General features: G+C 65.8%; 39 protein-coding genes. 13 read left to right on the plus strand and 26 right to left on the minus strand.

Annotated features, from left to right (window positions below):
- Positions 1 to 399 precede the first annotated feature (399 nt).
- From AC1DGP_RS31475 to AC1DGP_RS31495, 5 genes are all read left to right on the plus strand, one after another.
- On the plus strand, positions 400 to 1308 hold the full coding sequence (locus AC1DGP_RS31475) for a LysR substrate-binding domain-containing protein (RefSeq protein WP_476832998.1): 909 nt from the start codon (positions 400 to 402) through the stop codon (positions 1306 to 1308).
- A gap of 98 nt (positions 1309 to 1406) precedes the next feature.
- The gene (locus AC1DGP_RS31480) at positions 1407 to 2465 is read left to right on the plus strand and encodes a D-2-hydroxyacid dehydrogenase (RefSeq protein ID WP_441507189.1); all 1059 of its coding nucleotides are present in this window, start codon (positions 1407 to 1409) and stop codon (positions 2463 to 2465) included.
- A gap of 64 nt (positions 2466 to 2529) precedes the next feature.
- Entirely contained in the window at positions 2530 to 4176 is a 1647-nt protein-coding gene (locus tag AC1DGP_RS31485; RefSeq protein ID WP_441507190.1) for an ABC transporter substrate-binding protein, read from the plus strand.
- A gap of 64 nt (positions 4177 to 4240) precedes the next feature.
- Positions 4241 to 5161, plus strand: a complete 921-nt coding sequence (locus tag AC1DGP_RS31490) for an ABC transporter permease (RefSeq protein ID WP_441493664.1) — start codon at positions 4241 to 4243, stop codon at positions 5159 to 5161.
- A 33-nt stretch (positions 5162 to 5194) separates the two neighbouring features.
- Complete coding sequence (locus AC1DGP_RS31495) at positions 5195 to 6073, plus strand: ABC transporter permease (protein WP_441507191.1); 879 nt, start codon at positions 5195 to 5197, stop codon at positions 6071 to 6073.
- 604 nt (positions 6074 to 6677) lie between these two features.
- Here AC1DGP_RS31495 and AC1DGP_RS31500 read toward each other — a convergent pair.
- The 6 genes from AC1DGP_RS31500 to hisD form a co-directional block, all read right to left on the minus strand.
- Positions 6678 to 8261 carry an ABC transporter substrate-binding protein gene (locus AC1DGP_RS31500; RefSeq protein WP_476832999.1) on the minus strand — a complete coding sequence of 528 codons (1584 nt, stop codon included), beginning with the start codon at positions 8259 to 8261 and terminating at the stop codon, positions 6678 to 6680.
- Positions 8262 to 8269: 8 nt separating this feature from the next.
- Positions 8270 to 9247, minus strand: a complete 978-nt coding sequence (locus AC1DGP_RS31505; protein WP_441507193.1) for an aminotransferase class IV — start codon at positions 9245 to 9247, stop codon at positions 8270 to 8272.
- The gene (locus AC1DGP_RS31510; protein ID WP_441507194.1) at positions 9240 to 10733 is read right to left on the minus strand and encodes a M81 family metallopeptidase; all 1494 of its coding nucleotides are present in this window, start codon (positions 10731 to 10733) and stop codon (positions 9240 to 9242) included. The genes AC1DGP_RS31505 and AC1DGP_RS31510 overlap by 8 nt, the downstream gene beginning before the upstream one ends.
- Before the next feature lie 99 nt (positions 10734 to 10832).
- The gene (locus AC1DGP_RS31515; protein ID WP_441507195.1) at positions 10833 to 11726 is read right to left on the minus strand and encodes an ABC transporter permease; all 894 of its coding nucleotides are present in this window, start codon (positions 11724 to 11726) and stop codon (positions 10833 to 10835) included.
- Complete coding sequence (locus tag AC1DGP_RS31520; protein ID WP_441507196.1) at positions 11723 to 12664, minus strand: ABC transporter permease; 942 nt, start codon at positions 12662 to 12664, stop codon at positions 11723 to 11725. The genes AC1DGP_RS31515 and AC1DGP_RS31520 overlap by 4 nt, the downstream gene beginning before the upstream one ends.
- Before the next feature lie 5 nt (positions 12665 to 12669).
- Positions 12670 to 13974, minus strand: coding sequence for a histidinol dehydrogenase (hisD, locus tag AC1DGP_RS31525; RefSeq protein WP_441507197.1), 1305 nt, complete (start codon positions 13972 to 13974; stop codon positions 12670 to 12672).
- Positions 13975 to 14129: 155 nt separating this feature from the next.
- Here hisD and AC1DGP_RS31530 point away from each other — a divergent pair, with 155 nt between their 5' ends.
- Positions 14130 to 14933, plus strand: a complete 804-nt coding sequence (locus tag AC1DGP_RS31530) for an XRE family transcriptional regulator (RefSeq protein WP_441507198.1) — start codon at positions 14130 to 14132, stop codon at positions 14931 to 14933.
- Here the strand turns inward: AC1DGP_RS31530 and AC1DGP_RS31535 are convergent.
- Entirely contained in the window at positions 14894 to 15379 is a 486-nt protein-coding gene (locus AC1DGP_RS31535; protein ID WP_441507226.1) for a GMC oxidoreductase, read from the minus strand. The two genes, AC1DGP_RS31530 and AC1DGP_RS31535, sit on opposite strands and share 40 nt — an antisense overlap.
- On the opposite strand from AC1DGP_RS31535, the gene AC1DGP_RS31540 reads away from it, so the two are divergent.
- Positions 15298 to 18150 carry an autotransporter domain-containing protein gene (locus AC1DGP_RS31540; protein ID WP_441507199.1) on the plus strand — a complete coding sequence of 951 codons (2853 nt, stop codon included), beginning with the start codon at positions 15298 to 15300 and terminating at the stop codon, positions 18148 to 18150. The two genes, AC1DGP_RS31535 and AC1DGP_RS31540, sit on opposite strands and share 82 nt — an antisense overlap.
- A 238-nt stretch (positions 18151 to 18388) precedes the next feature.
- On the opposite strand, the gene AC1DGP_RS31545 is transcribed toward AC1DGP_RS31540, so the two are convergent.
- From AC1DGP_RS31545 to AC1DGP_RS31580, 8 genes are all read right to left on the minus strand, one after another.
- Positions 18389 to 18970, minus strand: coding sequence for a hypothetical protein (locus AC1DGP_RS31545; RefSeq protein ID WP_441507200.1), 582 nt, complete (start codon positions 18968 to 18970; stop codon positions 18389 to 18391).
- 323 nt (positions 18971 to 19293) lie between these two features.
- Positions 19294 to 20340 carry an extracellular solute-binding protein gene (locus AC1DGP_RS31550; RefSeq protein WP_441507201.1) on the minus strand — a complete coding sequence of 349 codons (1047 nt, stop codon included), beginning with the start codon at positions 20338 to 20340 and terminating at the stop codon, positions 19294 to 19296.
- A gap of 5 nt (positions 20341 to 20345) precedes the next feature.
- Complete coding sequence (locus tag AC1DGP_RS31555; protein ID WP_441493645.1) at positions 20346 to 21152, minus strand: ABC transporter permease; 807 nt, start codon at positions 21150 to 21152, stop codon at positions 20346 to 20348.
- Entirely contained in the window at positions 21149 to 22033 is an 885-nt protein-coding gene (locus tag AC1DGP_RS31560) for an ABC transporter permease (protein ID WP_441507202.1), read from the minus strand. The genes AC1DGP_RS31555 and AC1DGP_RS31560 overlap by 4 nt, the downstream gene beginning before the upstream one ends.
- Positions 22030 to 23115, minus strand: a complete 1086-nt coding sequence (locus AC1DGP_RS31565; protein ID WP_441507203.1) for an ABC transporter ATP-binding protein — start codon at positions 23113 to 23115, stop codon at positions 22030 to 22032. Before AC1DGP_RS31565 ends, AC1DGP_RS31560 begins: the two co-directional genes overlap by 4 nt.
- On the minus strand, positions 23112 to 24419 hold the full coding sequence (locus AC1DGP_RS31570; protein WP_441507204.1) for an NAD(P)/FAD-dependent oxidoreductase: 1308 nt from the start codon (positions 24417 to 24419) through the stop codon (positions 23112 to 23114). Before AC1DGP_RS31570 ends, AC1DGP_RS31565 begins: the two co-directional genes overlap by 4 nt.
- 2 nt (positions 24420 to 24421) lie before the next feature.
- A complete protein-coding gene (locus tag AC1DGP_RS31575) occupies positions 24422 to 25255 on the minus strand; it encodes an IclR family transcriptional regulator (RefSeq protein WP_441507205.1) in 834 nt (277 codons plus the stop codon).
- A 536-nt stretch (positions 25256 to 25791) separates the two neighbouring features.
- The gene (locus AC1DGP_RS31580; protein WP_476833000.1) at positions 25792 to 26442 is read right to left on the minus strand and encodes a DUF2239 family protein; all 651 of its coding nucleotides are present in this window, start codon (positions 26440 to 26442) and stop codon (positions 25792 to 25794) included.
- Between the two features lie 120 nt (positions 26443 to 26562).
- Here AC1DGP_RS31580 and AC1DGP_RS31585 point away from each other — a divergent pair, with 120 nt between their 5' ends.
- From AC1DGP_RS31585 to AC1DGP_RS31595, 3 genes are all read left to right on the plus strand, one after another.
- Complete coding sequence (locus AC1DGP_RS31585) at positions 26563 to 26898, plus strand: GIY-YIG nuclease family protein (RefSeq protein ID WP_441507207.1); 336 nt, start codon at positions 26563 to 26565, stop codon at positions 26896 to 26898.
- 16 nt (positions 26899 to 26914) lie between these two features.
- Entirely contained in the window at positions 26915 to 27829 is a 915-nt protein-coding gene (locus AC1DGP_RS31590; protein WP_441507208.1) for an alpha/beta fold hydrolase, read from the plus strand.
- A gap of 619 nt (positions 27830 to 28448) precedes the next feature.
- Positions 28449 to 28760 (plus strand): hypothetical protein, encoded by a 312-nt coding sequence (locus AC1DGP_RS31595; RefSeq protein WP_441507209.1) that lies wholly within the window; start codon positions 28449 to 28451, stop codon positions 28758 to 28760.
- A 198-nt stretch (positions 28761 to 28958) separates the two neighbouring features.
- On the opposite strand, the gene AC1DGP_RS31600 is transcribed toward AC1DGP_RS31595, so the two are convergent.
- Complete coding sequence (locus AC1DGP_RS31600) at positions 28959 to 30560, minus strand: ABC transporter substrate-binding protein (protein ID WP_441507210.1); 1602 nt, start codon at positions 30558 to 30560, stop codon at positions 28959 to 28961.
- 421 nt (positions 30561 to 30981) lie between these two features.
- Here AC1DGP_RS31600 and AC1DGP_RS31605 point away from each other — a divergent pair, with 421 nt between their 5' ends.
- Complete coding sequence (locus tag AC1DGP_RS31605) at positions 30982 to 31401, plus strand: OsmC family protein (protein ID WP_441507211.1); 420 nt, start codon at positions 30982 to 30984, stop codon at positions 31399 to 31401.
- A gap of 194 nt (positions 31402 to 31595) precedes the next feature.
- Here the strand turns inward: AC1DGP_RS31605 and AC1DGP_RS31610 are convergent, their stop codons facing one another.
- Positions 31596 to 32807, minus strand: coding sequence for a M24 family metallopeptidase (locus tag AC1DGP_RS31610; protein ID WP_441507212.1), 1212 nt, complete (start codon positions 32805 to 32807; stop codon positions 31596 to 31598).
- Positions 32808 to 33210: 403 nt separating this feature from the next.
- On the opposite strand from AC1DGP_RS31610, the gene AC1DGP_RS31615 reads away from it, so the two are divergent.
- Positions 33211 to 33555: a hypothetical protein gene (locus tag AC1DGP_RS31615; protein WP_441507213.1), complete on the plus strand. Its 345-nt coding sequence runs from the start codon at positions 33211 to 33213 to the stop codon at positions 33553 to 33555.
- Between the two features lie 2 nt (positions 33556 to 33557).
- Here the strand turns inward: AC1DGP_RS31615 and AC1DGP_RS31620 are convergent, their stop codons facing one another.
- The 8 genes from AC1DGP_RS31620 to AC1DGP_RS31655 all read right to left on the minus strand — a co-directional run bounded on the left by AC1DGP_RS31620 (position 33558) and on the right by AC1DGP_RS31655 (position 41220).
- Complete coding sequence (locus AC1DGP_RS31620) at positions 33558 to 34427, minus strand: isocitrate lyase/PEP mutase family protein (protein ID WP_441507214.1); 870 nt, start codon at positions 34425 to 34427, stop codon at positions 33558 to 33560.
- A 99-nt stretch (positions 34428 to 34526) separates the two neighbouring features.
- Positions 34527 to 35714, minus strand: coding sequence for an ABC transporter substrate-binding protein (locus AC1DGP_RS31625; protein ID WP_441507215.1), 1188 nt, complete (start codon positions 35712 to 35714; stop codon positions 34527 to 34529).
- A 61-nt stretch (positions 35715 to 35775) separates the two neighbouring features.
- The gene (locus tag AC1DGP_RS31630) at positions 35776 to 36498 is read right to left on the minus strand and encodes an ABC transporter ATP-binding protein (RefSeq protein WP_441507216.1); all 723 of its coding nucleotides are present in this window, start codon (positions 36496 to 36498) and stop codon (positions 35776 to 35778) included.
- Positions 36495 to 37223, minus strand: coding sequence for an ABC transporter ATP-binding protein (locus AC1DGP_RS31635; protein WP_441492773.1), 729 nt, complete (start codon positions 37221 to 37223; stop codon positions 36495 to 36497). The genes AC1DGP_RS31630 and AC1DGP_RS31635 overlap by 4 nt, the downstream gene beginning before the upstream one ends.
- Entirely contained in the window at positions 37220 to 38185 is a 966-nt protein-coding gene (locus AC1DGP_RS31640; RefSeq protein ID WP_441507217.1) for a branched-chain amino acid ABC transporter permease, read from the minus strand. Before AC1DGP_RS31640 ends, AC1DGP_RS31635 begins: the two co-directional genes overlap by 4 nt.
- Positions 38182 to 39060 carry a branched-chain amino acid ABC transporter permease gene (locus AC1DGP_RS31645; protein ID WP_441492775.1) on the minus strand — a complete coding sequence of 293 codons (879 nt, stop codon included), beginning with the start codon at positions 39058 to 39060 and terminating at the stop codon, positions 38182 to 38184. Before AC1DGP_RS31645 ends, AC1DGP_RS31640 begins: the two co-directional genes overlap by 4 nt.
- Before the next feature lie 27 nt (positions 39061 to 39087).
- Positions 39088 to 40422 (minus strand): phenylacetate--CoA ligase family protein, encoded by a 1335-nt coding sequence (locus AC1DGP_RS31650; protein ID WP_441507218.1) that lies wholly within the window; start codon positions 40420 to 40422, stop codon positions 39088 to 39090.
- A gap of 15 nt (positions 40423 to 40437) precedes the next feature.
- A complete protein-coding gene (locus AC1DGP_RS31655) occupies positions 40438 to 41220 on the minus strand; it encodes a citryl-CoA lyase (protein ID WP_441507219.1) in 783 nt (260 codons plus the stop codon).
- Between the two features lie 194 nt (positions 41221 to 41414).
- On the opposite strand from AC1DGP_RS31655, the gene AC1DGP_RS31660 reads away from it, so the two are divergent.
- Complete coding sequence (locus AC1DGP_RS31660) at positions 41415 to 42131, plus strand: GntR family transcriptional regulator (protein WP_441492778.1); 717 nt, start codon at positions 41415 to 41417, stop codon at positions 42129 to 42131.
- On the opposite strand, the gene AC1DGP_RS31665 is transcribed toward AC1DGP_RS31660, so the two are convergent.
- On the minus strand, positions 42128 to 42279 hold a 152-nt coding region (locus AC1DGP_RS31665), incomplete at its 5' end, for an integrase core domain-containing protein (RefSeq protein ID WP_473965328.1). The genes AC1DGP_RS31660 and AC1DGP_RS31665 overlap by 4 nt on opposite strands.

Here is a 42279-nt window from a genome sequence, read left to right on the forward strand (position 1 = left end):
TCCCGCGCGCAAGCCCACAATCCAGGCCGCGCGGCGAAATCCCCATAGCACAGCCCCGGGCCGCGGCTTCCTCCCCTGGAGGCTTTCGAACGCCGGCCCTCAGCCCGGACCAAGCCCGCCGCCTGGGCCGGCATCCGAAACCCTTCACATTTGCAGACATTGGCGAGTTGCCCAGAAGCAGACGTACGAGTGCGCTGGCCGGAGTTCTGACCGAAGCCGTGAATAAGCGGCGTACAGCGGTTACGTGCCGATGACGCGCACTCATGCTGGAACCGACCAACCCGATCGAGGCGCAACAATTCCGCTACGCCGTGACAATGCCTGCTGGAGGCTTGAGTCGCACGCGCCTTATGAGAACGACTCCATTGACATGATTAAATATCATGTCAATGGAGTCAGATGCCTGACTTCCCATCCCTGAACGGTCTGCGCAGCTTCGAGGCGACGGCGCGTCTCGGCAGTATGACACGCGCGGCATCGGAACTCGGCGTCACGCAAAGCGCCGTCAGCCGCGCCTTGTCCTTGCTGCAGGCGGAACTTGGCTTTCCGCTGTTCCTGCGCACCAAGCCGTCAATCCAGCTGACGTCGAGCGGCGAAGCGATCTTCGTCGAGTTGCGCCACTCATTCGATCGGATGCGGACGCTGCTCGCGCGCCTTCGCCAAGATCAGAACGCATACGGATTGACCATCAACGTGCTGCMGACCTTCGCGCTGCGCTTCCTGATTCCGCGCCTGCCGGCATTCAAGGCGCAGCATCCGGACATGCAGGTCGACATCGTCGTCGGTGAGCAGGCGATCGATTTCGCCCTCGACGCCGTTGATGTCGGCATCCGCTATGGAAATGGCGACTGGCCGGGCGTCAAAACCTATCGGATACTGGACGAAGAACTGGTGATTGTCTGCGCGCCGCGGCTGCTCGAGGGCCGCACGGCGATCGATCCCGGGGCGCTTCGGCCCGAACAGCTCATTCGCCACACTACCCGGATCGAGGCCTGGCCTGAATGGTTCGAGAACCTTCATCTGCCGACGCCGACGCCCGCTGGCCTCGGCTTCGAGCATTTCTTCATGGTGATCGAGGCGGCCGTGGTCGGCATCGGCTTTGCCCTGTTGCCGCGGTTCCTGATTCGGCGGGAGTTGGAGAACGGCGACCTCGTTATCGCGTCACCCCATATCCTGCGCCGCCAGCAAGGCTACTTCTTCATGTGCAGCCCGCTGCGCCGGTCCGAGCCGAAAATCCTCGCCTTCCGACGCTGGCTTCAGGGCGAGCTGGAAGCCCTAACGGCAGAAGGGCGTCCTCTTGAAATGTGAAAAATTCTCATGATAGTCATGTCCGCCGCCTGGATCTGTCCGACAATCAGAACGGCGCGCCGGGGTCGCCGCATGCCATCAACCAAAGTCCGCGCGCCATGACGTCGTCGCCCGCGCATATCGCGTTCATCACCTCGCCGCTGGAGAGCGAGCATGTCGAGCGCATGCGCGCGGCGGCACCCGCCGGCGTCGACATCATCTTCGCGCCCGATCTGCTGCCAATGACGCGCTATGTCGGCGATCACAAGGGACGCGACAGCTTCCGGCGTACCGGGGCGCAGGAGCGCCGCTGGCGTGAGGCGCTCGGACGCGCGACGATCCTCTGGGATTTTCCAACCGGCGCGGAGGATGAGCGAGGCCTTGCGCTCGCGCCGAACGTGCGCTGGGTGCAGACGACCAGCTCGGGGGTGGGACAGCAAGTCCATAGCTTCGGGCTTGCGCCGACCGACCTGATCGTGACCACGGCTCGCGGCGTCCATGCTGACGCGCTGGCGGAGTTCGCATTTCTCGTGATGCTTGGCCATGTGAAGGATCTGCCGCGCCTGCAGCGCGATCAGCAAGCACATCGCTGGGAGCGCTATTGCGGCGGAGAGCTCTCCGGCAAGACGGTTGCGATCGTCGGCGCCGGCAAGGTCGGCGCCCGCATCGCCGCGCTCGCGCGTGTGTTCGACATGTCGGTGACAGCGGTCGTCAACAATCCGTCGCCAGCGCGCAGCGCCGAACTGTTCACGACGGATATCTACGGCCAGACGGACCTGCACAAGGCGCTCGCCAGCGCGGACTATGTGGTTCTCTGCACGCCGCATACGCCGCAGACCGAACGCATGATCGATCGGACGGCGTTCGCCGCGATGAAGCCCGGCGCCGTTCTGATCAACATCGCGCGCGGCCAGGTTGTCGATGAGGCGGCGCTGATCGCGGCGCTGTCGAGCGGGCAGATCGCCTTCGCCGGGCTGGACGTCGCCGCGGTCGAACCGCTTCCGCCGGGATCGCCGCTCTGGTCGATGCCGAACGTGCTGATATCTCCGCACTCGGCCAGCACCGCGCCGAGCGAGAACGGCAAGATCGTAGACATCTTCATCGAGAATCTCGGCCACTACGTCGCCGGCCAGACGGAGAAGATGATCAACGTGCTCGACAAGGCGCGCATGTATTGAGCCAAAACCTGCCGCGGCCAACGGCGCGCGCAGGATGCGGCGAAGAGGAACGAGGGAGGAGAGCATGATGAAAGCCCGGTGCAAAAGCCTGCTTGCTGCGTCGATCGCCCTGGGCGCCGCGCTGTCGGTGCCTGCCGCCGCGCAGGAGGCCAAGCCGCAATATGGCGGCGAACTCGTGCTCGCTGGACAGCTCGACAAGACGATGTTCCCCGGCCGCAACACGGACGCCGGCGGCATGGACGTTTACTTGAACGCCTGCGAGACGCTGGTCGAGCTGACAGCCGATCGTCAGATCAAGCCAGTGCTGGCAGAGAGCTGGACAACGTCCGAAGACAAGAAGACTGTGACGTTCAAGCTGCGGCCGGGCGTGCAGTTCCACGACGGCACACCGTTTAACGCCGAGGCGGTCGCCTTCGTCTTCAACGAAGCACTCGCTAAGAAATTCCTTTATGTCAGCCTGCTCGAGGGATTGCAGAAAGTCGTCGCCGACAATGACGGTCAGGTGTCGTTCCAGATGTCGGCGCCGTCGGCAGCGCTTATTCCCAATCTCGCTTACCGCACGATGTGCATCTTTAGCCCGACTGCCTACAAGGCCAAGGGGGAGGAGGGCCTCGGCAGCAACATCATCGGCACAGGCCCTTTCATCAACACCGGATATGCGAAGGGCGAATACGCGCTCTTCAAGAAGAACGACAAGTACTGGCAGAAGGGCAAGCCTTATCTCGACAGCATCCGCATCCTCTTCGTACCGGATGTGATGACGCGCCTCGCGATGCTGGAGAGCGGCGAGATCGACCGCGCCCCGGGCATTCCGAATTTCGACATTCAGCGGCTGGCCAAGGACAAGAGCATCGCGCTACGGACCATGCCGAGCCTGCAGCAGCATTATGTCGTCATCAACAATCTGGTGAAGCCGCTCGACGATCCCAAGGTGCGGCAGGCGCTCAACATCGCCGTCGACAAGGCCGGCATCGTGCAGTCCGTTTTCGCAGGCACCGGTGCCACGTTATCGCAGGCTCCGACGTTATCGCCCGGCGTGTTCGGCTTCGCCGATATGCGCGAGCCCGGCAAGGACACGATCTTCCCGTTTGATCTCGCCAGGGCGCGGGCGATGCTGAAGGAGGCCGGATACGAGGATCGAAATGGCGACGGCTTCGTCGAGGACGCACAGGGCAAGACGCTGTCGCTCAAGCTCTATGGCCGGAAGGCTGGAACGGGCGACTACGAAATCGCGCAGCTCGTGAAGACGTTCCTCGAAAAGCTTGGCGTCAAGACCGAGCTCACGATCCTGGAGAGCGCGACGTTCAGCGCTGCGCTCTCGGTTGGGCCGAAGGATGCGAAATACGATCTCGCCGTATTGTCCTGGACAGTGCCGACGGCCGATCCAGACGAGCCGATGATGTATATGACGCATACCAAGGCGTGGAAGCCGGCCGGCGCCAATCGCATGTTCTTCTCCAATCCGGAGACGGACAGGCTGGCGGAGGCGGCGCATGTGGAGAGCGATCCCGCGAAGCGCGCCGAAATTGTGCGGCAATGGATGGCCGAACTTCTGAAGCTCGCGCCGGTCATCTACCTGCCGACGCTCAACCTGACCGACGCGACGCGCAGCTATGTGCATGGTGGCGTCTATCTGCCGTCGAATGTTTATGACGGGACCTTCGCCTGGATCGATCAAGCCGAGCGCAAGCGCCAGGGGATCAACCGCTGACGCTCATGAAAGCCGCTCTTCCTCCAATGCTCGCGCCGGCGGCGTGCCGGGAGCCTGACTGCGCATGATGAAGATGATCGCCAGCCGACTGGTCTTCATGATCGTTGCCGGGCTCCTTTTGTTGACGTTTCTGTTTTGCTTGTTCCATGCGATCCCCGGCGATCCCGCGCGCTTGATCGCCGGCGACAGCGCGCCGGAAGAGCTGGTCGCGAGCATCCGCACGGCCTACGGGCTCGATCAACCGCTTGGCGCGCAATATGTCGCCTACATGGGCAAGGTGCTGACGGGAGATTTCGGCGTTTCGAACTTCTCGCGTCAGCCTGTGCTCGCGATCGTCGGTCCGCGCCTGTTGAACACCGCTCTCCTGGCTGCCTGGGCGATGCTTTTCGCGACGACGATCAGCCTCGTCCTCGGCTCGCTCTCCGCCATGTACTGGAGCCGGCCGATCGACAGAGGCGTGTCGCTCGTCTCGCTCATCGGCATCTGTACGCCGATCTTCGTGTCGGGGATCGTCGCGATCTATTTTTTCGGGGTCTATCTGCGCTGGCTGCCGATCGGCGGCATGACCACCTGGCGTCACTACGTCATGCCGGTGTTGACGCTTGGCTTTGCGCAAGCGGCGGGCTTCACGCGCATGGTCCGCGCCTGCATGATCGATGCATTGCAGCGCGATTTCATCGTGACCGCGCGCTCCAAAGGCGTCCCCGAGCGCACGATCGTCTTCAAGCATGCACTGCGCAATGCATTGCTGCCGATCATCACCTTTTTCGGCCTTGGCCTCGGCAGCATGCTCGGCGGCGCCGCAGTCGCAGAATCGATCTTCAATTGGCCCGGCCTTGGCCGGCTCATGGTCGATTCGATCCTCACGCGCGATCTTCCACTGACCCAGGGCTGCATCTTCGTCTTCGCGATGATGTTCGTGCTGGTGAATCTGATCGTCGACCTGCTCTACCGCTGGGCGGATCCGAGGCTAGCCCATGATTGATCGGACAGCCTCGCCGCACCGGGCACGTGGCACATGAATCTGTTCAGGCACTATGCCCGCGATCGCGTCGGCCTTTTCTTCGGCGTGATCCTGGCCCTGTTCTACCTCGTCGCGATTCTCGCGCCGTGGATCGTTCCGTCCGACCCGCTGGAAACCAACCTGACGGCGGGGCTGTTGCCGCCATCCGCCAGTCATTGGTTCGGAACGGACCAGTTCGGGCGGGACACGCTGGCACGCGTGATCCTTGCGACGCGCGTGACTTTGCAGATCACGACGGCTGCGCTGCTGTTCTCGTTGCTGCTCGGCGTGCCGATCGGCATGGTCGTCGGCTATAGCGGAGGTCTCGCCGACGCGATCGTGATGCGCCTGACCGACATGATGCTGATCTTTCCGACGATCATGATCGCCATCGTGATCGTGGTCGTGGTTGGTCCGTCGGAAAGGGGCGTGGTGATCGCGCTTGGACTGTCGCAGCTCCCGAACTTCATCCGCATCGCGCGCAGCGCCGCTCTCGCTGTCCGACAGGAACTCTATATCGAGGCGGCGATCGCCGCTGGCGCAAGCTGGTCCGACATCCTGGTTCGACACGTGCTGCACAACATTTCCGCTCCGGTGATCGTCAAGGCGACCATCACGCTTCCCGGATTCGTGATCGGCGCGTCCTCGCTTAGCTATCTCGGCCTCGGCGTGCAGCCGCCGATGCCGGAATGGGGGCAGATGCTGAACGAGGCGAAGGGCTTCCTCACTCGCGCACCCTATCTGATTATCGGTCCCGCGGTCGCGCTATCCCTCTTCGTGCTCGCTGCGAACCTTGTCGGCGACAGCCTCAACGAGGCGCTTGATCCGAAGCTGCGCAGCCGCCGCCTTCTGCCGCTGGCGATGCTACGCCGACGCCAGGGCCAGAAGCCATGACCGCGCTTCTCGAGGCAAGGATTTGCGCGTCCAATTCGTGACGCCGTCAGTTCCACCCGCTGAATTCCAGTCATCAAGAGAGAAGTCGTCGCGTTCTGCGTCGCCCTCCCTGTCGTCAGAGCCGCTCGTCGAAATTTCTTCGGCTAGGAGCATATCCTTCGAGAGCAGGCCCGCATCCTCGAGCCCTTCCAGGTCGGGCAGGTCGCGCAGTCTGGCAAGACCGAACACCGGGCGGCCGCTGCCTGCAGCGCTGAGGCATCCTGCGACAACCTGCCAGCACTCTCCTCATCGATTCCAGGCACGCCGGCCTTACCCAATTGCAGACATTCCGAAGGTAGAGGCTGGGCCACTTTTGCCCATCGGCCGGCGCGCCAACCGGGCAGCCCGTAAGCAGACTCCCTGGATGTCGGGAAAGGGCCAACTCCGACCACCCGACGCCGATCTCCATGGGTCTCAAATGGGTTGGGACTGCGCGTCGAGCAGATCCAGCCGGTGCTGGCGCCGAGCGGACAGGGTGAAGCGCGGCCTGACCAGCCCCAGCCGGACCTGATGCCAAAACCCGCCGGATCGCTCCGGCGGGTTTGCTGTGGCTGCGGACCGAATGTCAGACCCGGCGGACGTTCCAGAACAGGGGGGAGGAGGCCGTCAGGATGCCCTGCAGGTTGCGGCGATAGGCGGTTTTTGGGATGATCTGGCCGAGCGGCGCGACCGGCACGGTGGTGAGCGCGCTGCGCTGGACATCGTCCAGCAGCCTTTGCGCCTGGGCCTCGTCGGTGCTGGCCAGCCATTGCGCCGTCAGCGTCTCCATCTCCGGGCTGTCATGCCAGCCGAACCAGCCGGACGCGCCGGCCCCGCGGATATAGAGGTTCTCCGCAGGGTTGGTGACGGAGGAACCCGGCCAGTTCGTGTGAAAAATGCTCCAGCCGCCGCGCTCCACTGGCTCCTTGGAGGTGCGCCGCTGCACGACGGTGCCCCAGTCCATCGTCTGCACGTCGACATTCAGGCCGAGCTTCTTCAGCAGATCGGCCGTGATGTCGCCGAGCGGGGCGATGAGCGGATGATCGGCGGCGTGAAGCATGACGATCTTCTCGCCCTTGTAGCCGGAAGCCGCGATCGCCGCTTTGGCCGCCTTTAGGTCGGGCGGCTGCTTCATGAACTCGGCACCGAGTTCCTTCACCCCCGGCAACCCGCAGGGGAACATCGCCTGGCAGGTGCGGAAGCTGCCGGTATCGCCGGCCATCACCGTCTGCATGTAGTCGTCCTGCGTCACGGCCGAGAGAATGGCCCGCCGCAGCGCCGGATTGTTGAACGGCGCCTGCTGATGGTTGAACCGCATCCCGAGGATCAGGCCGTAAGGATCGAGCGTGCTGGTGGCGATCTCCTTGTTCGCGGTCAGCGTCGACATCAGGTCGGGCAGGGGGCGTTCCCACCAGTCGACCTCGCCGCGCTGCAGGGCGCCGGCGGCCGTCGCTGGGTCGGTGATGACATGCCATTCGACGCGGTCGAAATTCACCCGCTTGCCGCCGGACGTCCAGTTGGCCGGCTCCTGGCGCGGCACATAGCCCTCGAATTTCTCGTAGACCATGCGCGAGCCCGGCACGAACTCGTTGGCGACGAAGCGGAACGGCCCCGATCCCATCATCTCCTTGACCGGCGCCATCGGGTCGGAGCTGGCGATCCGCTCCGGCATGATGAAGGCAGTCGAGGAATGCGGCTTGCCGAGCGCGCGCAGGAATTGCGGGAAGGGCCGCTTCAGCCGCACGCGGATCGTCTTGTCGTCGACCGACTGCCAGTCGTCGACGACGGCGCCGAGCGCCTGGCCAAAACTGTCGCGCATGCTCCAGCGCTTCAGGCTGGCAACGCAGTCGCGCGCCCGCACCGGCTCGCCGTCATGGAATTTCAGGCCGTCGCGCAGTTTGATCTCATAGGTCCTGCCATCGTCGGAGACCGTGGCGCCGGCCGCCATCTGCGGCTGCGGCCGCAACTGGTCGTCGACGGCAAAGAGATTGTCGAACACGCAATAGCCATGTGTGGTCGAGACCGCCGCCGTGGTCACGATCGGGTCCAGGATCGCGAGGTTGGTTTCCGGGATGAATTTCAGCGTGCGCGCCGCCGTGCCCTGGGCGATGGCGGGGCGGGCAAGCGCGGCGGCGCCGGCCGTGGCGATGAACTGACGTCTGTTGAACATGGCAGGTCCTACTCCGAGGCAGAAGGGGCGGGGACGACGTAGTCGACGGGTTCACCGAGCCAGCCATCGGCGCGGCGTTGCCAGTAGGCGGCGTGGATCCGGGCGGTGAACGGGCCCGGTCCGTTGCGGATGGCCCTGGTGCCGACCGAGGTGACCGGAAGCACGCCGCCGGCGGTCGTCGTCAGGAAGATCTCGTCGGCCTCGAGCAGCGCGGCGACCGGCACGTCGGTGGCCTCGACCGTGATGCCGAGCTCGGCGCAAAGCTCCATCACGGTGCGTCGGGTCATGCCGTCGAGCATGCCGCTGCGCGGGGTCAGCAGCGTCTCGCCCCTGCGGATGAAGATATTGAAACCCGGACCTTCCAGGACATGACCCTGGCCGTCGGTCAGCACGACGGTCTCGGCGCCATGGTCGAAGGCCTCCAGCAGGCCGAGCTCGAAATCGAGCCAGTGGTAGTGCTTGACCATCGGGTCGACGGAGTTCGCCGGCACGCGATGCCGGCTGCCGACATGGAGGTGCAGGCCGCGCTGCTGCACCTCAGGCGTCGCGATCCAGACATAGGGGATGCAGAAGGCCTGGAAACGCTGGGTGCAGAGCCGGATGTCGCGGCTGCCGATCGGCGGCCGGCCGCGCGTCATGATGATCTGCACATAGGCGTTGTCGAAGCCGGCGGTTGCGATCAGGGCGTGGACCGCCTTGTGGATCTCCGCGCGGCTGAGCGGCGAGGTCATGCGCAGGCGTTCCAGGGAGCGCCAGAACCGATCGAGATGGTCGTCGAGGCGAAATAGCAGCCCGTCCCAGGCCGAGATCGTCTCCTGGCAGGCATCCGAGCGCAAAAAGCCCCAGTCGAGCAGCGGCAGGGTGGCTTCCGCCACCGGCACGATCCTGCCGTCGATCCAGGCCGTGCCTTCGGCGAAGCGCGGCTCGATCGGCGAGCGATTCTGGCTGCGCGTCGGCGCCGGCCAGGAAAGCAGGGGGTCAGTCACGGCTCATCTCCATGAAAACGGGTTGCGCCTGGTCGTCGCAGGGCCAGAACGGGCGCTGCTTGACGTGCCAGTCGATGCTGGCGAGGTTCGGGTTCGTCGGGCCCGCGCCGCCGACCATGACCCAGGAGGTCCCGGCATCGAGCAGGGTGCGAAAATTCATCGGGTTCTTGAAAACCACGATCTTGCAGTCGCCGATGTCGATGCCCGCAGCCCGGTACTGCTCGTCCGCATATTCGTAGGTCGCGTGGGTCGGCACGACGATGCGGAGCCGGCCGGCCCGGAGCACCGCGGTCGGCCCCATCTGGCCGGGCGTGCCGGCGCTGATGCCGGCGGAATAGGTGAAATGGCCGTCATGCAGGCTCTCGACCACCGCCTCGACCGCGACCGGCGGATGGAAGCGCGGGTCGAGCGCGGAGCCGATCGCGACACGGATCGGCTGGCCCACGCCGAGCGCGAAGGCCTTTGCCGCAGCAGCGGGATCGACGACCAGCACGGCCGCCTCCACATCGAGCCCGGCGCGCAGCAGGGCTGCCAGCACGGCCGGCGCATCGCCGGGCGCGCCGCCGCCGACGCAGTCGGGCGCATCCGAGATCAGCACCCGCTCGGGACGGGCGACGGCCTCAGCGACGGCCTCGTCGGGAGACAGGCAGGGGATTTCGAAGGCGCGGCGACGGTCCCACATCGCCTGCACGATCTCGCCGGCCACCGCGGTTGCCGCGGCCGGATCCGCATCGGTCACCGCCACGCCCGCGATGCCGAGATCCTCGATGTCGAGCCAGGGCTGGACCGGAAAATAGCTCGCAGCGAGCGCCCGCCCGTCCGCCTCGATCTGGCGCGCCAGCTGGCGCAGCTCCGCCATCGGCGCATCGCCATTCGTGGAGCCGCCGGCGACGGGCAGGAGCGCGTCGATGCGCCGGAGCCGGGTCACGGGCCGGATCCGGCCATGCAGTGCGCCCGCCAGCAGTTCGGCTGCACGCAGCCCGGTGCCATGGGCATCGACATGGGGATAGGTTTCGTAGCCGACGAGGATATCGGCATTTTCGGCCATGCGCGGCGTGACATGGGCGTGCAGGTCGAGGCTCACGGCGATCGGAATGCCGGGGCCGAGCGCCGCGCGCAGCGCCGCGAGCAGGGCGCCCTCGGGATCGGTCTCGCCCTCGCAGATCATCGCCCCGTGCAGGGCGAGGAAGACGCCGTCCACCGGCTCTCTCAGGATCCCGGCGACGATGGCGTCGAAGGTCTCGCGGTAGAAGGCGCCCTCGACGACGCCGCCGGAACCGCCATGGGCGACGAGCACGGGAACGACCTCCAGCCCCTCCTTGCGCAGCGCCTCGAGCGCGCCGGTGACGGCAAGGTCGCGTCCCTCGATCGCAGGCAGTACGGCCTCGCCTTCGACAAGGACCTTTCGGGCGAAGCTGTCGCGCCCGTTGATCTGCTGGGAGAGCGTGTTGCCCTCGAATTCAAAGCTGGCCAGTGCAACGCGCATGAATGTCCTTCCCCTTTATTGTTGGATTGCCGGCAATGCTTGCGGTCAGGGCCGGAGCCGATCCGGGGCCCCGTCCGGATCATTGGGTTCGCGTTCCCCTCACAGGCTCTTGGCGATGCGCGGATCGAGCGAGTCGCGCAGGCCGTCGCCGAGCAGGTTGACCGCCAGGACCGTGATCGAGAGAAAGATCGCGGGAAACAGCACGATATGCGGCCTGACCTGCCAGAGCGCCCGGCCTTCGGCCATGATGTTGCCCCAGGACGGCGTCGCAGGCGGGATGCCGGCCCCGATGAAGGACAGGATCGCCTCGATGATCATCGCGCTGGCGCAGATATAGGTCGCTTGCACCAGCATCGGCGCCATGGTGTTGGGGATGATGTGCCGGATGATGATCCGCGGCGCCCTGGCGCCACTGGCGACGGCAGCCTCGATATAGGGCTGTTCGCGCAGCGAGAGAACGACGCCGCGTACGAGTCTGGCAACGCGGGGAATTTCCGCCAGCGTGATCGCCAGGACGACATTGCCGACCGAGCCCCGCGTCAGCGCCATCAGGGCGATGGCGAGCAGGATCGGCGGGATCGACATCATGCCGTCGATGGCGCGCATGATCACGCCATCGGCCTTGCGCACGAAGCCGGCGAGGACGCCGATCGCCAGGCCCGCCAGCGAGGCGAGCGCCGCGACCGCAAACCCGACCACCAGCGAGACGCGGGCGCCATAGACGACACGCGAATAGACGTCGCGCCCGAGCATGTCGGTGCCGAACCAGTATGCTTCCGAGGGCATCCGGGTCCGCCGTGCCGGCGAGATCTGGGTCGGGTCGACCGTCCAGAGCAGCGGCGCCAGCACGGCGATCGCGACCATGGCGAGAAGCAGCCCGCCGCCGACCGCGACCGACGGGTGCCGGCCGAGATAGCGCAGGAGACGCTGCAGCCGCGAGGGTCTCGCGAAGAGCCGGGTCCCGCCCGCCTCGGTGCCGGTGAGCGCGGTCAATAGCGTATCCTCGGGTCGACGATGGTGTAGGCGAGGTCGATCAGCAGGTTCACCAGCACATAGACGAAGCTGAACATCAGGATGACGCCCTGGATGACGGGATAGTCGCGCTGCAGGATCGCATCGACGGTCAGCCGGCCGAGACCGGGAATGGCAAAGACGCTCTCGGTGACGACCGCGCCGCCGATCAGGAGCGCGATGCCGACGCCGATGACCGTGATCACCGGCACGGCGGCGTTCTTCAGCGCGTGCAAGAACAGGACATTGCGATGGCTGACGCCCTTGGAGCGGGCGGTGCGGATATAATCCTGCTGCAGCACTTCGAGCATCGTCGCCCGGGTGATGCGGGCGATCAGCGCGATATAGACGAAGCCGAGCGCAAGCGCCGGCAGGATCAGGTTGCGCAGCCAGGGCCAGACACCCTCCGCGAGCGGCGTGTAGCCCTGCACCGGCAGCCATTCGAGCTTGAGCGCGAAGACATAGGCGAGGAGATAGCCGACGACGAAGACCGGAACGGAAAAGCCGAGCACCGCAAAGGCCATCGCCGCCTTGTCGACGACGCTGCCGGCATTCCAGGCCGCGAGCACGCCCATCGGCACGGCGATGAGCACGGTGACGAGCAGCGTCAGCACCATCAGCGACAGCGTCGGCTCGATGCGCTGCGCGATCAGCAGCGTGACCGGCCGCGCCGTGAAGATCGAGGTGCCGAGATCGCCCTGCACGACGCGCCAGGCCCATTCGCCGAAGCGGATTAGATAGGGCCGGTCGAGGCCGAGGCTCTGCCGGATGCGCTCGACCTCGGCCGGCGAGGCCTGGTCGCCGGCGATCACGGCGGCGGGATCGCCCGGCGCGATATAGAGCAGCGAGAAGACGAAGAGGGCGACGAAGGCCATCACCGGGATGGTCGCGACGATGCGCCTGATGATGAAGGAGAGCATCGGGGCTATTCGGCCGCGGCGCCGTAGGGGATGTTGCGCCCGCCGAAGCGGCGGACGCGAATATTGGCCTGTTCGGCATGGCCGACGAAGCCTTCCATGATGCAGAGCCGCGAGCAGGCTTCGCCGATCAGGACCGAGGCCTCGTCGGTCAGGATGCGCTGATAGGTGCAGGTCTTCAGGAATTTCCCGACCCAGAGCCCGCCGGTATAGCGCGCCGCCTTCTTGGTCGGCAGCGTATGGTTCGTGCCGATGACCTTGTCGCCATAGGACACGGTGGTGCGCACGCCGAGGAAGAGCGAGCCGTAATTCTTCAGGCGATCCTGGAAATATTGCGGGTCCGCGGTCATGACCTGGACATGCTCGGAGGCGATCCGGTCGGATTCTTCGGCCAGTTCCTCCAGGCTGTCGCAGAGGATGACCTCGCCATAATCCTCCCAGGCCTGGCGGGCGATTTTTGCCGTCGGCAGGATCGTGAGCAGGCGCTCGATCTCGCGCATTGTCTCACGCGCGAGCGCCTCGGAGGTGGTCAGCAGGATCGCCGGCGAATTGACGCCGTGCTCGGCCTGTCCGAGCAGGTCGGTGGCGCAGATCTCGCCATCGACCGTCTCGTCGGCGATGATCAGCGTCTCCGTCGGGCCGGCGAAGAGATCGATGCCGATCCGCCCGAAGAGCAGGCGCTTGGCCTCGGCCACATAGGCGTTGCCGGGGCCGGCCAGCATGTCGACCGGCTTGATCGTCTCGGTGCCGAAGGCCATCGCCGCGATCGCCTGCACGCCGCCGAGGCAGTAGATCTCGTCTGCGCCGGCCAGATGCTGGGCGGCGACGATCAAGCGGGCGGGCGCGCCATTGAAGGGCGGCGCGCAGGAAATGATGCGCTCGCAGCCCGCGACCTTGGCGGTGACGACCGACATATGCGCCGATGCCAGCAGCGGATATTTGCCGCCGGGCACATAGCAGCCGACATTCGCGATCGGGATGTTCTTGTGCCCGAGGATGACGCCCGGCAGCGTCTCGACCTCGATATCCCTCAGCGCCGCGCGCTGCGCTTGCGCGAAGTTGCGGACCTGCTCCTGGGCGAATGCGATGTCGTCGCGCTGCTGTGTCGTCAGCCCATCGACGCAGGCCCGGATTTCGGCGTCGCTCAGCCGGTAGGAGGCGCGGTCGAGCCCGTCGAACCGGGTGGCCAGCGCGCGCACCGCCTTGTCGCCGCCGGTCTCGACCTGCGCCAAAAGCTCCTCCACCGCCTTGGTGAGAGCCCTTCCCTGAACCGCATCGTCGGACCGTGCCGCCGTCTTCAAGCGCCTGATCATCACTGCCTTCCACACCACATCTGAGCGCAAGTGTTCGGCGCTGCCGTGCCGGCTGACAATTTCGCAGTCGCTTGATTGCTGACGCGAAGTGACGCAGTGATCGCGTCATCATGCTGCTGATGCTTGGGGGGCGGGGCGCTTTGAGACCGGATGGGGTGGAACGATTTTCGGCGAACCTGAGGTTCCTCTGCGAGCGGCACAGCTCGATCACGGCGGTCTGCCAGAAGATCGGGCTCAACCGGCAGCAGTTCAACAAATACCTCTCGGGCGTGCATCTGCCGTCGCCCGGCAATATCCGGCTGATCTCGCAGTTCTTCGGACTGGGCACCGCCGTGCTCTTCGCCGACCCCGACGAGGTCCGGATGCTCGTCGACGGCAATTATTTCCCGGTGCTGGAACGGCTGCGCGGCTCGCGCCAGTTCGATGCCTTCATGAATGCAGCCGTACTCGGCGCCAAGCGGGAGACGCCCGATATTGCGGGGGTCTATGACCGCTACCAGTATTCATCGATCTACAAGGGCGCGATCATCCGCTCGCTGCTCTGCATCTACCGCAACGAGAACCTCTACCAGCATTGCTATCTCGAACGCTTTCCGAGCGCGGAAGCGCGCGGGAAGACGGATTACATCTTCAAATATCACGGTTTCACGGTGCCGCTGGCCGGGCGGATCTTCTTCTTCGATTTCGAGAGCGTCCAGAAGAACGAGCTGACGACCTCGATCCTGATGCCGGTTCAGCGCAGCAAGACCAAGTTCATGTTCGGCATCGCCAGCGGCATCGCGGCGACCATGCTGCGCGAGCCCTATGCGACAAGGACCGCCTTGCATTATCGCCGCGCCGGCCTGATCGGCAGGGAGGACATGGCCATCGCCACGACCTTGCAGCCCGACGACCCCTCGATCCCGCGCGATGTCCTGCATTATCTCGGCGATGGCAGCGATATGCTGCGGGTGAGCTGAGTTGCGCTGGCGTGGACTGAACAGGGGGCTGGGGACAGGCGCCTGGCGTCCTTTGACCTCAAGGGGATGACAGCTCCGCTTGTTGCGCCATGACGCTGCTTCAGACCAGACCATCCGCCGGTTTTCCCGCCAGCATCATGGTGGGCAGGTTGGTATTGGCCTCGGGGTGCGCAGGGCATCACCGAAGCATCGATGACATGGAGCCCGCGGACCCCGTGGACGGCGCCATCGCGCGGCGAGGCGAAAACTGCGGAATCACCGGACGAAATACGGCATTTGCCGTATTGAGCGCCGCGGGCGGAATCTCGAAACTGCGGACATAAGTCTCCGTGCGGAGGCTTTTTGCTCCCGCCCGAGGATGCCCTTGCCTGTCCGAGCCAAGCCCGCCGTCGCCGCCCTGTTGCTGACGACAGTCCTGACGAGCGCAGCCGCTGCCCAGTCGACAGGTCTCCTGACCGATCCGAACACGTGGCGGACGCCGGAATATCTGGCGCAATGGGGCCTGGACACGATCAACGCCGCGAAGGCCTATGCCCGAGGCGTCGATGGCACCGGTGTCCTGGTCGGGGTCATCGATACCGGCATCTTCGCCGGCCATTCCGAGTTCACCGGACGTTACGCCGGAGGCTACGATTATCCCACCGGAACGGTGCAGGCGATCGATCGCGACGGGCACGGCACGATGGTTTCATCAGTCATCGCCGCCAACCGTGACGGCAGCGGCATGCACGGCGTCGCGCCTGGCGCCTCGCTCATCGTGGCCGGAGCAGAAGACGCGCGGGGATGGATCGATTTGGATTTCGCGGCACGCGCCTATGCCGATCTGCAGGCGCGCGGCGTCCGTATCATCAATAACAGCTACGGCGATGACCGCCCGGTTACGGCATTCACTGCGGACAGCTACCTGGCGGAGAATGCGTCAGACATCCCCGCCTATCGGCGCGCCGTCGCTGCGGGCGTTCTCAGCATCTGGGGCACGGCGAACCAGGGTCTCAACCAGCCGAGTGCCCAGGCTGGACTGCCGCATCTCTTCCCGGAGCTGGAGCGCGGCTGGCTGGCTGTGGCGGGCTATGCGAACGGCTACGAGCCCTGGTATACCAACCGCTGCGGCGTGGCCAAGAACTGGTGTCTGACGGCGCCCGGTGGCGGCGACTGGTTCGACACCGAATTTCCCGATGATCCCATCGTTGTGGCCAACACCAGCGGCGGCTACTCCAAGGTCTCCGGCACCTCGCTCGCAGCGCCGCATGTCACCGGCGCCGCGGCCCTGGTCTGGCAGATGTTTCCGTTCTTCACGGCGGATCAGGTGCGCCAGACGCTGTTGGGGACGGCGCGGGACATCGGTCCGCCGGGGGTGGACGAGATCTTCGGCTACGGGTTGCTCGACGTCGGCAAGGCGGTGCTCGGTCCCGGCCGCTTCGACTGGGGCGACTTCGTCATCGAGCAGCCAGGGGGTGTCGCATTCTTCGAGAACGACATCGTCGGGGCAGGGGGCCTGGTCAAGCGCGGCGGCGGCGAACTCGTGCTGTCGGGGCACAGCTCCTATGCCGGGGCAACACGCGTCGAGGGCGGCTTCCTCTCGGTGATGGGCAGCATTGCCTCCCCGACCACGGTCAGCGGGTTCGGCGTGCTGGCCGGCACCGGCGTGATCAACGGCTCCGTCGAGAATGCCGGCGCCGTCTGGGCGGGCGATGCCTATGGCGTCGGCATGCTGACGGTCAACGGCAACTATGTGCAGCGGCCCGAGGGCGTGCTGGTCCAGCAGATCGACGGCGCAGGGGGCCTCAACCATCTCGCCGTCGCCGGCTCGGCGGGCCTTGCCGGCCGCGTCGCCTTCACCGCCGAGAACCGGCTTCTGCCGCGCTCCCTGACCGCGCCCGTGCTGAGCGCCGGTCAGGGGATCAGCGGCCGCTTCGACGGTGTCGAGGGGCCGGCCGGCGACGGCACGGCCGCCTTCATTCGGGCGAGCCTGCGCTATGAGCCCCGCGTCGCCTATCTCGACATCCGCACGTTGCCGTTCGACACGCCGGAGGTCTGCGCCTCAGCCAACCAGTGCGCGGCTGGCAGCGGGTTGGAGCGCGGGCTCGCCGGCGCGGACCGCGACCTGCGCGAGGTGGCGGGGCTGCTGCAGGCGGCCGGCACGCGCGCCGGCGCGCAGCGCGCTCTGGCCGCGCTGTCTGGCGAGACGCAGGCCAATCTCGGCACGCTGGCGCTCGGCGGCTTCCTGCCCTTTGCAGGAATGATCGAGCGGCGCCTGACTGCGCTGCGCGCCGGCCAGACCGGGCCCAGCGGCGAGTGGAGTTCGGCGATGGCCTATGCGCCGGGCGCGACCAACAACCCGCTGGCGGCGATGCTGAGGCAGCTCCCGGCCGCCCCGGTCGCGCCGCAGAGCAGCGCCTGGCTGCGTGGCTACGGCCTGTTCGGCAAGCTTGGCGGCGACGCGAATGCGGGCGGCGGCACGTATCGGGGCGGCGGCGCGATCGCCGGCGTCGACCGGCAGTTCACGCCCGCGTTCCTGGCCGGCGTCAGCGTCGGCTATTCCAGCACAGATGGCGATTTCCGCAATTTTGGCGGCAATGGCAGCGTCAAGGCCTATGAGGGCGCGCTGTACGGCGGCTATGCCAGCGGCCCGCTGCGCTTCGACGGCATCCTGGGTTATGCCCGCCTCGGCTTCGACAGCGAGCGCAGCATCGCCTTCGGTGGCCTGTCGCGCCAGGCCCGCGCCGCGTACGATGGCGACCGCCTCAGCGGCGCGCTGGAGGCCAGCTACGGCATCGATCTCGGCTGGTCTAAGATCGAGCCGCTGGCCGGACTGCGCTACACCTATCTGCACCAGGACGGCTTCAGCGAGACCGGCGCGGGCAGCATTGGCCTGACGACCCGGTCGCAATCGGCGCAAAGCCTGCTCGGCAGCCTTGGCCTGCGTCTGGCGAAGAGCTTCGACATCGGCTCCGGCCGCCTCGCGGTCGAGGCGCGCGGGCGCTGGCAGCATGAATTCCTCGACGACACGATGGTGCTGAACGCGTCCTTCATCGGCGCCCCGACCGCAGGCTTCCCGGTGCAGGGTGCCCGGATCGCGCGCGACAGCGCGGTCATCGGCGCCGGCCTCTCGCTCCAGATCGACCGCAACCTGACCCTGTTCGCCGATTACGACGCCAGTCTGAACAGCGATGTCACCGCCCACTCCGCGACGGCCGGGCTGCGCGTGACATGGTAGAGGGCAAGGCTGTGCGGGAGCGGCGTGGACGGTGAGGCAGCGTCCGTGCCTGATGGGTCTGGCGCCGTCACCGGAGGTCGGGAGGTTGGCCCGCTCTCGAAGGCTGGATGCATCCCGTCCTCGCTGAGGACATCCTGGTCGCAGGAGTGGCGCCCCGGCTGCGACCAGGCGCGATGCTCGCCTCCTTCCGGAGGGGAACTCGCACCTGGCATAGGCAGGCGGCGGTGAGCCGAGGGTCTCAGTTCTTCTGGAAGTGGAAGCCTTCAGCGAAGGTAAGCTCCACCATATCGCCACGCCTCAGGCGCCTGATCGCGTCTTGAATGCCGGGATCCGTGACTTCACGCGTCCGCGGTCCAAGCGGCCCGACATAGTTCACGACACCTGTCGCCGGATCGAAACTCTCGAACCTGGCGGTCACGGTCAGTGTCCGCACGATGAACTTGTCCGGCAGGTTCTGGAAGCTGGGGCTGCTGACCGCCTCGGTATAGACGATTGTCGGCTTGGCGCCCTTGCGAGCGCGCTTGGCGCCAAGGATCACGCCTTCGACGCGTCGGATCCGGACGTTGTCACCGGCGTTGATATTCTGCAGATCGCCGAACACGGACGGCACCGCGACGGGCCAGGTCTGGCGGCCCTGCCGGACGATCACCATGCGCTCGGCGGGATTCACCTCGGCAACCTCGACATCAAGCTGCTCGACTTCCACCGGGCCGACGCCGGCGACGATGACTGTCTGGCTTGTCACAGTCGGACCGGTCGCGCAGCCCGCAACCCCCACCGCCAGCGAGACTGCAAGGACCAAGCTCATTTGCTTCAACATCGGGCTTCTCCACTTTCAAAGGCAATCCGGTTTGAGACCTTTTGCCGGCCTCCGGATTCGATCGGCAGATTATCAAAGGCAGGAATGGATGACTGGGCGAGCTTCAGGAAGAAAAGGCCAAGTTCGGCCGCAACACAATAGGGGCTCGAACAACAACCTGCCTGGGCGCGACGAGACGTAGTCTCAGCGGTCAGCTGCGCGACGCAGGGCACGAGCGACGCCGCGTCGGCTGGGGGCGCGGAATCCCGAGGCTGTTCGGTGGCGAGCCTGGTGGGAGCGAAGAAAGCGGAGAGGCGGCCTTCGGCACGCCTCTCCGTCGATCGTCAGCGGCGCAGGCGCGTCCAGACGCCGTCGCGCAGCTCGCGCGCCTTGAGTGAGCAATCCTTCACCGGCCGGAAACGCGTCATCAACGCTTCCGGCGGGTTGATGGCGGGATTGTCGCGCAGCTCGGCCGTCATGAACGCATCCGAACCTTTGATGGCGTTGTTGTAGCCGCTGAAATTCGAGGCTTCGGCGGCGTTCCTGGGGTCCATCATCCAGTTCAGGAACAGCTTGGCGTTCTCCGGGTTCGCAGCGCCCTTCGGCACGGCGAAATTGTCGCCCCACAGGTTCATCCCCTCGGTCGGATAGACGAAGACCGCAGTCGGCAATTTGGCCCGGGCGCGGTGCGAGGCTCCGTTCCATTGCTGATGCAGCGCGACCTCACCGGCTGCGACGCGATCGATCGTGCCGGTCGAGGAATAGATCTTCACGCTCGGCTTCTGCTTCGCCAGAAGCTCCAGGATGCGCTGCGCATCGGCGGGGTTCTCGGTGCAGGTATCGAGGCCGAGATAGATCGCCGCGGCGCTGAACATTTCGCCCTGATCATTCAGCGCGGCGATCTTGCCGACGAGTTCGGGGCGCGGTTCGAAGAATTCCTTCCAGCTCTCCGCCAGCTTGCCGCCGGGAACCTTGGCGGAATCATAGGTGAAGCCGGTCGAGCCCCAGAGATAGGGAACGGAGTATTCGCGGCCCGGATCGGCATCGGGGCGATCATGCGGCGCCTTCACATTCCCAAAATTCGCGAGCTTCGCCGCATCGACCTTCTGCAGCAGGTTGGAGCGGATCATGGTGGCGAGCACGGAATTGGTCGGCACGACGATATCGTAGCCGCCGCCGCCCGCCTGCAGCTTGGCCAGCATGGTGTCGTTGCTGTCATAGACGTCGACGCTGACCTTGACGCCGGTCTCGGCTTCGAAGCGCTTGAGCAGATCCGGCGGCACATAATTCGCCCAGCTGTACAGCAGCAGCTGCTTGGACTGGGCCAGGGCGATACCTGGTGCGCTGGCGAGCGCCAGGGCCGCCACCGCAAGACGGAAATAGTGTTTCAAGACGCTTATCCTCCCTTGTGTTGACTGGCGGGCCGCCGACCGAGCAGGAAGGCGACGCCGATCACGGCGATCGAGGTGAGAAGCAGGATCGCCGAGAGTGCGTTGACTTCGGGCGTGACGCCGATGCGGATCATGCCGAAGATATAGACGGGCAGCGTCGTGGCGCCGGGACCGGCGACGAAATAGGTGATGACGAAATCACCCAGCGAGCTGATGAAGGCGAGCAGCGCGCCGGCGAGAATGCCGGGGCCGAGCAGCGGCAGTTCGATGCGCAGGAACCGCTGCCATGCCGAGGCGTAAAGATCGCTCGCGGCCTCGATCAAAGCGGGGTCGAGGCCCGCAAGGCGCGAGCGGATCGGATAATAGGCGAAGGGGATGCAGAACACGGTGTGCGCAAGGATGACCGAGAGCAGGCCGAGCGGCGCCCCGATCAGCACGAAGAGCAGCAGCAGCGCCACCGCCGTGACGATTTCAGGGACCAGCAGCGGCAGCCCGAGCAAGCCTTCGACGACACCGCGATAGGCCGAACGCGTGCGCGCGACGCCAAGCGTTGCGGCGGTCGCCGCTGCCGTCGCCAGGACCGTGGCAATGCTCGCCGTGATCAGCGAGTTCTTGGCCGCGCGCAGCATGTCGCCATTGTCGAAGACCGCCGCGTACCATCTGACGCTGAACCCGGTCCAGATCGTCGTCAGGTCGCTGGCGTTGAACGACAAGGCGACGAGCGTCACGATCGGCAGATACAGGAAGACGAGCGCCAGCCCGGCGATGACGCTGGCGCCGGGAATGCGCAGCAGGTTCTGGTCGCGCATCATGACAGGCGCTCCGCACGCCGCCGCACCAGCGCAAGCAGCGCCAGCGACAAGAGCAGGATGAGCACGAGCACCAGCGCCAGCGCCGCTCCGAACGGCCAGTTGCGCGAGGCGCCGAACTGGGCCTGCACGAGATTGCCGATCATCAGCGACTTGCCGCCGCCGAGCAGCTCCGGGCTGACATAGGCGCCGAGACAGGGCACGAAGACGAGAGCCGCGCCCGCGACGATGCCCGGCATCGCCAAGGGCAGCACGACGCGCGTGAGGACGCGGATCCGGTCGGCGCCGAGATCGAAGGCCGCTTCGATCAGCCGCCGATCGATCCGCTCCAGCGCCACATAGACGGGCAGGATCATGAAGGGCAGGAACGAGTAGGTCAGGCCGATCCCGGTGGCCCATGGCGTGTAGAGGATGTCGAGCGGCTGGCTCGTGATCCCGAGCCATAGCAGCAGGCTGTCGAGCTGGCCGCCATTCCGCAGGATCAGGATCCAGGCGAAGTTGCGCACCAGGAGATTGGTCCAGAACGGCACCGTCACCAGAAACAGGATGATGGCGGCGCGGCGCGGCGACAGCGTGGTCATGTAGAGCGCGGTCGGCAGGCCGATGGCGAGCGTCAACGCCGTGGTGATCGCCGCGAGACGGAATGAGCGGCCGAAGATCGCGATATAGTCGCTGTTGAAGGAGAGCGCGCCGAGCAGATCGCGCTCGAGCAAAAGCTTCTCGTAGGCGACAGCGGTATGGCTGCCCCAGAGGACGCCGCCGAAGGGCGCGCGCTCCAGCGTCGAGACGTAGACCATCAGCAGCAGCGGCGCGACCATGAAGGCCACGAGGAACAGCGCGGCCGGCGCGGTGAGTGCGATATCGCGGGAGCGGAGCTCGTTCATGCCGCAAAGGCCCTGACGGCATCGCTCGGAAAGGCAAAGCCGCTGACCTGCCCGATCAGTGCGGTGACATCGGCATCTCCCGGCAGGCGGGCCCGCAACAGGGCCCCGCCCGGCAGGGATGCATGCAGCATCAGATCGCTGCCACGATAGACGGCCTGGCGGGCCTGACCGCGCAAGCGCGATGTCTGCGCCGGCACGACGGCGACGCGTTCGGGGCGCACGACGAGCATCGCCTTCTCGCCCGGCGCAAGGAGGCCGGCATCGGCGACGGCGATCGGGCCATCATCGTCTGACGCGCCAGCCAGGCGGAAGCTCCCGCCATCCCCGCTTCGATCGACGCATATCGCCGGCAGGAGATTGGCCTCGCCAATGAACTCGGCGACGAAGAGATTGGCCGGGCGCTCGTAGATATCGGCTGGTCGCCCGATCTGCATGACGGCGCCGCCGCGCATCACAGCGACGCGATCGGACATCGTCAGCGCTTCCTCTTGGTCATGGGTGACGAAGACGAAGGTGATGCCGGTTTCGGTCTGAAGCCGCTTGAGCTCGATCTGCATCTCCTTGCGCAGCTTGAGGTCGAGCGCCGACAGCGGCTCGTCCAGCAGCAGCACTTTCGGTTCAGGCGCCAGCGCCCGCCCGAGGGCGACGCGCTGCTGCTGTCCGCCCGAGAGCTGGGCGGGTCTGCGGTCGCCCAGCCCGTCGAGGCGCAGCAGGCGCATCATCTCGGCAACGCGCGCCCGAATGGCCTCGCGCGGCCGGCCGAGCATCTCGAGCGCGAAGGCGATGTTCTGCGCCACGCTCATATGGGGAAACAGCGCGTAGCTCTGGAAGACCGTATTGACCGGCCGGCGGTTCGGCGGCGTGCGCTCCATCGCGGTGCCATCGAGCAGGATCGCGCCCGAATCCGGATTTTCGAATCCGGCGATCATGCGCAGCAGGGTTGTCTTGCCGCAGCCTGACGGGCCCAGAAGCGTGAAGAACTCGTTCTTCAGGATATCGAGCGAAACGCCGCCCAGCGCTGGCTGGCTGGCGCCGGCGAAGGTCTTGCGTACCGACGAGATGGCGACGGCTGCATCGGTCATGGGGTTTCCTTTGCCGGCCGCGACGCGCGCCGCCGCATCTGCTGGAACTGGTCGCCGAGCTGGTGGCGCCAGTAGATGAACTGGAATGCGGCCCGCCCCGCCGAGCCTGCGGCGAAAGGCAGCCCGAACGGCGCGAAATGCCGGTAGCGGTCGTCACCGTCGGCGATGGCGCCGGCGATCAGCTCGCCGGCGAGCGTGGTGTTCACCAGACCCAAGCCGCCGAAACAGGCGGCAGCCCATAGTCCTTGTTCCAAGGGGCCGATCACCGGCATGCGGTGCCGGGAGATCGGCATCAGGCCGCCCCACGCCATCTCGACCTTCAGATCGGCGAGTTGCGGATAGATCCGCGCCATGTCGCCACGCAGCAGCCGCGCCAGCCGCGCCGCGTTGGGTTCAAGCGCGCTCGCCCGCCCGCCCCAGAGCAGCCGTCCGTCGGGCAGGACGCGATAATAATCGGTGGCGACGCGCGTATCCGAGACGGCGGCCTCGGTCGCGATCGCCTGCCTGATGCGCTCGGGTGCGGGCTCCGTCGTCATCACGAAGCTCGCGACCGGCACCGTCGCAAGTCCCAGGCGCCTGTGCAGCAAGCCGAGATGCGCGCCGCCGGCAAGCACGACATGACGGGCGGTGACGGCGCCGGCCTTCGTCGTGACAGTCCAGGCCGAGCCCCGGCGCTTCAGCGAGACGACGGCGGCGCCCTCGTGCAGGTGTGCACCGTGCTGCGCCCCAGCGGTTGCCATGCCACGCGCCAGATTCAGCGGATGCAGCTGAAGCGACGAGGGATTGAGATAGCCATCGGCATAGCGATCGGTCGCGAGCATCGCGCCGAGCTGGGCCGCCGGCAGATGAACGAGGCCCGCATTGAAGCGCTCGTTCATGGCAGAGACATAGGAGCCCAGGCTGTCCGGGTGTTCCGCCATCCGGCACCGCAGGGCGCCGTGGCCGACGAGCACCGTCGGACCGAGCGCTTCGGCCCGGCGACGAAGGAGCGCAAGCGCCTCGCTGCTCAGCCGCCAGAGCGTTTTGGCTTCGTCGATGCCGAGGCGATCGGCCAGGGCCGGCATCGCAATCGGATAGCCGCGCGTGGCAAGACCGCCATTGCGTCCCGATGCGCCCCAGCCGATGCGGTGCGCCTCCAGCAGGATGACGGACCGCCCGCGCTCGGCCAGCGCCAGCGCGGCTGCGACGCCGGCAAGGCCACCGCCGACAATGCAGGTCTCAGTCTCGTGATCTCCGTCCAGCCCCGGCCAGTGCGCGTCGTCGGTTCGCGTCGCCGCGTAATGAGTGGGTGGGTAGCCGCTCATCGCTAGTAGCCACCACCGGCGATCAGGCGCGCGGTCGCGACAGCCAGTGGTGCGAACCGCTCGCGCACCGTGCTCTCGTCGTATTCGGCATAGGACATGGCGATGTGAACCGCAGCCCGCGGCAAGCCGCGCATATCGACCACGGGTGCCGAGACCACGATTTCGCCCACCAGGGTTTCCTGCACGGAGATCGCGAACCCATCCGTCCGGGCGCGGTCGATCGCAGCCATGATCTGATCGACATCGGTGACGGTATAGGGCGTCAGCTGCCTGCGGTTGCTGCGTTCGACCAGAGCCAGGGCTTCCGCCTCCGGCAGGCGCGACAGCATGGCCCGGCCGCCGGACGCGCAGAAGGCGGGGATGCGGCGGCCGACCAAGGTTGCGCCGAACGCCTCCCGCTGGCTTTGCAGACGCACGACGTAGAGAATGTCGGTGCCGTCGAGAACGCTGAGATCGACCCGCTGCTGACAGTTCTGGCGGAGGTCGGCGAGATAGGGGGTCGCCACCTCGACCAGCGGATCGCTGCGCAGATAGGCATAGGCGAACCCAAGCGCGCGCCGCGACAGACTGTATTTGCGGGTCGCCGGATTCCTCTCGAGATAACCAAGCGCATAGAGCGAGAACGTGAAGCGCTGCGCTGCGCTTTTGTCGAGGCCGGTCGCGGCTGCGATCTCGGTGATGCCCATCTCGCGCTGGTCGGGGCTGAAGGCTTCCAGCACCGCGAAGCCGCGCTGCAACGAGCCGACGAACATCGGGCTGGCAAGCATGCGCGCCCGATTGTCCTCTTCGCTTTCGGAACGCTCAGGTGCCTCTGCGGCATCCTGCTCATCTCTCATCGCGCTCTCCCTCGTTTCCCCGAGCTTATTCGCGCACATGAATATCGCAATAAGATTTTTTGTATTTTATTTTAGACAGAGAGCTCCGCCGTGGTGGGCCGCGTGATCCCCGGAAAGGGCGGTTGCCCCGGGGGGGGCTGCCCCGAGGCAACCGCCGGATGAGTCTGGACGCGATCGACGGGCGTGCGGCGCCGCAAGGCCGGTTCGCTTTGTTTCCAGCCTGACCAAGCCCTTGCCGCGTTCACAAGGGGAGGCCGGCGCGCGCCGCGGCCGTCGCTGATCTCAGCGCATCAGATCGTCCCGCGCGGCCGGATCGTCATCGCTAAGGCATCGGCCCGAAAAGTGGATTGCGGTTTTCGGAAAAGCCGATGCAAGCACAGAAGGTTAGATCATCGGACCGGATACGATATCCGGTCCGATGATCTGGTGGATAGAATCTGACGTTTGGTACCCGGCCACGATCGTCCTGCCGGCTGGCCGAAGGACGCCAGGGACTATGCGGATTAGCTGACGTTCCGAAGGTCGCAGGAGGGTGGTTAGCGGATTGTTGGATCCGCTTCCTGAGGGGCGCGAAGCGGACATGATCCAGTCGCTAGCTTCAAAGCATGGCGTCTTACGTCCGGCGGCCAAGCGTTCATGCGGTCGGCAAAGTCCCGATCCTCGCCCGCGAACAAAGACCGGATAGCATCCTCGAAGCCAGGAAGGTCACCGGCCAATGCGTTGAGAAAGCGGTAGGCGGCTTCGCGCGCGGCCTTGGCTTGGGTCTGGCCGCCATCGGATCGGCGAGCCTCGTCTACGAGGCGCCGTAAAACCTGTGATGTCCCGCCGGGCTGCGCGGAGAGCCATTCCCAGTGTCGGGGAAGCAGTGTGACCTCTCGGGCGACGACGCCTAGTTTGGGCCRCCCACGCCCGCGAGGCTCTGCATCGGTGTCCGAAGCCGTTTGCGTCCTGGCCGCCGCTGTCTTTCGCTTCCCCCGCTCGCTGAGACGGACCACGACTTCGGCGGTCGTGCCTCGCAGGTCGAGATCCACGACGGAGCCCGTAGCATCGTCGAAGACGAGAATGGACGCGTCAGCGCGGTCGCCTTCAGCGGCCTTGATCGCCAAGGCCACGTCAATCAGAGATCCAGCCGCTAGCTGCTCCGTGCCGACGAAAGCGGTGCAAATCTTGGACAGGTAATCGGACATAGGATCCTCCACTGCGAGTTATTACCCGGCCAAAAAGGCGCACGTCAATATTGTCCGGGTAATATTGCTTTCTCAAACTGCTTCGGCTAGCTGTCGCCGCCGTCAGGAGGCGCTCACGTCATGAAACGCGAAGATCGGAAGGCAGCCGTAGCGGCCTATCGGAAACGAGAGATCGCGACCGGCATCTACGCCGTTCGCTGCATACCCACAGGTGCGGTCTGGGTGGGACAAGCTCCTGACTTGTCCACGATCCAGAACCGGCTTTGGTTCACCCTCCAGCTCGGAAACAACACGCATCGTTCCCTCCAGGACGCGTGGCGCGCCGAAGGACCGGAGGCATTCACGTTCGAGATCATCGAGCGTCTTGAGGAAGAAGAGAGCGACTATGTTCGCGCTCGCCTGCTGCAAGAGCGCCTCACGCACTGGGCAGACAAACTTCAGGCTACCCGGATTTGACGGCTGGAAGCGGACGATGATGAAGAACCTCAACAGTAACGGCATCACCCTGGCCTATGACAGCTTCGGTGAGAAAGCGGCGGAGGCCATCCTGCTCATCTCCGGACTGGGGACGCAGATGATCCGCTGGGCTGAACCCTTTTGCCGGGAACTGGCCGCGCTGGGTTATCGCGTCATCCGGTTCGACAATCGGGATGCCGGGCGTTCAACCTCCTTCGCCCAGCATGGAACCGTAGATGTCGGAACGCTGGTGTCTCTCCTCATGGCGGGACAGCGGCCACCTGTGACCTACACACTTGCCGACATGGCCGCGGATGCAATCGGCCTGCTTGATGCCCTCTCCATCCCGCAGGCCCATGTTGTTGGGCGCTCGATGGGCGGGATGATCGCTCAGATGATGGCGAGCGAGTACCCGTCCCGTGTTCTGTCGCTCACCTCGATCATGTCGGCGACGGGAAACCCGGCCCTGCCGTCGGCAGAACCAGACGCCATGACAATGATGATGCGGCCCGCACCCGATCCAGTCTTGGACGAGGCGGGCTTCCTTGATCACGGCGTCGCCTTCGCCCGGCGCGTCGCTGGCACCGCTTATTCGTTCGACGAAGAGGCTTGCCGTGCTCTCCTCCGGGAGGAGGTTCGGCGAGGTCGTGTACCAGGCGGGTTCGGGCGCCAATTTGCGGCAATTGCGCTGGCCGGTGACCGCCGGTCACAACTGGCTACGATCAAGGCGCCGACCCTCGTCATTCACGGGACGAACGATCCTCTCGTTCACCCCGGCTGCGGTCAGGATACCGCGGCGTCAATCCCGGATGCGGAGATGATGCTGATCGATGGGATGGGACACGATCTGCCCGCGCAGTTCTTCAGTACCGTGGCGCACGCCATCGACCGAACCGCCCGCCGTTCGCGGCCGTCGATTTTCGGAGCATAGGAAGGCACCTCTGGCCGCAAGTGAGTTCGGCGTCCGCTTCCCGGAGAGCCACCTCCCTGCTCCAATGGCACACATGGGTGGAAAGCTGAGATTTGGCCGGGAGCCAAAGGCGGACATGAGAAATTGAAGGTAGCTCCGGCCTGCCATCGCACGGATCGCAATCGGCCAGATGATTACTTTCTGAACTCAAGCTTGCGGTGACTGGCCGGATTTTCCGTTCACTTCACTTTCGCGATAATCGGAGGCTTCCAGGTGCCGTCGAGGATAGCTTTCTCCGCCATCGTCGACGCGCGGCCGGATCGTCACCTTGGCCTTCCGCGAGGCCGATGCCGCGCCGATCAGCGCCAGTGGCAGGCGCGCCGTCACCCTCACGCCGTTTGCGCGATCGGAGATAACACGCGGGGATTGCGAACCTCACCGATGCGTGAGTAGCCCGACACCCGAAACGGGTGTCAACGTAGGAGTGCCACCGCAGGTCATGCGAGCCTGCTGCCGGCATGGTGCGCGAAGATGCACCAGATGACGACGCTTCGGCGCCGGCATTGCCCCGTCAATGCAGGCGTCCGCCCACAGGAGGCGACTACGACGTTTCTCACGACGCGATAGGGAGCAAACAGCCATGAAGCCACTTGTCACTGCCAGCCGCTGCGCCAAGACCCTCACCCTTGCGCTGGGCACATCGCTTCTTGCCACGATGGCACTTGCGCAGGAGGGCCCAAACCTACGGACAATGCAGTGTGCCGAGGCCAAAGCCCTGGTCCAGTCGAAGGGCTCCGCCATTCTCAATTCGGGCCCCAACATCTTCAATCGCTACGTCAAGGATTCCGCGTTCTGTGCGGAGGACATGTATCTCACGCCCGCCTGGGTCAGGACCCAGAATTCGAGATCGTGCTTTGTCGGCTACACATGCTCCGACAACCGTGATGACTAGAAGTCCCGGCTGATGAACGGAATTCCCGCGTGGAGCGGCCTCAGCGCTTGAGACCCAGGCGTCCACGCGACGCGGGAGAGCTCAAAAGAGGCGCGGAGCCGTCGCCACAGGTCGACGCTGCGTCGACGTAAGAGCCCGGGCGGCCCGTTGCAGGGCCGGCCGCCCGGGTGTCGAATGGCCGTCGCCGATGTCAGCGCATCAGTTCGTCCTGCTCGGGCGGATATTCATCGCCAGCGTGTCTTCGTCGACGCGCGGCTTGATCGTCACCTTGGCCTTCTGCGAGGCCCATGCCGTGCCGATCAGCACCAGCGGCAGGCGCGGCCGCTCCTTGCCGATCAGCGCTCCGGCCTGCTCGAGCAGGTTGCGCCGCTTCGCCTCGTCGAGTTCGACCCCGGCGGCGTCGATCAGCCTGTCCAGTTCGGCATTACTGTATCCGGTGACATTGTAGCCGCCCAGTCCGCGCGCGATATCGGCGGTGTGGGTCAGGGCCGCCAGCGTGTAATGCGCTTCCCCCGTGGAGGTGCTCCAGCCGTAGAGGGTCAGCGAATATTCGCCGCGCTGCCGTGCCGGGAACAGGATCGTCGTCGGCTGCCCATTGGAGACGGCATCGATGCCGACCCTGGCGAGCATCTGGACGACGGCAGCGCCGACCTCCTTGTCACCCGGCAGACGGTCAGTGGTGAAGCTCAGCGTCACCCTGAAGCCGTTGGGAAACCCGGCCTCTCCGAGCAGCTGCCTTGCGCGTGCGGCATCGGGCCTGGTGATCGGCAGATCGCGATTGAACCCGAAGATATTGGGTGTCACGAGCTGGCCGACGGGTTTGCCAAAACCTTCCATGGCGATCTCGGCCAGGGCCTGGCGATCGATCGCGAGATCGAAGGCTTCCCGGACGCGCGGATCGAGGAAGGGGTTCTTCGGCAAGGGAGAGCCGTCCCTGGCGAAGACCTGAGGGCTCTTCTCGCGGAAATCGAAGTCGACATTGAACAGATAGATCGTGTCCGTCTTTGTCACGGCGAGCTTGGGATCGCGGCCAAGCGAGGTCACGTCCGAGAGGGGCGCGCGGGCGATCAGATCGACCTGGCCCGCCTTGAGCTGCGCGACCCGCGAGGCATCGTTTGGAATCTCCTTGCGCACCACGCGCTGCCACGGCTCCTTCTCGCCCCAGAAACCGTCAAAACGCTCCAGGACCAGCTCGGAGCGCGGCGTCCACGAGACGAATTTGTAGGGCCCGGTCCCGATCGCGGCCTTGCCGGAGTTGAAGGCGGGATTCGCCGCCTCCGCCGTCAGCAGCTCCTTGGCGGCCTTGGACGAAACGATGAAGAGGCGCACGAAGTCGTTGGGCAGCGTCGGCGCCGGGCCGTCGGTCTCGACCCGCAGCGTATAGGGATCGATGATCGTCACCTCCTTGACGCGGCGGACATAGACGGAGACGGGGCTCGGTCCCTTGATCTGGCGCGAACGCTCGATCGAGAACTTGACGTCCTCGGCCGTGAAGGCGCTGCCGTCATGGAAGACGACGCCCTGGCGCAGCTTGAATTCCCAGGCGGTTTCCCCAACCGGTTTCCAGCTCAGCGCGAGCCGGGGCTCGAGCTGAAGCTCGTCGCCCGCCCAGACCAAGGTGTCGAAGACATGCTTCAAGGTCTCGGCATGCGTCCCCGTCGAGGTGAAATGCGGATCGACCGATTCCGGGCCGGCGCGAACGCCGATCGTCAGGGTTTGCGCGAAACCCGGGGCGGCTAGCGAGAGGGCCGTGCCGAAAGCCAGGGCGGCGAGCGAAGGGGAAAAGCGCTTCTTCATCATGGAACCGTTCTTGGAGCCTGGGGCGGCCGATATCTGGCCATGCGGACGCGCTCGGAAGAGTTCCGAGACGTCGGCAGGAGGGCGGTGGTGGGGAAGGGGGGATCTGTCGCGACGCGGCGTCGCGATAGATTTGTGGTCAGTGAATAGAATAGTTCTAGCTAGTGATCGAGCGTAATCGAGATAGACTTGCTTCTATAGGAGGTCGATCGCGATCATGTTGAATGATATCGAGCGGAGTGATTGAACGTCAACGAAATTGAATTGGCGATTATGCGGGCACGTCCAGAAATTAAATCCCTAGATAGCGGTCGTTCCGAAAGTTATTTCTTTTTTCAAAATTCGACGTCGTAAACTCTTATGCATCAAAGCTTGGGCGGCTAGTGTGCCCGTCCAGCCCAGTCGAACAGCAGGACACCAAGCGATGAGCGGACGATACAGCGTCACGGCCTCCACCTCCGGGGCGCCCGGTCGCTATGTGATCGAGGGGCACGGCAAGGTCCTGCTGTCCGATTCAGCCATGGTCCGGCAGATCCCTTCGGTCGCGCCGGGGCCGATCGAGCTTTTGGTCGCGGCCTTGGGGTCCTGCGCTCTCGCCAGCGCCGAAAGTGATGCGCTGGAGCATGGCATCGCCTTCCAGGCGATCTCCGCAGCGGTGGATGCGACGCGCGACGAGCAGGACGAGACGCGCTTCTCGGCGATCCATGTCGCCATTTCGGTCACGGGGGTGTCTGCGGCCGAGGCGCCCAAGCTGCTCGGCCACCTTCTCGATCAATGCCCGATCTTCAACACCTTGCGCCGCGGTGGCGGCGAGGTGACCGCCGCAATCGCCGCGCTGCCCTGAGCGGCCCACATATTCGCAGGCGGGCCGATGCTTCGGCTGGTGTCGAGGGCCTGGGTCCCGCTCGCGAGGATTTATCGACATATGCCCGCCCGGTGGGCAGGCTCTTCTTCTACTACTTCTGCGACCCAGGCTGAACCCTGGGTCGCAGGAGCGCAGGCGCGTCCCTTGCTGCGACTTGCCTTGCCGCGAGAGGCTCAGGCTTCGTAGCCGAAGGGATCGTCGACGCTGTGGGCCGGCTGCGTGAACCAGCGCGCACCGCCTTCCGCCATATAGGCGATGTCCTCGAGGCGAACGCCGAATTCGCCGTAGATGCACATCATCGGCTCGACCGAGAAGCACATCCCCGCCGCCAGCGGCGTCCGGCTGCCCTTGACCATGAAAGGCTCCTCGTGGATCTCGAGGCCGAGACCGTGGCCGGTGCGATGGGGCAGGCCCGGCACCTTGTAGCCGGGGCCGAAGCCTGCGGCCTCGATCACGCCGCGCGCAGCCTGGTCGACGGCCTCGCAGGGCGCGCCGAGCACGGCCGCCCCGAACCCGGCGAGCTGTGCGCGCTTCTCCAGGTTCCAGATCTCGCGCTGACGCTCTGTCGGCTCACCGAAGACATAGGTTCGGGTGATGTCGGAGTGATAGCCGCCGAGCCTGGTCCCCGTGTCGATGAGCACCATGTCGCCGTCCGCCAGCGTCTGCGGATAGGGGACGCCGTGCGGATAGGCGGTGGCTTCGCCGAACTGCGCGGCGCCGAAGGTCGAGCTCAGCCCGAGCTTGCGATGGGCGCGGTCGAGGAATTCGACCAGCTCCGTCGTCGTCAGGCCGACGCGCAGCACCCGCGCCGCAGCCCGGTGAACCTCCATGGTGATGTCCATGGCACGCTGGATCAGCGCGATCTCGGCTGCCGATTTCAGCTGGCGGCAGGAAGCGGTGACCGGACCGCCGCTGGCGAAACTGTAGCGGTTGCCGGCCTTGCGTAATCCGTCGGCGATGAAGAAGGGGGTATGGGGGTCGAGTGCGACGGTGCCGCTCTCATAGCCGAGGCTGCGGATCGTCTCGACGACGAGCGCGGTCGGGTCCTCATGCTCTTCCCAGCAGCGCACATCCTCGCCGAACTGGATGTATTCGCGCGTCTTCGGCTCCTCGAAGGCCGGGCTGAGATAGACGATGTCGCCCTCTGCCGGGATGATCGCGCCATGCAAGCGCTCGGTGAGCTTGAGCTGGATGCCGGTGAAATAGTGCAGGTTGGCCGAGGTATCGAGATAGAGCGCCTGCAGCCCCTGCTCGCGCAGGAGCGCTTGCGCCTTTGCGATGCGGGCCTTGAACTCGGCGACCGCGATCGGCTCGACGCCGGACGTCATCGAATTCAGCCTGGCGAGTTCCGCCTCGAAGCTCGAGCCTCCCACCCCAATCGTCATCGGTCGTCATCCCCTTGGTTCGTTCGGTTCCCGGAATGCTGTTCCGGCGCGCGCGGGCACGGCTGGGCTCTAAATTCTGGCCCGTCGTCCCGATGCAGTGCGCGTTGATAGTGCCTTGCATATTATTCGTCGACAATGACGCGAAAGGCATCGCCGGGTTGCGATAGCGCGTGCGTGACCCTCGCATCGATCGATGATGCGCCCATTCTCTCCGGGCTGTCGGATTTGTGGCACGGCGGGCGAGCGCTGTGCTAAGTTTGGCCCGTCGCGTGCAAGCGAGATGAGGCGCCGGCTCGTCCGGTGAGGGATCGCGGTCATCCCGCGGATGCCGAGCCCCACAATCCGTCACGCCGACCTGATCATGAGGCGCACTCCCACGTTTGGCCGACGGGAGGACAGACCGATGCGACACACCCTGACCGACAAGGCGTTTGCGGTGGCCCTGGTCCTGGCCGCGACATCGCCAGCCTGGGCGCAGGATCAACGCCCCGGGTTCAGCCAATCCCTCACCTGCAGCTTCAGCCACGACCAGGGGGAAACGAGGATCACCCTGAGTGGCCGCTGCTCCGGCGCGCTCGACTTCAGCCTCTCCGTCCAGATCGAGCGCCGGGACGCGTCGCGGACGAGGGGGCAGGAGAGAACCTTCCGCGAGGGCACGGGGCCCATAGCTGACATCGCTGAGCCAAGGTCAGGTTCTGGCGTATCCGGCACGCAAAGATGGCGAGCGATCGGTGGCTTCGATCTCTGACGTCAGCTCTCCCCGTCTTCTGCGTGCGCTCGTTCGAACGCCCAGACGCGCTCGAAGCCGATCATGTGGACGAATTCAGTGAACGGGTAGAGCTGGCCATCCCAATTTCGCGTCGAGCCGGTCGACTTGAGATGCGCGAAAACCGCCTGCAGCGTGCTCGCGGCGGCGAGCAGTCCGGCAACCGGGTAGATCGCGATCCTGTATCCGAGCCCCTCCAACTCCGCGCGGCTCAGGATCGGCGTGCGGCCACCCTCGACCATGTTCGCCACCAGCGGGGCGTCGAAGGTCCGGCCGATCCGCTCCATTTCCTCGACGCTTTCGGGCGATTCGATGAACAGGATATCGGCGCCGGCCTTCAGGAAGGCCTCTCCTCGGCGCAGTGCCTCGTCCAGGCCGAGCGCCGTGCGGGCATCGGTCCGGGCGATGATCTTGAACGCGGGCGACGAGCGCGCATCGGCCGCGACCTTGATCTTGCGGACGGCATCCTCGAGCGGAATCACCCGGCGGCTCGGAGTATGGCCGCATTTCTTGGGGAATTCCTGGTCTTCGAGCTGGATCGCCTGGGCGCCGCTCGCCTCGTAGCCGCGAACGGTATGGTCGACATTGAGCAGGCCGCCGTAGCCGGTGTCGCCATCGGCTATGAGCGGCGTCGCGGTGCCTTCGGCGATCTGGCGGACGCGCCCGACCATGTCGGTATAGGTCGCCAGACCGGCATCGGGATAGCCGAGATGGGAGGCGACGACGCCGAAGCCTGTCATGTAGAGCGCGTCGAATTCGGCCTGGTCGGCGAGCTTGGCCGAAACCAGGTCATAGACGCCCGGCGCGACGATCAGCCCGGGCCGGCTCAGGCGTTCGGAAAATGTCTCGGGCATGGGTGATTCCTGCTGACGCGGGGCCGGCCGCCTGCGACGGCGGCCGGGACGATGGCATTGGCCGGGCTCTCTTTGCGCCCGGCTCTCTTGGGCCGGGTTCTATTGCGCGGGGTAGGTGATCTTGGCCGCGGCCTTCTCGGCCGGCCAGACGACCTCTTGGCCCCCGTCGGGCTTGTACTGCACGGCTATCATGCTCGCGTCGGTGATGAGCTGGTGCTTGCCCCCCATCTCCGAGGCCGTGTAGGCGACTTTGCCATAGGGCGTGTCGAAGGTCGTGGAGCCGAGATTGGCCAGGATCTTGGCTCGGTCCCAGGAGCCGGCCGCCTTGGCTGCATCGCGCAAGGTCTGCATGGCGACGTAGCCCTGCACCGCGCTCGACACGACTTCGCCGCCACGCTTCGCCTCGGCTTTCTTGACCCATTCTGCCAGGCCCGGCGTCGTCTGCTTGGCCGACCAGAGATCGACGACGACGACATTGTCGCCGGCTGGGCCGAAATCGGAGCGCTTCTCGCCGGCGCCCTGAGTGACGAGCAGCTTCGGCTTGATGCCGAGCTGCAAGGCCTGCCGGGCGATCTGGAGATTGTCCCCGGAATAGCCGATCAGGAAGAGGATGTCCGGGTTGAGGCCCTTGGCCCGGTTGAGGATCGGCGAGAAATCCGGCGTCCCAGCACGGAAGGGCTCGTTCATCACCACCTCCAGGCCGGCTTCCTTGGCGTATTGCTGGGTGAACTTGGCGCCGTCGGTGCCGTAGAGCTTGTCCTCATAGGCGATGGCCAGCGTCTTTACGCCCGGAATGCTCTTGAAGAAGTTCACCGCAGCCTTCTGGCGATGATAGTCCCAGATGTAGACGTGGTGGTACCAATCGTTCTTGCCGAAGGTCTCCTCCAGCCGGACGGAGGACGAGCCTGGATGGATGAAGATCGGCTCGTAGCGCTGCACGGCGCTGAGCAGCGCAAAATCCGAGGTGCTGCCGAAGCCGCCGACGAAGGCGTCGACCTTGTCCTGCGTCGCGAGCTTCGCCGCGATGCTGGCCGAGGTATTGGGCTCGCCCTTGGTATCCTCAATGACGAGCTCGATCTTGCGGCCGAACAACCCGCCCGCCTCGTTGATCTCGTCGGCGGCGTATTGAATGCCCCAGAGGATCTGGGTGCCGCCACCGGCGAGCGCACCGGTCAGCGGCAGCGGCACGCCGATCTTGATCGGCGCCTGTTGTGCGAATGCGGGCGCGGCGATTGCCGTCCCTGCGAGCATGGCGCCCGCCACGAGGCCTCTCAACTTGGTCCACATCGTGCTTTCCTCCCTGAATTCGCCTGCTCGCAGACGGCAGGTCTTCGCTTGGGTTCTCAGGCTAAAATCCGAGATAGGCGATCCTGAGTTTCTCGTTGCCGGCCATGTCCTGCATCGTCCCGGTCAGGGCGACCTGCCCCTCGTCGAGCACGAGGCACGTATCTGCGACGCTCATGGCGGCGGCGAAGTTCTGCTCCGCCATCACGATGGCGCAGCCACTCGCCGCCTTGACGCGCCCGAGCGCCTCGAACAATTCCTCGACCAGCTTGGGCGCCAGCCCGGCCGAGGGCTCGTCCAGCACCAGCACGCGGGGCTCGATCATCAGCGCGCGCCCGATCGCCAGCATCTGGCGCTGCCCGCCGCTCATCGAACCGGCGAGTTGCCCGGCGCGCTCGCGCAGGATGGGAAAGAGCGCGAAGATGGTCTCGAAGAGACGCTCGCGCTCGCCAGCGGCCGCTCGCGGCGAGAGGGCCTCGAAGGCGCCGCGCAGGTTTTCCTCGACCGTGGCATTGGCGAAGCAGCGTGCGCCGTCGGGAACGAAGGCGACGCGGGCGCGCGCGAGTTGCCAGGGCGACAGCCCGGACAGATCCAGGCCGTCAAGCCTGAGGCTGCGCCGCCCCGTCTCGACCGTGCCGATGAGCGCGCGCAGCGCGGTCGTCTTGCCGGCCCCGTTGGGACCGAGCAGGACCAGGAGCTCGCCGCCCGAGACCGCGAGCGACAGGCCGGGCAGGACGACGAGCTCGCCGTAACCCGCCTTCTCGATGGAGACTTCGAACCGGTTCACAGCGAGAACCCCTTGCCCAGATAGGCTTCCCGGACACTGGCATCCTGCAGCACGTCCTGGGGCTTGCCCTGTGCGAGCAGCCGGCCCTGATTGAGGACGATGGCATGGCCGCACAGACGCGCGATGATGCGCATGACGTGCTCGATCACCACGACCGTGACGCCAGAGGCATGGATCTCGCGAACCAGGCCGATCACCTGGTCGGTATCCTCCAGGCTCAGCCCGGCCATGGCCTCGTCGAGCAGGAGAACCGTGGGGCGGCAGGCGAGGGCACGGGCGATCTCCAGCCTTCGCAGATCCGAGACCGAGAGCTGGCCGCAGCGCGTGCCGACCGCGGGACGCAGGCCGCAATAGCGGGCGAGATCGCCGGCGCTGCGCGCGCCGCCGGGCAGGGCGCGGCCGGAACGCGCATAGGTCAGCGGGACCGAGATCACCTCCTCGATGGTCAGTTCCTTCGGTACGCGCGGAACCTGATAGGTCCGCGCCAAGCCGCGATGGACGATCAGGTCGGGACGCAGCCCGTTGATCGGCTCGCCGCCGAGGCTGATCTTGCCTGTGCGCGGCGGGATCTGCCCGGAGACCATGTTGACGAAAGTGCTCTTGCCCGACCCGTTCGGCCCGATCAGCGCCGTGATCGCCTGGCCGGGCACGTCCAGCGTCACCTCGTCGATCGCCTTGAGGCCACCAAAGGCGACGGTGCATGTCTCGACGCTGATCGCTGTCATGATGCGAGCCTCGGCTTGGTCTGCGCCTGCCCTGACCTGGGCCGACGCCGCCGCAGCCGGTGCCGGACGAAGCCCACCAGCCCCTCCGGCATGCCGACGATGAACAGGATGATGACGGCGCCATAGACGACCTGATAGCCGACGCCGCCGACGACATGACGCGCGACCTCTTCGAGCAGACGCAGCATCACGGCGCCGACCAGCGGGCCGAGCGTCGTGTCCATGCCGCCGAGGATGGTCACGGCGAGCGGCAGGACGTTCCAGTTGGTGGTGAAGACATCGTCGGGAATGACGTATCCGTAGAGGCCGCAATAGCAGGCACCGGCGAGGCCCGCGACCATCCCGGAGACGACGAAGGCCAGGATTTTCAGCCGCGTGACAGGCACACCCGAGGCAGCCGCGAGATCGGGATTGTTCCTGATCATGAAGAAGGCCGGACGAAAGCGCCTGCCGAGGAAAATGTCGCTGACGATGGCGGCCGCGACCAGGCAGCCGGTGATGAACAGGAGCTGCAGCGGCGGCGATCCACCCGCGATGACCGGCGGCATGATGCCGGTCGAGCCGCCCGTCAGCCCCGGCGTGACCAAGATCACGACATGGATCGACAGGCTGAAGGACAGGGTCGCGATGGTGAAATAGAGCCGCCGCAGGCGCAACGTCACTGCGCCCAGCAGCAAGGCGACCACGCCGCAGAGCAGGATGCCAACGGTCCAGCCGAGCACGGGGCCGAGCACGGGCGTCAGCAAGGCCGAGCCATAGCCACCGATGCCGAAGAAGGCGGCGTGGCCGAGCGAGACCTGGCCGGTGCGGGACAGGATATCCCAGGCCAATGCGAGGATGGCCGAGATCGCCGTGCCGATCGCGACCTGAACCAGAAAGGGCCGATCCGCGGCCGCGATCAGCAGGAGTGGCGCCGCAATCGCCGCATAGAGGGCGAGCCGTGCGGGAAGACCGGAACTCATGCCTGCACCTGCTTGCCGAACAGGCCGCTCGGGCGCACCAGGAGGACGAGCAGCAGAACCAGGAAGGAGACGCCGAAGCCCCAACTGCCGCCTCCCGATACGAAGGTGCTGATCAGGCCTTCGATCAGGGCGAGGATGGCCGCCCCGATCAGCGCGCCGGGGATATTGCCGAGGCCGCCGAGCGCGATGATCGCGAAGGCGCGGATGACGAGGTCGACGCCGACCGTCGGCTGAACGTAAAGCACGAGCGCGACGAGCCCGCCGGAGATGCCGGCGGCCGCACCGCCGATCGCGAATGACAGCTCGAAGACGCGGTCGACATTGATGCCAGCATGCATGGCGAGCACGGGGTCGTCGCTGGCGAAGCGCATCTGCGTGCCGTAGCGGGTGTGGTTCTTGATGCCGAGCATGACCAGGAAGAGCAGCAGGCCGACCAGCGCGACGACGATATTGTTGCCGGGAATGGTCACGCCTGCGAACTGGAGCGAGGGCAACAGCGCCGGCGCCTGCATCACCCGCGCATCCGGCGACCACAGAATGATCGCGATATTGAGGATCAGGATGGACAGGCCGAGCGTCGCCAGAAGCTGATTGTGCTCGTCCTGCTTCAGCACGCGGGCCAGGAAGCCGCGATAGACCAGGATGGAGAACAGGCCGAGCGCGACGCCCGAGGCCAGCATGCCCAGCCAGGGCGACAGGCCGTAGCCGGTATAGAGCCAATAGGTCAGGAAGGCGCCGAGCATGACGAATTCGCCATGCGCGAAATTGATGATGCGCGTCACGCCGACCGTGAGCGTGAGCCCGGCCGCCACGGCCGCGTAGAGGCCGGCCACGCAGAGCGACAGCAGAACCGCCTGGACGATCGACGCGGTCATGTCCGCCTGTCCTCCACGCAGAGCGCCTCAGTCATCGACCGTCTCCGTCGACGCTTCGGAGAAATCGAGCAGTCGCGACTTGTACTCGCTGCGCGGCAGCGTGCCGGCCGGGGCGAGGTGCACGGTGGTGGTCACCACCAGCGTGGCGCGGATATCGCTCTCGATCTTCTCGCGCAGACCATCCGAGGCGGTCTCGCCTTCGGCAAGCTCGACGACGACCTTGAGCGGCGGTGCCTGCTTGACGCCCTTCGCGGAGGGGCGGACCGAGACCACGCCGGTGACGGCGGGCGCGAATCGGTTGACGACCTCGCGGATCGCCGAGGGAAACACGTTCACGCCGCGGACGATCAGCATGTCGTCGGTCCGGCCAATGCAGCGCACCCGCGGCGACGTGCGGCCGCAGGAACAGGCCCCCGTGCGCAGGACGACATGGTCGCGGCTGCGAAAGCGCAGCAGCGGCGCGCCGCGATGCCTGAGATGGGTGTAGACGAGTTCGCCGGTCGCGCCGTCGGTCTGCGGAACCTGCTTGCCGGTCTCGGGATCGATCAGCTCGAAATGCACGAAGCCGCGGCCGGAAAAATGCATGCCCTGCTGCTGCTCGCACTCGCCCCAGAGCGAGACGGAAATATCGCCGATCCCCATCGCCTCGGTGACCTTGGCATTCCAGGCCTGTTCGAGCTTCTCGCGCATGGCCGGCTCGCCGCCGCCGGGTTCGCCGGCCACCATGATCCGCCTGATGCTGCTATTGGGCAGGTCGAGCCCGCGCGCCTCGCCGATCTCGGCGAGATGCAGCGCATAGGACGGGGTGCAGGCGAGGATCTGCGGCTTGAGCAGTTTCACGGCGGCGAGCAGCCGCTCGGTATTCCCGGTCCCGACCGGGATGTGGCAGAGGCCGAGGCGGGGGAAGGAATCGAGTGCGGCGCCGGCGACGAACGGCCCGGCATTATAGGTCGAGATGACGCGCTCGCCCTTGCTCACGCCGCTGGCGCCGTAGCTGCGGGCGGAGGTTCGGACCCAGTTTTCCAGGTCGCCTGCGGTCAGCGGAATATAGCTTGGAATCCCGGTCGTGCCGCTGGTGGAGAAGATGCGCACCACCTCCTCCAGGGGCGCTGCGAGATGCGTCCCGATCGGATGGGCCTCGCTGCGGCTCTGCCGCAATTCATCCTTCTCGGTCAGGGGCAGGGCTTCGATGTCGTCGAGCCCGCCGACCGATTCCGGCGTCGCGAAGCCGTTCGCCTGCAGCTTGTCGCGAAAGAAACGCGAGTGTTCGAAGAGATAGCCGACCTGTTCGCGATAGAGGCGGTCGTCAAGCGCGCGCTGCTCGGGCCAGGGAAGTGTCTCGATATCGGGCTCTTGGAGCATGTCCCGGTCCTTCGCTTACATCGTGGGGTCGTAGGCGATCGCTTCCTCGGCGTGGTGCGCGAGAATGAAGCCGATCGGGCGCTTTTGTTCCTCGGCGAGATGCCCGAGAAGTCCCGCGGTGCGGGCCAGGATCGGCACGGCCTTGATCATCGTGTGCGGGAAATCGAGGTCCATCAGCACGGCAGCGATCGGACCGGAGACGTTGAGCGGCATCTGGCGGCCCCATGCCGTGGCGACAGCGCTGCGCATCCGCTTCAGGAGGTCGAGATGGCGACCGGCAATGCCGCGTTCCTCGACCAGGGCGAAGATCCGCTCGGTTCGCGGATCGACGGGATGATGGATCGGGTGGCCGAAGCCCGGCATCTTGCCGCCCTCGCGCCGTGTCCTGGCGGCGATGTCGTTGACGACGGCATCGGGATCCTCGCCGGCATCGACCCGGGCAGCGGCTTCGGCGAGCACCTTGGCGCACAGCTCGGCCGTGCCCAGAACCACTGTGCCGCAGCCGAGAATTCCGGCGGCAACGGCGCATTGCAGGCTGTCGGGCGCTGCGGCCAGCGTCATGCGGGCGGCCTGCGCCGTCGGTGTCAGCCCATGCTCGGCGATCGCGACGAGGAGAAGATCGAGGAAATAGCGCTGCTGCTCCGACGGCTTTTCGCCGGTCACCAGGAAGAAGAAGAAATCGGTGAAGCCATAATGGCCCATGATCTCGCTGGCGAAGTCCCTGCCTCGGATCTCGATCCGGTCCGGAGTGGACGTACAGATGCCCGTGATGGCCGGGCCGGCCTTGCCAATCAACATGTCGCTCCTCCTGCCGCAGCCAGCACGAGGCGAAGCGAAAGCCGCGCAGCGGCGAGAGCCGTGCGATCAGTCCCGGATGGGGGACAGGCGTTTCCTCTTCGCCGCTTTCGGCTTGTTTTGTCTTTTAAGTTTGTAGGACAATATTGCAGGTCGAAACGTTGTCAACCGGGTTTCCTGCTGATAGGCAGATCGTCATGACGACACTCGACACCCACCTCGCCAGCGCTCTGCCGGAGCCCGAGAACGCCGAAGGCCCGGCGCGCGGCGGAACCGTCGAATACGTCCTTGATCATTTGCGCGCCGGTGTGCTCCAGGGGCGCTATGCGCCGGGCCAACGCCTGATCGAAGCCGACCTGACGCGCGATCTGCGGGTCAGCAGGGGGCCGCTACGCGAGGCCTTTCGACGCCTCTCCGCGGAGGGCATTCTTGAGATCGTGCCGCATCGCGGCGCCCTCGTGCGCCGCCTGACCCTGCGCGAGATGAAGGAGCTGTTCCAGATCAGGCTCGGCCTGGAGACCCTCGCTGCCCGGCTGGCTGCGGAAGCGATGGCCGATCCGGTGACGAAAGCGCGGTTCGAGCGGGAGATCGAGGCGATCTGGGACGAGCACCCGCGCCCTCCGGGCGCTGAATATATCGACGAAAACCATCAGTTTCACGATGCGGTCGTCGCGGCGAGCGGCAACGAGCAATTGCTCAAGCTGACGCGGCAGCTTCGGCTCCCTGTCCTGATGTATCAGCTGGCGGGAACACTGAAGGCCGAGAACATCGCCGCTTCGCTGGCCGAGCATCGCGCCATCGCGCGCGCCATCCTCGCCGGCGACGCCGCACTGGCGGAAGTGCATGTGAAGGACCATCTGCAGCGCGCCATGGGCCTCGCGCAGGCCATGCCACACCGGGTTTTCGCTCGCTAGCTGTGGAGCGTCAACAGGTTGTCCTCGTCGCGAGCGAGTCTGCTGATGGGTGTCTTGGCCTGGATTCCGCCGTGGGGGCGATGCCAATTGTAATGATGGAGCCAGCGCGGCAGCTCTTCGGCTCTGCGCTCTGAGTGGGGATAGGGTC

This window comes from Allobosea sp. 05T433 (genome assembly GCF_056396065.1).

Coding starts and splice junctions, on each gene's coding strand:
- AC1DGP_RS31480 (WP_441507189.1), top strand. CDS start 1,407: ATGACGTCGTCGCCCGCGCATATCGCGTTCATCACCTCGCCGCTGGAG.
- AC1DGP_RS31485 (WP_441507190.1), top strand. CDS start 2,530: ATGATGAAAGCCCGGTGCAAAAGCCTGCTTGCTGCGTCGATCGCCCTG.
- AC1DGP_RS31490 (WP_441493664.1), top strand. CDS start 4,241: ATGATGAAGATGATCGCCAGCCGACTGGTCTTCATGATCGTTGCCGGG.
- AC1DGP_RS31495 (WP_441507191.1), top strand. CDS start 5,195: ATGAATCTGTTCAGGCACTATGCCCGCGATCGCGTCGGCCTTTTCTTC.
- AC1DGP_RS31500 (WP_476832999.1), bottom strand. CDS start 8,261: ATGTTCAACAGACGTCAGTTCATCGCCACGGCCGGCGCCGCCGCGCTT.
- AC1DGP_RS31510 (WP_441507194.1), bottom strand. CDS start 10,733: ATGCGCGTTGCACTGGCCAGCTTTGAATTCGAGGGCAACACGCTCTCC.
- AC1DGP_RS31520 (WP_441507196.1), bottom strand. CDS start 12,664: ATGCTCTCCTTCATCATCAGGCGCATCGTCGCGACCATCCCGGTGATG.
- hisD (WP_441507197.1), bottom strand. CDS start 13,974: ATGATCAGGCGCTTGAAGACGGCGGCACGGTCCGACGATGCGGTTCAG.
- AC1DGP_RS31545 (WP_441507200.1), bottom strand. CDS start 18,970: ATGTTGAAGCAAATGAGCTTGGTCCTTGCAGTCTCGCTGGCGGTGGGG.
- AC1DGP_RS31555 (WP_441493645.1), bottom strand. CDS start 21,152: ATGATGCGCGACCAGAACCTGCTGCGCATTCCCGGCGCCAGCGTCATC.
- AC1DGP_RS31560 (WP_441507202.1), bottom strand. CDS start 22,033: ATGAACGAGCTCCGCTCCCGCGATATCGCACTCACCGCGCCGGCCGCG.
- AC1DGP_RS31565 (WP_441507203.1), bottom strand. CDS start 23,115: ATGACCGATGCAGCCGTCGCCATCTCGTCGGTACGCAAGACCTTCGCC.
- AC1DGP_RS31570 (WP_441507204.1), bottom strand. CDS start 24,419: ATGAGCGGCTACCCACCCACTCATTACGCGGCGACGCGAACCGACGAC.
- AC1DGP_RS31575 (WP_441507205.1), bottom strand. CDS start 25,255: ATGAGAGATGAGCAGGATGCCGCAGAGGCACCTGAGCGTTCCGAAAGC.
- AC1DGP_RS31585 (WP_441507207.1), top strand. CDS start 26,563: ATGAAACGCGAAGATCGGAAGGCAGCCGTAGCGGCCTATCGGAAACGA.
- AC1DGP_RS31590 (WP_441507208.1), top strand. CDS start 26,915: ATGATGAAGAACCTCAACAGTAACGGCATCACCCTGGCCTATGACAGC.
- AC1DGP_RS31595 (WP_441507209.1), top strand. CDS start 28,449: ATGAAGCCACTTGTCACTGCCAGCCGCTGCGCCAAGACCCTCACCCTT.
- AC1DGP_RS31600 (WP_441507210.1), bottom strand. CDS start 30,560: ATGATGAAGAAGCGCTTTTCCCCTTCGCTCGCCGCCCTGGCTTTCGGC.
- AC1DGP_RS31605 (WP_441507211.1), top strand. CDS start 30,982: ATGAGCGGACGATACAGCGTCACGGCCTCCACCTCCGGGGCGCCCGGT.
- AC1DGP_RS31610 (WP_441507212.1), bottom strand. CDS start 32,807: ATGACGATTGGGGTGGGAGGCTCGAGCTTCGAGGCGGAACTCGCCAGG.
- AC1DGP_RS31615 (WP_441507213.1), top strand. CDS start 33,211: ATGCGACACACCCTGACCGACAAGGCGTTTGCGGTGGCCCTGGTCCTG.
- AC1DGP_RS31620 (WP_441507214.1), bottom strand. CDS start 34,427: ATGCCCGAGACATTTTCCGAACGCCTGAGCCGGCCCGGGCTGATCGTC.
- AC1DGP_RS31625 (WP_441507215.1), bottom strand. CDS start 35,714: ATGTGGACCAAGTTGAGAGGCCTCGTGGCGGGCGCCATGCTCGCAGGG.
- AC1DGP_RS31635 (WP_441492773.1), bottom strand. CDS start 37,223: ATGACAGCGATCAGCGTCGAGACATGCACCGTCGCCTTTGGTGGCCTC.
- AC1DGP_RS31640 (WP_441507217.1), bottom strand. CDS start 38,185: ATGAGTTCCGGTCTTCCCGCACGGCTCGCCCTCTATGCGGCGATTGCG.
- AC1DGP_RS31645 (WP_441492775.1), bottom strand. CDS start 39,060: ATGACCGCGTCGATCGTCCAGGCGGTTCTGCTGTCGCTCTGCGTGGCC.
- AC1DGP_RS31650 (WP_441507218.1), bottom strand. CDS start 40,422: ATGCTCCAAGAGCCCGATATCGAGACACTTCCCTGGCCCGAGCAGCGC.
- AC1DGP_RS31655 (WP_441507219.1), bottom strand. CDS start 41,220: ATGTTGATTGGCAAGGCCGGCCCGGCCATCACGGGCATCTGTACGTCC.
- AC1DGP_RS31660 (WP_441492778.1), top strand. CDS start 41,415: ATGACGACACTCGACACCCACCTCGCCAGCGCTCTGCCGGAGCCCGAG.